Genomic DNA, 57,671 nt, shown 5'->3' on the forward strand with positions numbered 1-57,671 from the left:
GAACTCAAACAAAGCAAATCAGCTTTCCGAATTATTATTAACGTGGTCCAGCGATGGACACGGTAATAAACAGAATTTGCTTGGTGACAATAGCCTTGTGGAACCACCTGATCCCATCCCGAACTCAGAAGTGAAACGCAAACGCGCCGATGGTAGTGTGGGGTCTCCCCATGTGAGAGTAGGTCATCGCCAAGCGCCTAATTATCTCATTGAGATGTAACGAAGCCAGCTGAATAAGCTGGATTTTTTGCGTCTGCAATTTGTCAATTCCAGCCTAGTTTGTCCTCAATTTATTAGTTTCTCTTCAATTTTCTCTCTACAATTACTTTCTTTCACGCTCCACGACATTAATAATTCTTGTACCTTGGCTTTTATTTCAGCAGTTATTCTGACAATGCTTCGATTTCGCTACAGCGATCTGAGTTCTAGATTGCGCCTAGCTATTGCTATTAGTTAAGCGGTTACTTACCTTATGTTTTAATTGATTGAGGTAGATAAGGATCTGAGATGAAGTTAGAGATGATTTGTACTGGGGAAGAGGTGTTGGCGGGGCAAATTGTTGATACCAATGCCGCTTGGTTTGCCAGTACTATGATGGAGCATGGTGTCGAGATCCAGCGTCGAGTGACAGTCGGCGATCGCCTCGAGGATTTGATTGCAGTGTTCCAAGAACGTAGCTTACACGCCGATGTTATTTTGGTTAATGGTGGTCTCGGGCCGACGAGTGACGACATGTCAGCTTTAGCGATGGCGAAGGCTAAGGGGGAACCATTGGTTGAGAATGTGGAATGGCGTGAGCGTTTAGAGGAGTGGTTTACCCGTAATAACCGTGAAATGCCTTTAAGTAATCTCAAGCAAGCCATGCTGCCAGCTTCGGCTGTGATGGTTGATAACCCTGTGGGAACCGCCTGTGGCTTTAGAGTTAAGCTTAACCGCGCGTGGTTATTCTTTACACCGGGCGTGCCTTTTGAGCTTAAGCACATGGTTACAGAGCAGTTTGTGCCTTTTATTCGCGATGAGTTTAATCTTGATTCCAAGGTTGCCTTAAAAAAATTATTAACGATAGGCCAAGGCGAGTCGGCGTTGGCAGATAAGTTAGAGCCACTAGAGCTGCCAGAAGGTATTACTATTGGTTACCGTTCTTCTATGCCGCATATTGAGATTAAGATTTTTGCCCGTGGCGAGAAGGCGATAGCGGTATTACCTCGAGTCGCTGGGCACATCAAAATGGTGCTGGGCACTGCGGTAGTCGCGGAAGACAGAGCCACTCTTGCCGAAGAAATTCATTATAAGTTACTCAACTCCGGCTTGACCTTAAGCGTTGCAGAATCCTGCACTGGCGGCATGATCACCAGTCAGTTGGTTGATTTTTCTGGTAGTTCATCTTACTTGCAGCACGGATTAGTGACTTACAGTAATGAATCTAAAGTGCGCGTGTTAGGTGTAAATCCTTCAACCTTAGATGATCATGGCGCTGTCTCCATTGCGACTGTAGAAGAAATGGCAAAGGGGGCAAGGCAAATATTGGACAGTGACTATGCGCTGGCAACCAGTGGTATTGCGGGACCCGATGGTGGCTCAGACGAGAAGCCTGTGGGCACTGTGGCGATTGCCTTAGCAACTCGCGGCGGTGTTTATAGCCAGATGATTAAACTGCCACGACGTTCGCGGGATCTGGTGCGTAGTTTAAGTGCTGCGGTGGCTTACGATATGTTAAGACGTGAGCTTTTAGCTGAAGCTGTGATCGTCGATTATCAGTCGATTGGGCGATTCAGTAAGTAACTTTTCATACAAGCTTAAAGATTTATTGGTTTACGCCTGTTTAAACGTATTACCAAAAATGCTCCCGAGGGAGCATTTTTTATGGCGGATGATCCACAAAATAATCGGTTATTTCGTGAATTTCAGTACTAATTTGCCAGGAGCAACTTGAATGCTTTCAGTCATCTTCGCCATCAGAGCTTGGTTACTGTTCTTAGTATCAAGCACATACACAGGCTGGTTTTCTAAGAATTGTCTTAGATAACCCATCACCTGCGGTGTGGCACTGCTGATCGCCTTTTCAATATCTTTTGGTGTTGACTCCACTTTGACTAATTCGAGCTGGCGCAGATAGACACTGTGCGTTGTGCTGTCATACCAAGGCTTGGCCTCAAAAGTCGTCGTGAGTTTGGCACTCAATGGAAAGATTGGATTCTTAATTGATACTTGCGTTGCAGCACTTACGCTCATAGTGTCAGGTTTTACACCTAGCTTGACACTGATGTCGTTAATGCGCACTTCTGCGCCAACTAATTGATTGCCTTGTTTAATCTCAAAATGGATCTCTTTACTGAGGTACTGCTCCATTTCGTGCTCGCTGATACTGTACTGCGAGACGCAGCCGCCAAGCAGTACAGTCAGTCCCAAGCAAATCGTGCGGGAAAGTTTTTTCATTAACCAGTGTTTCTCATTCCCGCTGCCACACCTGCAATAGTCAACATTAGCGCTAGCTGCACATGTTCAGACGCGGGAGTTTCGGTTGTTTCCTTACGTGTCCGCGCTAATAGCTCGGTTTGTAAGAAGTTTAATGGATCGATATACGGATTTCGCAGTTTTACTGACTCGCGATTCCACGGCGTATGCGCCATTAAGCTATCTGATTTTGTCAGTTCAAGCACGACTTTAATGCCCAGATCTAAGCGTTGGCGCAAGGTTTCGCCTAAGTGATGCAAGTCTTTCGGTACTAAACAGGTTTCGTAGTAGCGGGCTAAATTAGGTTCCGCCTTGGCGTAGACCATTTCTAGCATTGAAATGCGAGTGCTGAAGAAGGGCCATTCCCGCTCCATATCTTGCAGTAAGCCCATCTCACCGCGTTCACTGGCGGCTTGAAGTGCCTCACCTGCGCCGAGCCATGCAGGTAACATCAAACGGTTTTGCGACCAAGCAAAAATCCATGGAATTGCCCGTAGGCTTTCAATCCCACCATCGACACGACGTTTAGCTGGGCGGCTGCCGAGTGGCAGTTTTCCTAATTCCACCTCTGGCGTTGCCGCGCGGAAATAAGCCACAAAATCAGGTTCATCACGCACTATGCCACGGTATGCACCCACGGATTCTTCTGCAATACGTTGCATGCAATCGCGCCATTCTTGTTTAGGCTCTGGCGGTGGTAACAGGGTTGCTTCTAATACGGCAGAGGTATACAAGGCTAAGCTTTGAACCGCGAGTTTTGGCAAGCCAAACTTGAAACGGATCATTTCGCCCTGTTCAGTCACACGAATACGACCATCTACCGACCCTGGTGGTTGAGATAGAATCGCTTTATGTGCTGGACCACCGCCGCGACCAATACTGCCACCACGACCATGGAATAACGTGAGCTTGACGCCCGCTTGTTTACAGACGGCCACTAACTGCTCTTGAGCGTGATACTGAGCCCAAGCCGCCGCCATTACGCCGGCATCTTTAGCAGAGTCAGAGTAGCCAATCATCACTTCTTGCATGCCCTTGGTATAACCACGATACCAGTCGATGTCGAGTAAATCGGTAATACAGGCTGCGGCGTTGTTTAAGTCGCTTAAGGTTTCAAATAGCGGTACTACGCGCATTGGGTGCGAACAGCCCGTTTCTTTGAGTAACAGTAAAACCGTTAATACATCCGATGGCTTACCCGCCATCGAAATCACATAGGAGCCAAGTGCTTTAGCCGGATGTTTAGCAATTAAACGACAGGTATTAAGCACTTCGGCCACATCGGCTGACGGCTGCCAGTTACTTGGGATCAGTGGACGACGGTTGCTAAGTTCGCGTAATAGGAAGGCTTGCTTCTCAGTTTCATCCCAATGGTTGAAATCACCCATGCCGAGATAGCGAGTTAATTCGGCGAGCACATCGCTGTGACGGCTGGCGTCTTGGCGAATGTCGAGTCTGAGCATGTGAATGCCAAAACAGGCGAGACGACGGAGAATATCAAGTAATAGACCGTTGGCTATTAAGCGCATACCGCAGTCGGTCAAACTCTTATAAAGCATTTCTAACGGCGCTTTGAGATCGCTTTCTTGCCAAATCAGGCTCGACTTATCGACTTCAGGATTGTGGCCTTCGATGCGCGCATTTAAATAATCTATGGTGTCACGCAGTCTTTGACGAATAGATCGCAACACGTGGCGGTATGGCTCGCAGCTGTTGTTGGTGTAAGCCTTTAACTCATCATTGGCTTCTTCCATCGACAGCTCGCCAACCAGTAGGACTATGTCTTTTAGAAATAATCTGGCGGCGGCATGGCGGTTGCGATCGAGCACCTCTTGGGTGACCTTCGCGGTAACAAAGGGGTTGCCGTCGCGATCGCCGCCCATCCAGCTTGAAAAACGCACTGGCGCGATATCAATCGGTAATTGTTGACCCGTGCGTTGCTGCACTTGGTCGTTAAGCTGTCTTAAGAAGTCTGGCACCGCATGCCAGAGTGATTCTTCAATGGTCGATAATCCCCAGCGGGCTTCATCAACAGGTGTTGGGCGCTCACGGCGGATCTCATTGGTGTGCCAGATTTGCGCGATCAATTGGCGCAGGCGCAGACTGATTTGCTGACGCTCTCTATCTGATAATTGGTCGTTTTCTTGCTCAGTTAAGCAGTCGACAATGGCGGCGTATTTTTGGATCAGAGTGCGACGGGAAATTTCAGTGGGATGCGCTGTCAGCACTAGATCGATATCCAGTGTCTTAAGGCAGTCGAGCATTTTCGTTTGGTCTACACGGCCATTTAACATGCGGCCTAGCAGCTGTTCCACGGGATCTGGTACGCAGACGAGTTCGTCGCAGTTGCGGCTAATGGTATGAAATTGTTCAGATAAATTAGCTAAGTTGAGGAACTGGTTAAATGCCTTTGCAAACGGAACTAATTCTTCGTCTGGCAGGGCGGTGAGTAACTCGAGCATTTGCTCTCTAGCGGCTTGATCGCCCCGGCGTGAATCTTTAGCAAGTTTACGGATCTGTTCAACCTTCTCGAGAAAAGAGTCCCCGAGGTGGGTGCGCATAGTGTCACCGAGGATTTGTCCTAACATACTCACGTTCGATCTTAATGACGCATACATATCGGTCATATTGTCTGCCTTGGTTACAACCATAGTTACTCCGAATAGAAAAACATGAAAATTCCGCATTGCATTTAGCCCGTTAGCACAATACCTATCACTTGGGGCAATGGTCAACAGAAGAACTTATAACTTATACGACTGGCTTATCTAATATGCAACTAATCGCAATGATCGTTGAGGAATATTCAATATAAATGCGAAGCTACGCAATATTTTGTGATGATTAGCGTAAGTGAATATGAAGTGCATCATTTTCGGCTTTGCAGGCATGTATCTTAGCTGTTAATAAAAAGGACTGATTTTGGCGCAAATTAACCCTAGATAACTGAGTTATTAACGAGTTAGCTGAACGGATGATAGGCGGGCGAGATTTGCATTTCAGTAAGAAATATAAAAATAAATTAAAAATATATATTCACATATATTGCATAAGTAGATCTTTGTGGTAGTCTAACCTGCAGTTGAGATGAGTCACCCCCTGTGACCTGTAGAGTAAATATCATGATTCAGAGCATTAACCTGACAGTGAATAAAATAACAACCAATTACGATTTCCTGCGACGATAATCTTGTCATCATAGATATGCGCAGTTGCGTGTACGCTATTCATCTATTCTTTAAGTTTCTTTGATTCGGTTAATAAGACAACAACACATGAAAAATATCGCCATTATTGGTGCCAGTGGTTACACAGGCGCACAACTGACCGCTTTAATCTATGAAGAAGCAGAACTGACGATTCAGGGTTTGTATGTTTCTGAAAACAGTTTAGATAAAGGTAAGCCTTTAGCGGATTTGTACCCTAGCTATAGCCATATCGCATTAACGCTGTCGCCATTGTCCGATGACGCTAAGTCAAAAATCGTTGCCGAAGCTGATGCCGTGGTATTAGCGACTGAGCATTCAGTGAGCTTACATTTAGCCGCTTGGTTTTATAGCCAAGGGTTAGCGGTATTTGATTTAAGCGGTGCTTATCGTTTCAGCGATGTGGCGCAATATCCTAAGTGGTATGGCTTTGAGCATGAATATCCTGAAGTTTTAGCCAAAGCCGTATATGGCCTTGCCGAATGGAATGCTAAAGAAATCGCGGCGACTAAGATGATTGCCGTGCCAGGTTGTTATCCAACCGCATCACTTACAGCGTTAAAACCGCTGGCGAGTTTACTGACATCGGCTTATCCGGTGATCAATGCCGTAAGCGGCGTAACGGGTGCGGGCCGTAAGGCGCAGTTACACACCAGTTTTTGTGAAGTGAGCCTGACACCTTACGGCGTATTAGGCCACAGACATCAACCCGAAATCGCCACTCAGCTTGGTCAAGAAGTGATATTTACCCCGCATCTTGGCAACTTTAAGCGTGGCATTTTAGCGACTATTACCGTGCAGCTAAAACCAGGCACTACGACTGCCGATGTGGCAGCGGCCTATAGCGTATATGCCCAGGCGCCATTGGTCACCGTGAAGCATAATCAGTTCCCTAAAGTGGACGATGTGGTGCTGACACCTAACTGCCACTTAGGTTGGAAGTTTGATGAGAATAGCGGTTACTTAGTGGTAGCCAGTGCAATCGATAATTTGATGAAAGGTGCTGCCAGCCAAGCGCTGCAATGCATAAAGATTCATTTTAACCTTTAATTGTTCATCCTTATTTAAGAGAGTCGTCAAGATGTCTACAAACAACTCAGTATTAGTTCTTAAAGTTGGTGGCGCACTGCTGCAGTGTGAAATGGGGATGGCGCGGTTAATGGATACGGCTGCGGCTATGTTAGCCAATGGTCAGCAAGTGTTGATGGTGCATGGCGGCGGCTGTTTGGTGGATGAACAGTTAGCGGCTAACGGCATGGAAACCGTCAAGTTAGAAGGTTTACGTGTGACTCCGCCTGAGCAAATGCCGATTATTGCCGGCGCATTGGCGGGCACTTCGAACAAAATTCTGCAAGGTGCAGCGACTAAGGCTGGGATTGTGAGTGTGGGCATGAGCCTCGCCGATGGCAATACTGTATCGGCAAAGATTAAAGATGAACGTTTAGGCTTAGTGGGCGAAGTCACGCCAAACGATGGCACTTATCTTAAGTTTATCCTCGCCCAAGGTTGGATGCCGATTTGTAGCTCCATCGCCATGATGGACGATGGCCAAATGCTTAACGTCAATGCTGACCAAGCGGCGACGGCCTTAGCCAAATTAGTGGGCGGCAAGTTAGTGCTGCTGTCGGATGTGTCTGGTGTGCTCGATGGTAAAGGCCAACTCATCCACAGTTTAAATGGCAAGCAGATTGCAGACCTTGTAAAACAAGGTGTGATCGAAAAGGGAATGAAGGTCAAAGTTGAAGCTGCGCTCGAAGTCGCGCAGTGGATGGGGCAGGCGGTACAAGTTGCCTCGTGGCGTGATGCAAGCCAATTAATCGCATTAGCAAAAGGTGAAGCCGTAGGAACACAAATCCAACCATAAGTGGAGTAGGTTATGAAGCATTTACTATCGATAAAAGAGTTAACCCAGCAGCAGTTACTCGATCTGATTGCCTTGGCAAAAACGATCAAAGCCAATCCGGATGAGTATCGCCACGCGCTGGATGGCAAGAGTGTGGTGATGTTGTTTGAAAAGCCCTCGCTCAGAACACGCGTTAGCTTTGATATTGGTATTAATAAACTTGGTGGCCACTGTTTATACCTAGACCAACAAAATGGTGCGCTAGGTCAACGGGAATCGGTTGCTGACTTTGCTGCTAACCTGTCTTGCTGGGCCGATGCGATTGTGGCGAGAACCTATTCGCACACCACCATTGAGCAATTAGCCGAGTGTGGCACAGTGCCCGTGATTAATGCCTTGTCGGATCTTTATCATCCTTGCCAAGCATTAGCCGATTTTTTAACACTGGCCGAGCAGTTTGAGGATGTCAGCAAAGCCAAATTAGCTTATGTTGGTGATGGTAATAATGTCACTCACTCGCTGATGTACTGTGCGGCTATTCTCGGTGCTACCATGACAGTGATCTGCCCAGCGGGTCACTTTCCTGATGGCTACGTAGTGGCAGAAGTGCAAGAGCTTGCTAAGCGATATGGCGGTAAGCTGGTACTGACTTCAGATATCGATGCGATTGAAGGTCACGATGCGATTTATACCGATACTTGGATTTCAATGGGCGATCCCACTCCGCTAGCGGATATCAAAGCGAAGTTTGCACCATACCAAGTCAACAAAGCCTTGATGGCGAAAGCGGGCGCTAACTTCTTTATGCATTGTTTGCCCGCCCACCGCGGTGTAGAAGTAACAGATGAAGTGATGGACGGTGCAGGCTCCTTAATTCTGCAGCAAGCCGAAAATCGGATGCATGCCCAAAATGCGGTACTGGTAACCTTATTTAGTTAAATTAACCCTGTTTAGCAGCCTGTTTTCTCCTAGGTGAGAAACGAGTCATAGGAATTTAAGATGTCTATCGAGATAAAAAATACTGGCGTGAAAAAAGTGGTTTTAGCCTATTCAGGTGGTCTAGATACCTCGGCCATTATTCCTTGGTTAAAAGAAAACTACGATAACTGCGAAATCATCGCATTCTGCGCCGACGTTGGCCAAGGCGAAGAAGAGCTGGTTGGCTTGACTGAAAAAGCCTTAGCTTCGGGTGCGTCTGAGTGTCATATCGTCGACCTGAAAGAAGAATTCGTTAAAGAATATATCTACCCAACGATTGCGAGCGGTGCGATTTACGAGGGCACTTATTTACTCGGTACGTCAATGGCGCGTCCTATCATTGCCAAAGCACAGGTTGAAGTGGCCCGTAAAGTGGGTGCCGATGCTTTATGCCACGGTTGTACCGGTAAAGGTAACGACCAAGTACGTTTCGAAGGTTGTTTCGCTGCATTAGCGCCTGATTTAAAAGTGATTGCACCATGGCGTGAATGGACCATGCAGAGCCGTGAAGATCTACTGGCCTATTTAGCCGAACGTGACATTAAGACGTCAGCGTCAGCGACTAAAATCTATAGCCGTGATGCCAACGCTTTCCATATTTCCCATGAAGGTGGTGAGTTAGAAGATCCATGGAACGAGCCAAGCAAAGGTGTGTGGACTCTGACCGCCGATCCTGAAGATGCACCGAACAAGCCTGAATATGTGTCGCTAGAAGTAGAACATGGCCGTATCACGAAAGTGAATGGTGAAGCCCTAACGCCTTATGCTGCACTGATGACATTAAACGCGATTGCTGCACCACACGGTGTGGGTCGTATCGACATCACAGAAAACCGTTTAGTGGGCATGAAGTCTCGTGGCTGTTACGAAACTCCCGGCGGCACTGTGATGTTCGCTGCGCTGCGTGCGATTGAAGAGCTGGTACTCGACAAGACTAGCCGTAACTGGCGTGAGCAAGTTGCCGCACAAATGGCGCATTTAGTGTATGACGGCCGTTGGTTCACGCCACTGTGTAAGTCACTGTTGGCAGCATCTGAGTCACTGGCAGAATCAGTTAACGGTGAAGTCGTGGTTAAACTCTACAAAGGCCAAGCGACGGCAGTGAAGAAACGTTCACCTAATAGCTTGTACTCTGAAGCGTTTGCCACCTTTGGTGAAGATCAAGTGTACGATCAAAAACATGCAGAAGGCTTTATCCGCCTGTACTCATTAGCGAGCCGCATCCGCGCACTCAACGCTAATGACGTTAAGTCTAAGTAATAGGTCGTTTAAAAGGGCGCCTAGCGCCCTTTTTTTGTTTCTAGGTTTTGATCAAGTTTTTTGATTCAGATGAGTCGATTTCAAATCAGCAGTGAGTAAGGGGAGTTAGCATGGCTTTATGGGGTGGAAGATTTCAGGGGGAAACGAGCGCGCTATTCAAATTATTCAACGATTCGCTACCCGTGGATTATCGCCTGTTCGAACAGGATGTGATCGGCTCTATCGCTTGGGCTGATGCGATTGCTAGCGTAGGTATTATCACAGCCACTGAATGCAGCGACTTGAAAAAAGCACTCAATGATTTGCTAGTAGAAGTGAATGGCGATCCAGCGATTATTCTCGCGTCGGGCGCTGAAGATATTCACAGTTTCGTCGAGTCGGCCTTGATTGCCAAAGTGGGCGATCTCGGTAAGAAGCTGCACACTGGCCGTAGCCGTAACGATCAAGTTGCCACCGATTTAAAGCTTTGGTGTCAATCCGAAGGCAAAGCATTACTCGCGCGCCTTCACAGCTTACATGCTGAATTACTGGCGTTGGCTGAGCGTGAGTTTGATGCGGTAATGCCGGGTTACACTCACTTGCAGCGCGCCCAACCTGTGACATTTGGCCACTGGTGTTTAGCCTATGTAGAAATGACTGAGCGGGATATCAGCCGTTTAGCCGATGCGTTAACCCGTGCGAATACCTGCCCATTAGGTTCTGGCGCCCTTGCTGGCACCGCCTATAAAATGGATCGACATGCACTGGCTGCCGCGCTGAACTTTGCCTCGCCGACGCTCAATAGTTTAGACAGTGTGTCAGACAGAGACCACGTGGTAGAGCTTTGCTCAACGGCATCGATCAGCATGATGCACTTAAGCCGTATGGCTGAAGATTTAATTTTCTTTAACTCGGGCGAAGCGAACTTTATTTCCCTTAGTGATGAAGTGACCTCGGGTTCATCTTTGATGCCACAAAAGAAAAATCCTGATGCATTAGAGCTTATCCGCGGTAAAACGGGTCGTGTATATGGCAGCTTAGTGGGCATTCTCACCACCATGAAAGCACTGCCTTTGGCGTACAACAAAGATATGCAGGAAGATAAAGAAGGCCTGTTTGATGTGGTCGATAGCTGGGCAATTTGCCTCGATATGGCGGCGTTAGTGTTATCGGGTTTAGTGGTGAATCGTCCGAATGCGCTGTTAGCCGCGCAGCAAGGTTATGCCAATTCTACTGAGCTTGCTGATTATCTCGTGTCTAAAGGTATGCCATTCCGTGAGGCGCACCATGTTGTGGGTGAAGTCGTGGTTGCCGCGATAGCGAAGCAAATTCCGCTCGAGGATTTCTCCTTGGCTGAATTAAAAACTTTTGCCGCTATCATTGAAGATGATGTCTATCCAAACCTGACTATTGAAGCTTGTTTAGCGAAACGCGATGTGCTTGGTGGGACAGCACTGCCGCAAATTCAGCAGGCGATAGCGGCTAAAAAAGCCCGCTAAGGCGAGTTGTTCAAATCAACAAGCCAATAAAAAAACGCGACTTAAGGTCGCGTTTTTTATTGGGTCATTCCGAGTCACGGCAATGACGTTTTATGACTCGTTTATTGGAATAAATCATCGGTAGGTGCATCGATGAAAAGGTTATTTTCATCCTGCGTTTCACTAATGTATTCCTTTGGCTCAGTGCCCGAGATGAAGTACTCGAACGCACTGGTATAGTCGGTTTTACGGGTAAGTTTACCTGTCGCTAAATCGATGCGTACCGAAACTATGCCTTCTGGCGGAATCGATGTGCTTTCAGGTGTGCCTTGTAAGACACTGTTCATAAACTCGTTCCAGCCCGGACCTGCCGTTTTCGCGCCCGCTTCGGCGCCAGTTATCTGATCTTTTTCGCCATTGGCATTCCATGCGGTTCTGCCTAGTTGTCGACCGTGATCGTCGAAACCAACCCAGAATGTACTAGTGAGTATCGGGCTAAATCCACTGAACCACGTATCGCGAGATTCGTTAGTTGTACCCGTTTTACCTGCAATATCATGACGCTTTATCAATCTTGCCGCGCGCCAAGCTGTACCTTGCCAACCCGTGCCTTTGCTCCAATCGCCGCCACCCCAGATCACGCTCTTTAATGCTTCGGTGATGAGGAATGCCGTTTGTTCTGAAATGATCTGAGGTGCAAAGCGACCCGTTTGCTCAAAACACTGGGCAATAGGTGCACTCGATTCAGCGCTAGAGTCTCCACTAACACTGAACGCCATAGGATCGCTTGGTGTAAATGGTTGGCTAAGACTTTGGCTAGGTTTACAGGCTAATGTTGGATTGGCTTTTTCAATCACATTGCCGTAGGCATCTTCGACGCGATCGATATAGAAAGGCTCGAGTAAGAAACCGCCGTTAGCAAACACGTTAAACGCAGTAACCACTTGTAATGGTGTTACTGAAGACGAACCTAAAGCTATCGACTCGTTACGCGGTAAGTCATTAGGATCGAAACCAAACTTAACCAATTCTGCAATGGTGGCATCGAGCCCAACATGGCGCATTGCACGTACAGACATCACGTTAATTGACTGCGCTAAGCCAACACGTAAACGGGTTGGGCCGCCATAGATATCTGGCGAGTTTTTAGGGCGCCATGCAGTACCTTGGCTGATATCGGGTTTATTGATTGGTGCATTGTTAATTAGGGTTGCTAAGGTAAAGCCTTTCTCTAACGCTGCAGCATAAATAAAAGGTTTAATGTTTGAGCCTAATTGCCGTTTCGCTTGAGTGACGCGGTTGTATTGGCTTTGGCTAAAGCTATATCCGCCAACTAGAGATCGAATCGCACCATTTTGTGGGTCGAGTGACACAGTCGCGCTGGCAACTTCTGGTACTTGCGATAACTGCAAATATTGACCGTTATCACGGATCCAAATACGTTCACCGACCTTGAGCATGTCAGAGGCTGACTTAGGAACGCTGCCTTGACGCTTATCGGTAATAAATTTACGCGCCCACTTCAAACCATCCCAAGCAATGATTTTAGTTTCGCCCTTGGCGGTCATGACGCTGGCTTGTTGATCTGCCACGCTGATGACGGCTGCGGGTTGCAGTTCTTGAATCGAAGCCACCTTAGCCAGTTCAGCCTTGATTTGAGCTTGTTCTGGTTTCTCGTCTGTCCACAACACAGCGGCAGGACCACGATAGCCATGACGCTCATCATAGGCATAAACGTTATTGCGTAGCGCTTGTTGAGCCTTCAGTTGTATATCCGATGAAATGGTCGTGTAGACGTTGTAGCCATTGGTATAGGCTTCTTCTTCACCGTACTTTTGTACCATATAATCCCGTGCCATCTCAGAAATATACGGGGCATAGAGATCAATTTCGGCGCCATGGTATTTAGCAATCAGCGGTTCTTGTAAAGCGGCTTGGTATTCAGCTTGGCTGATATAACCTACTTCATTCATCCGCATGAGAACGACATTACGGCGAGCGACAGCACGAGAAGGTGAGGTCACAGGGTTGAGTGTTGAAGGCGCTTTGGGTAAGCCGGCGATCATACTCATTTCTGAGAGTGTAAGATCTTTAACATCTTTACCAAAATAAACCTGTGCAGCGGCACCAACACCATAGGCGCGTTGGCCTAAGTAAATGCGGTTCACATAGAGTTCTAAAATCTCATCTTTGGTAAGTAATTCTTCAATGTGATAGGAAATAAAGATCTCCTTCACTTTACGAATAATCGTTTTGTCGCGGGTTAAGAAGAAGTTACGTGCGACCTGCATGGTAATGGTACTCGCACCTTGCTTCTTTTCTCCTGTGGTTAGCATGACTAATGCTGCGCGAAGTACGCCAACAGGATCAATACCACCATGTTCGTAAAAACGCGCATCTTCAGTTGCAATAAATGCTTGAAGCAAGGGTTTTGGTACTTCGTCTAGCTTCAATGGAATGCGACGCTTCTCACCAAATTGTGAAATAAGTTTGCCGTCACTGCTGTAAATGCGTAAAGGTGTTTGAAGTTGCACATTTTTTAGTGTTGAAACATCCGGCAAATCCGGCAAAACATAAAAGTATGCTGCCACAATGGCGCCTACGCCTAAAAGGGCTAGACTGAATAGTGCTATAACAATACGTTTTAACCACTTCACCAAAATTTATCCTAATGTTCCGTTAAGTGCGACAGTATATAAGGCGTACACCTCTTGGTGAAGTAAAAACGTGAGAAGCCTAAAATAGCATTTGTAAAATGACGAAACATTCGATACAAGTAAGTATAACAAGTTGATTTTGTGCTAATCTCTTTTACTGAAATATAAATAAAAAAGTGACAATGGATATGCTTTCAAATTTATGGAAGCGTCAGGCTCCGCAGATGGTCGGAATCGATATCGGTTCCCATGAGGTTAAGGCCATTTTGTTGAGTAAGACTGCTGATGGATACAAGATAGTGAGTCATGCGGCGGTACCTATTAAAAAGGGGGCCGTTAACGATCATGATATTCGTGATGCTGATGCCGTTGTCGAATGCCTTAGGCAAATAAAACGTAATTTACCTAAATCGGTTAAATATGCTGCGGTTTGTGTTTCAGGCTCTGCAGTCATGACTAAAGTGATTTACATGGACGCCTCGCTGAGCGAGGAGGAAATGGAAGCACAGATCGAAATCGAAGCCGATAACCTTATTCCGTATTCACTCGATGAAGTCAGCATAGATTTTGAAACCCTCAGTGTAAACAGTACAGATCCTACCAAAGTGGATGTGTTGTTGAGCGCATGCCGCACCGACAATATTGATGTCAGAGTCGATGCGCTCGATAGTGTAGAACTTGAGGCTAAAGTGGTTGATGTAGAAGGTTATGCTTTAGGTCGCGCAGCTGAATTAATTCTGGCGCAGCTACCCGAAGGAGCGAAAAATAAGGCCGTTGCTATGGTCGATATTGGCGCCAATATGACGACTTTTTCTGTAGTTGAAGCGGGAGAGACGACTTTTATTCGTGAACAAGCCTTCGGAGGTGAGCAATTTACTCAGTCAATATTATCCTTCTATGGCATGTCTTATGATCAAGCCGAAAAAGCAAAAATTGAAGGCGACCTACCACGAAATTATATGTTTGAAGTCCTATCACCTTTCCAAACTCAGCTATTACAACAAATAAAACGTACGCTGCAAATCTATTGTACTTCGAGTGGAAAAGATAAAGTTGACTACCTCGTATTATGTGGTGGGACCTCTAAATTAGAAGGTATGGCCAATTTACTGACGAATGAATTGGGGGTCCACACTATTATTGCCGATCCTTTTCAAGGGTGCCTGCATGCTGATGAGTCGGTTAAAACTGTACTGCAACCTACAATCAGTAAATATATGGTTGCATGTGGCTTAGCATTGAGGAGTTACGGTCAATGGCGAACATAAACCTACTCCCTTGGCGAGAAGAGGCGAGAGAAAAACAAAAGCGCGATTATATTGGTATTTTAGCCGCGGTATTTTTAGCGTCGGCAATCTTGGTTTATGTGGCTGTATCTCTTTTGGACGTGATGACTGATGAGCAAAAAGCGCGTAATGCCTATTTGCAATCGGAAATTAGCCTGCTAGAAACACAAATTTCTGAGATTAAGAAGATTACCGAGCGTAAGAAGGATATTGAACGCCGCACCGAAATTATTTTGAATTTACAACAATCCCGTAATTTACCGACCCATGTGTTAGATGAGTTAGTGCGAATTGTGCCCCCAGGAATCTACCTTTCTAGCTTAGAGAAAAAGGGCAGCTTGTTACTGATTGAAGGACGCAGTGAATCAAATAATAACGTTGCCAATATGATGCGTAAGGTTAAGACCTCGGAGTGGCTAACCGATCCCAATATGCAGTCGATTGTGACTCAAAATGAAGAATTACGGCAATTACAGCGATTCAGTTTAAGAGTCACGATTAAAGGCGCGAATGTGGGCGAGCCTGAGAAAATGACAAAAGGAGCGAGTAAATGAAACTCGATCTAAGTCAATTTAATGATATCGACTTTGAAAATATTGGTGGTTGGCCTAACCAAGTTAAAAGTTTTTTCGCGATCCTATTGGCACTGTGTGTTTTTGCAGCGGGTTATTTCTTAGTCGTTTCAGATTCGATTGACTCTTATACCGCAGAGCAAGATAGGGAATTTCAACTCAGAGATGATTTTAAGAATAAGTATCAACTCGCAGCAAATTTAAAACTTTATCGTGAGCAGTTAGCAACGATGGAAGTGCAATTTGCCGAGTTACTGAAGATGCTACCCTCTGAGAATGAAATGCCAGGCTTGCTAGATGATTTAACCTTTGTCGCCACCGATGCAGGACTTCGAATTAAGAGTTTAGATTGGGAGCCGGAAATTCAGCGGGATTTTTATATTGAATTCCCCATTAAAATGTCTGTTACAGGTGATTATCACCAGCTAGGTAATATGGTAAGTGGCGTAGCAAAACTGCCGCGTATTGTCAGTCTGCATGATTTTACGATTAAGCGCGATGATGCTGGTAACTTAGCCATGGATATTTTAGCTAAGACCTATCGCTTTAAAGAAGGGGCTGAATTACCGCCTGAAAACTCTGCTAACAAACAGGGGAAGAAATAATGAAATTCTTACCTCTATTGGCGTTGAGTCTTTTTTTAATGGGTTGTGTTGGCGATCGCAGTGATTTAGAGCTATTTGTTACTACAACTAAAGCGCAACACGTTGCTCATATTCCACCTTTAAAAGAACCGCCAAAGTTTGAGCACTTTGCCTACCAGGCAGAGTTAATGCGTAGCCCATTTGTACCTCCTTCACGTGAATTAACTGAAGAGGTTGTTGATACCAGCAAAGATTGTTTACAACCAGATTTAAAGCGTCGAAAAGGGCGGTTAGAAACTTATCCTTTAGATAATTTAAAAATGCGCGGCACCTTAAGTGAAGCCGATACGACTTGGGCACTAGTCGAAACAAACGATGGCAGTGTGTATCGGATGGGCGTTGGTGAGTATTTAGGTCTGTTTAATGGACGCATTTCTAAAGTTACTTCACAAAATGTCGAAGTAGTAGAATTAATTCCAGATGGTTCTGGTTGTTGGTCCGAAAGGACAAGCAATTTAGAACTTTCTGGAGAATAACGAGCGAAGGATGAGGGAATAATGAAATCTTCTGCCGCGATAAAAGTCCCGTTAATTTCTTCAGGCTTAATCAAGTCTGTTATAGGGATCGCACTGGTATTTGGAATTTTGCCATCGAGTTTTGCGGCAAATCGATTAATGGATGTTAAATACCATGCTCTGGTTGATCATCAATTGGAGCTAGAATTGGTCTTTGAAGATGCGGTCGCTCCGCCTGCAATAGATTCAAATGCTTCGCCCGCCGAGCTAGTGCTGACCTTCGATAATAGTATCTCGGGTTTATCTAAGGATCGTTTACCTATTAATCAGGTTGGGGTTGCAGATATCACCACTGAGCAGCAAGATACCCAACTAAAAGTCATCTTAGGTATGTCCAAAGTGAAACCTTACCAAGGTTCAGTAATGGGCAATTCATACCGGCTTACGATTAACGATGAAGTGTCAGGGACTCAAGCCCAAGCTGAAAACCCCTTCGTTAATAGCATTAAAAATATCGATTTCCGTCGTAATGATAATGGTGGCGGTGAGTTATTGGTCTATCTAAATAATCGCTCTGTTGCGGCTAATGTCGAGCAAGTGGGCGCTAAGCTTGAAGTGAAGTTGTATAACACAGATATTAATAACGATCTTCTGTATGTTATGGATGTGAAAGACTTCTCCACACCAGTAAAAAGCTTCGAGACATTTAAAGAAGATTTAACAGCGCGTATTGTCGTTGATATTGCGGGTGAATATGATTTCACTTACAAGCAAGAAGATAATCTCTTTAGACTTTCAATGAATAAAGTCGAGAGAGTCGCCGCCAAGAAAGATGTTAAAAAATACAATGGCCGTACCTTGTCGCTTAACTTTCAAAATATCCCTGTACGGACTGTGCTGCAAATCATTGCCGACTATAACAATTTTAACTTAGTCACCAGTGATACTGTGGAAGGCAATATCACTTTAAGATTGGATGATGTGCCTTGGGATCAAGCTTTAGAACTAATTCTTCAAACCAAAGGATTAGATAAGCGTATCGAAGGTAATATCTTAATGGTGGCGCCGAGCGAAGAACTGGCAATTCGTGAAAGCCAAAACCTCAAAAACAAACAAGAGGTTAAAGAGTTAGCACCGCTCTATTCCGAGTATTTACAAATTAACTACGCGAAAGCGGTCGATATTGCAGAGTTATTAAAAAGTACGGATTCAAGCTTACTTTCACCACGCGGTTCAGTCGCGGTCGATGAACGTACTAACACAGTGTTAGTGAAAGATACGGCTGAAACGATTGAGAACATTCACCGTTTAGTCGAAGTGCTCGATATCCCCATCCGCCAAGTGTTGATCGAGTCACGTATGGTGACAGTGAAAGATGATGTCTCCGAAGACTTAGGTATTCGTTGGGGCGTTACAGATCAGCAGGGTAGTAAGGGAACCTCAGGCACATTAGAAGGTGCACAGAGTATTGCCAATGGGATTATTCCTACTCCCGATCAGCGTTTGAACGTTAACTTACCCGCGGCAGCCACTAATCCAGCGAGTATTGCCTTCCATGTCGCTAAATTGGCGGACGGTACCATTCTTGATTTGGAATTAAGTGCGTTAGAGCAAGAAAACAAAGGTGAGATCATCGCTAGCCCTCGTATCACCACCTCTAACCAAAAGGCGGCTTATATTGAGCAAGGTGTCGAGATCCCTTATGTGCAGTCGACTTCGAGTGGTGCAACGTCAGTCACGTTTAAGAAGGCGGTGTTGTCTCTACGGGTTACACCACAAATTACGCCAGATAACCGAGTCATTTTAGATTTAGAAATCACTCAAGATTCTCAGGGTAAAACCGTTGATACTCCAACGGGTCCCGCAGTTGCAATCGATACTCAACGTATCGGCACCCAAGTGCTCGTTAATAACGGCGAAACCATAGTGCTTGGTGGCATTTATCAACAAAATCTGATTAGCCGTGTGAGTAAAGTGCCAATTCTAGGTGACATTCCTCTGGTCGGTTTCCTGTTTAGGAACACAACAGACAAAAATGAGCGTCAAGAGCTACTTATTTTCGTCACCCCCAAAATAGTCGGTGAGAAGATCTAAGCACTTGCTATGTATCGACTAAAGCCAGCAGTGATTGCTGGCTTTATTATTACTGGTATACAATTCTTTGCATAAATAGCGCACATGGCTTGCCATAGTAGACCCTAAGCTGAGATAATCCTCGGTCAAGTCTCATAAGAGCAAGGTAACATATAGGTCGGCTTGATGTTGAGTCGATATAGGCATACTTTTCAATAAGATTCAGACGTACAAGAAATGGCTGAAAAACGTAATATTTTTCTGGTAGGCCCTATGGGCGCAGGTAAAAGCACAATTGGTCGCCATCTGGCGCAAATGCTGCATTTAGAATTCCACGATTCAGATCAAGAGATTGAGCAACGCACAGGCGCTGATATTGCTTGGGTGTTTGACGTCGAAGGTGAAGAAGGCTTCCGTCGTCGTGAAGCTCAGGTTATTGCTGATTTGTCTGAAAAACAAGGTATCGTCCTTGCCACCGGTGGTGGTTCAGTACAAAGCAAAGATATCCGTAATCATCTGTCTGCTCGTGGCATTGTGGTTTATCTGGAAACCACTATCGACAAACAGGTCGCTCGTACTCAAAGAGACAAGCGACGCCCATTATTGCAAGTGGATGATCCTCGAGAAGTGTTGGAGAATCTTGCAGAGATCCGTAATCCATTGTACGAAGAAATTGCAGATGTGATTGTCAAAACTGATGATCAAAGCGCAAAGATTGTCGCCAATCAGATCATTGAGCAATTAGGTTTTTAGGCAGAATTTATGAAGCAAATTCAGGTTGATTTAGGTGTACGTAGTTATCCCATTTACATTGGCCAGAATTTGATGAGTGATGGCGAGACCTTGTCTCGCTACCTGCTTAAAAAACGTATTCTTATCGTCACCAATGAAACTGTCGCGCCTTTGTATCTAAAACAGATACAAGAGACGATGGCTTCGTTTGGTGAGGTAGAGAGTGTTATCCTCCCCGATGGCGAACAATTCAAAGATTTAGCACATCTAGATGTTATTTTTACTGCATTGCTGCAGCAAAACTATGGTCGAGATTCTGTGCTGGTGGCTTTGGGTGGCGGCGTGATTGGTGATATGACGGGCTTTGCCGCGGCATGTTATCAACGTGGGATCGATTTTATTCAAATTCCGACAACTTTATTGTCGCAGGTGGATTCTTCCGTCGGCGGTAAAACGGCTGTTAACCATCCTCTTGGTAAAAACATGATTGGGGCCTTTTATCAGCCACAAATCGTGCTTATCGATACTTTATGTTTACATACGCTTCCAGCGCGCGAGTTTGCGGCGGGAATGGCGGAAGTCATCAAGTATGGCATCATGTGGGATGCTGATTTTTTTCAATGGCTTGAAGATAATGTAACGGCACTAAAAACCTTAGATGCCCAAGCATTGGTTTATGCTATCTCCCGTTGCTGTGAGATTAAGGCTGATGTGGTTAGCCAAGACGAAACTGAGCAAGGTGTTCGTGCTTTATTGAATCTGGGTCATACCTTTGGTCACGCGATTGAAGCCGAAATGGGCTACGGTAATTGGTTGCATGGTGAAGCCGTGTCAGCTGGCACAGTCCTTGCTGCTAAAACAGCTAAGGCACTGGGGCTTATCGATGAGTCAATAGTTTGTCGTATCATACAGTTACTACAAGCTTTTGATCTTCCAGTGAGTGCGCCGGAATCTATGGATTTCGACAGTTTCATTCAACATATGCGACGCGATAAAAAAGTTTTAGGCGGTCAGATTCGACTGGTGCTCCCAACGGCAATAGGCCGCGCGGATGTGTTTAGTCAAGTCACAGAATCTACCCTTGAACAGGTTATTCGCTGCGCATAAACACTGTGTGGTGGGCGAGTGACGTTTCAGGGTTCTGTCTTGCTTCCTTCTCAGGAAGCCCTCATACAAAGAATGCATCATATTGCCAGTTATAGCGATCAGCTACTGGTGCTTTCTGGTGTCAGCGGTTCAGGCAAAACCACCTTAGTGACCGGATTAGCAACCGATTTTGACGAGTCAAATGCAGCATTTGTGATTTGTCCTATGCATGCCGATAACGCTGAGATCCGCCGTAAAATTCTGGTCCAGTTAATTTCATCCCCTATTTTTGACGACGATATTCCCCTCGCCGATACCCTGTTGCGGCTTGCGAGCACGCAAACTAAACCCTTACATATCATTATCGATGATGCGCATTTATTGCCTAAGGCATTATGGGCTGAGTGCATTATTCTCAATCAAATTCAGTGTGCGGGTAAGAATATCGCTGTCACACTCACGGTTCCACCGGCATTTTTAGCCGACCTATTACCCCAATTGCCTGAGCAGTTACGGCGGCAGATATTGCCTATCAATATTGAGCCGTTAACCATGCCCGAGCGTGAGGCCTTGTATCAAACGTTACTGAGATACAGCGAGCAAAATCCTTTTACGCCAAGGGAAATTGTACGTAGTCAGCTTGAGAAGCAAACGGGTACGCCGCAGGAAGTGGTCAATCTGTTAGATAAAGCCTTGCATAGCACGCCAGAGAAAACATCTTCTTGGATGAAGTATAAAGCCGTGATGGTGACAGCTGTGAGCATGTTGTTAGCGCTTGGTATTTGGCTTGGTGTTACTCAACCATTTTCTGAAGAGCAAGCTCCAGAGGTCGTGACTTATCCATCGATAGATTCACCCGCCTTCTTGTCCTACGGGCAAAAAGTTTTAGCGCCCTATTTTATGCTGCGCGCTGAGCAACTAAAGCTCGCTGCGGAGACTGCGAAAGTGATTGAAATCGAGACGGCAGAAGCCAAAACTGAACAAGCCGTTGATCCTTTAAGTGAATTCCACGGTGAAGCGCCACATCCCATGCCTGACGATGCTGCCTTAGTGAGTGTGGGTGAAGTGAGTAGCAAGTCTTTTGGTGAGGATAAGCCGCCTGAGGATACTGAACCACAAGCTAAAGCGGCTCAGACTCAACCCGCAACCATTGATGCTGCAAAGGCCGATAAGCCGGTAGCTAAAGCGGGCTTGGATACGCAAAAGCCGCTCAAAGGTTACACAATACAGATTGCCAGTGTTGCTCAGTTGGACACCCTGCGTGCAACATTAAAGAGTATTGAGCATCTTGAGGGCGTTCGCGTTGCACAACATAAGCAGCGTTGGGTTGTCCTCGTTGGCAACTACGGTAGTAGCAAGTCAGCTTCGAATGCGGCGGCACAATTGGTTAAAGAGTATCGTTTCGAGCAGCCTTGGGTAAGAAAGTGGGCGGATTTAAAAGATTATCAACTAGAAGAAAGTCTGCCAAATCGTGAAATTTCAGAATAAACAGAGTACAATCATGGCCTTTATTTTTGTCGGCATTCATCAAGTTAAATGATAAAAAAACACAGAGCCTTCCTTAAGTGGGCTGGCGGTAAATTTAAATTGGTGGATGATTTGGCCAGTTATTTACCCACAGGAGACCGTTTGGTCGAGCCATTCGTGGGTGCAGGATCCGTTTTCTTAAATACGGATTATCCTAGCTACCTGCTCTGTGACATTAATCAGGACTTGATTGAGTTATACCAGATTGTGAAGCATCAACCTGAAGCTTACATTGCCGCCGCTAAGGCAATGTTTGTTGATGAGATGAATCAAAAAGACGCTTACTATCAGGTGCGGACCGACTTTAATAAATGTCGCGACCCTTTCCAACGTTCCGTCTATTTCCTCTATCTAAACCGTCATGGTTTTAATGGCTTATGCCGTTATAACCGTAAAGGCGGCTTCAATGTACCCTTTGGTTCCTATAAAAAGCCGTATTTCCCCGAAAAGGAAATTTGGGCCTTTTCTGAAAAAGCGCAACGTGCCGAGTTTAAATGCATAGGCTATGAAAAAGCCTTCGAGCAGACACGTAGCGGCGATGTGGTTTATTGCGATCCACCTTATGCGCCATTGTCGACTACATCCAGTTTTACGACATATGTTGGTGCGGGTTTTAGTCTAGACGATCAAGCACTGCTGGCCCGTCATTCTCGCCATACAGCACTGGAGCGTGGCATTCCGGTATTGATCAGTAATCATGATATTCCATTGACTCGCGAGTTATACCGCGGCGCTCACTTAGCGACAATCCAAGTGCAACGTAACATTAGCCAAAATGGCAGTGGCCGGAACAAGGTGGATGAGTTGATGGCGTTATATGATGAAAACTATGATCCAAAGGAAGATTAGGTTCGACATAGCTTAGGTTTAGCTAAGCACTTGTCCTACGATAAACATCAGACTTGCCACTAAAACGATTGCCAATACGATTCCCATAGCTATGTAAGGTAATGGTGAACCCGTTTGGAAGTCTTTTTTACGATTTTCGTCAGTTTGTACCCCGAAAAAGGCGGCGACGGTACTGTGGAATACTTGCCAGATACGGCTAAGCATTAATAGGCGAGATGCGATGTAGTGGGCTTGAGGTCATCCATAGGTTTATCTTGATGGCCGTGTAATAGCTCAAGCAGATCGACAAAGTGGAACTGACTCGAACGGTTTTTTCCTGTGAGCCACGTTTTCCAACTTAGGGTTTGTGCTTGATCGGCGCAACGATTATTAGGATGACTACTAGGCAGAGCATTATTGTAACGGGTGTCACTGCTACAAGCGCATGAAGCTGTTTCGGTATTTTCCGTAAGTTTTTCAACGCCAAAAGCTAACGTGGCCACGACAACAGCAGTGAATGCCAACATCATAGATGACTTAAATGTCACTGACTTAACATAGTGTAAAAACAAACTAAACCGCCCCTTCATAACGCTTCCTTTGAAATGAACCAGCATTGCGCCTCGAGTATAACAAACTCGCCTAGTTTATGAACAAAAATTTATCAATTGCCACCAAAATGCTCGAAAATATTAGCTTATTTTACCGAATCCAAGCCCCAATTGACTGCGATAGTTACAGAATGTGCTGCTTTGCTGACACGGGCATTGCGTATCAATTGCCAGAAATGTGGCTTTAGCTATAGAGGCTTAGCTTGGCTCAGGGTAAAATAAGGCACTTTTTATCCAAATAGCAGCGAGTGTTTTATGCGTCCATTCTTGATTGCTCCATCGATTTTATCTGCCGATTTTGCCCGTTTGGGCGATGATGTAAAAGCCGTGTTAGATGCGGGGACCGACGTAGTGCATTTTGATGTGATGGATAATCACTATGTTCCTAACTTAACGATTGGCCCCATGGTGTGCCAAGCGCTGCGTAACTACGGTATTACCGCCGATATTGATGTGCATTTGATGGTCAAGCCGGTTGACCGCATCGTGCCTGATTTTGCTAAGGCGGGCGCGTCTATTATTACTTTCCATCCAGAAGCTTCAGAACACGTCGATCGCACACTTCAGTTGATCAAAGAGTGTGGCTGTAAAGCGGGTCTCGTGTTTAACCCTGCTACACCACTGCATTATCTCGACCATGTGATGGATAAGCTGGATGTGATTCTGTTGATGTCGGTGAACCCTGGTTTTGGCGGTCAATCCTTTATTCCATCTACGCTAGATAAGCTGCGCCAAGTGCGTGCGCGTATCGATGCCAGTGGGTTTGATATTCGCTTAGAAGTGGATGGCGGCGTTAAGGTCGACAATATTGCCGAAATCGCGGCCGCCGGTGCCGACATGTTTGTTGCGGGTTCTGCCATTTTCGGCAAGCCAGATTACAAAACCGTTGTTGATGAGATGCGTGCCGAACTTGCTAAAGTTGGGGCATAGGTATGTGGGATAAGATTAAAGCGATAGCGTTTGATCTTGATGGCACGCTGATCGACAGTGTGCCTGACCTAACCGTTGCCACGCAGGAAGCCTTAGCCGAGTTAGGTTTGAAGAGCTGCTCAGAGGCCCAAGTGCGTACTTGGGTCGGTAACGGCGCCGAGATGTTAATGCGCCGCGCAATGACCCATGCCTTGGGATCGGATGTTGAGCAAACCGTGCTTGATGCGGCCATGCCGATTTTTATGCATCACTATCAAGAGAATCTTGAGAAGCACAGTGCGCTTTATGCCGATGTGCATCAAGTACTGCAAACCTTGTTCGATGCAGGTTTTAAGCTCGCCGTTGTCACCAATAAACCCTATCGTTTTACCTTGCCATTACTCAATGCCTTTGGGATTAATGACTTTTTCAGCTTAGTGTTAGGTGGCGACACTCTCGCTAAGATGAAGCCCGATCCTTTGCCGCTGCAGCACTTATTACATGAGTGGCAATTGGATAAAGAGGCGTTATTGATGGTCGGCGACTCTAAAAACGACATTTTAGCGGCGAAAGCGGCTGGGATAGCGTCAATCGGCTTGACCTACGGCTACAACTACGGTGAAGATATTGGGCTCAGTGGCCCAGATGCCGTATGTGAGCAATTTAGTGAGATTTTGAACTGGGTAAAACATACCAAGTAATGGGTGTTTACCCGTTCTTTAGTCGATTTTTTATAGTCTTTTTATATATAGATAGTGGAGCAATGACGTAATGACCAAACCCATAGTACTCAGCGGTGCACAGCCGTCCGGCGAATTAACCATAGGTAACTACATGGGTGCATTGCGTCAATGGGTTGCGATGCAAGATAGCCACGACTGCCTCTATTGTGTGGTCGACTTGCATGCCATTACCGTGCGTCAAGATCCTAAAGCGTTGCGCGAAGCTTGTTTAGACACCTTAGCCCTTTATTTGGCCTGTGGCGTCGATCCTAAAAAGAGCACAGTGTTTATCCAGTCACAAGTGCCACAACATACGCAATTAGGTTGGGCATTAAACTGCTATACCCAAATGGGCGAGTTGAGCCGCATGACGCAGTTTAAAGATAAGTCACAAAAGCACGCTAACAACATCAACGTGGGTCTGTTTGGTTACCCTGTGCTGATGGCGGCGGATATTCTGATTTATCAAGCGAACGAAATCCCAGTTGGTCAAGATCAGAAGCAACACCTTGAGTTAACTCGTGATATCGCGACTCGCTTCAACAATGCCTACGGTGATACTTTCACCATTCCTGAGCCATTTATTCCTGAACATGGCGCGAAAGTGATGTCGCTGCAGGAGCCGTTGAAGAAGATGTCTAAGTCAGACGAGAACCGTAACAACGTCATCGGCCTGCTAGAAGATCCAAAAGCCGTGCTGAAGAAGCTGAAAAAAGCTATGACAGACAGTGATGAGCCGCCAGTCGTGCGTTTCGATATGGACAATAAGCCAGGCGTTTCTAACCTGCTGAGTTTAATGTCGGGTGTGACGGGACAAAGCATCGCAAGCCTAGAAGCCGAGTTTGAAGGCAAGATGTATGGCCATTTGAAAGGGGCAGCAGGCGAAGCGGTTGTGAGCATGTTAGAGCCGCTGCAAGAGCGTTACCGCACGATTCGTGCCGACCGTGCTTACTTAGACCAAGTGATGAAAGCTGGCGCTGAAAGTGCGCAGGCGCGCGCCGAAGTGACATTGAAGAAAGTGTACGAGAAGATTGGTTTGTTAGTGTAATCAATCGATATCGATAAATTAAGCCGACGTCAGCGTCGGCTTTTTTGTGTCTGTCCATTCACCTTAGGCCTGTGATTTTAGCCAAGATGAGAAGGCAGCAATCGCAGGCTCAGATAAGCGGCGTTGCTTACAAAAGAAAGTAAATTCAAATCCGGTATGCACATCGGGAAGATTCAAAGCGACTAAACGCCCCGTGGTGATATCGCCAGCGACCATAAAGTCCGGCGCTAGGGCTAAGCCTTGACCAGCAATCGCCGCCTCAATCGCCATCACAATATGACTAAACACATGCTGTTGTTCGTTATCAAGTGGGATTTGGTGCGCCGATGACCACTTGTGCCAGTCGAGTCCGAGTGGGCCTTCATCGACAACCAGTAGGGCTTGTTGCTGGAAATTGCCCAGGCTAATGTCGCGCCATTTAAGATAGAAATTTGGGCTGCATACTGGGATTAACCGCTCTTTATGCAGTAACTGTTGCCAGTATCCGCGTTGATTCAGTTTACCGGCGATAAAGATATCCGCCGTACTAGTGCTGAGATCAGGATCTTGGGTGATCATCTCGAGGCGGATTTTCACGCTCGGATATTGGCGGCGAAAATCGGTGAGTCTGGGGATCAACCATTTTACCGAGAAGGAACTGTAAACTGCTAAGCACAGCTGCTGATTGGGCGTGTCGCGAACCTTCAAATTAAGATCACTTAACTCGTTGAATATCCGCTCTAACTCTAGAAATAGTCCGTGTCCTTTTGGGGTTAACTGCAGTTTACGCCCCTGACGGTCGAACAGTTGCTCGCCAAAATACTCTTCTAATACCCGCACTTGGTGAGAAACCGCACTTTGGGTGATGCACAGTTCATCGGCCGCCTTAGAAAAATGCTGTTGTCTGGCGGCGGCTTCGAACACTTGCAGAGCGCGTAATGGTGGGAGCTTTCTCATTATTTTCAATATCTAAAGGCTTTAGTATGAATCTAATTCATCTAGTATGAGAAAGCATCATTTCAGCTTAAGTTTTGCGAGGATTATCATGCCGCCATTGAGATTTATGGATGTTAAAAAATGCAACGTTCAGTTGTTATCGGTTTGATTTTATTGATAGTAGGTAATCTATTCAGTGCCTTCTATGATGTGTCGATCAAGTGGTTGCCGGACGATGCAAATGCCTCGACTTTCCTCCTTGTCAGGCAAATCTCCTCAGTCTTTATGCTGTTGCCAGTGTGGCTGTATTCACAGCGGCCAATGACAACACATATTTCAGTTCACCTTTGGCGTGCCAACATAGGCTCAGTTGGCGCGCTTTTTTTAATTATTGGCTTGATGGCATTGCCACTCGCGACAGTGAGTTCATTGTTTTATTCGGCGCCTTTGATGATCATCTTGATGGGGTATTTTTTCCTGAGAGAGAGGATCACTGCCGCCCAGACCATCTGCACAGGCTTAGGTTTTGTCGGTATTTTGATTATCCTGCGACCGAGTGAAATGAACTGGTATGGCATTGCTGTGCTATTTTCTGCTTTTACCTTTGCAGTGAATCAGTTAGCGCTGAAAAAAGTGCCACATGCTGAACATCCCGTATTAACGCTGATGTTGTATAACTTGCTGGGTATTCCGGCGACGTTAGTGATTGCGGCGTTTCAGGGAATTGAAGGTTTGAGTTGGGAGCTGGTGGGCGTGGCATTGCTGAGCAACGTATTCTTACTTGTATATCACTGGTTCTGCGTGCTGGCGTACCGTAAAGCACAGGCGAGTGATATCGCGATTGCGGAATATAGTGGCTTGTTATTTATTGTCTTTGTAGGCTGGTTATTATTCGATGAATGGTTGGATAATTTAAGCTGGCTTGGTGCCGCTTTGATTGTGTTGCCTTCGTTGTTTTTACCTTGGCTAGGGTCGTTGTTATCAAAATCGACACCTAAGATAGCGGATACGCTAGCGGGGAAATAATGGTGAGCGTTTAAGCCTAAGTGTACGAGTTGACTCGCGACTTAGGCTTAACTTCCACTACGCTCAAATTACAACCTGCTCAAATTGTAAAATCACTCTGTATATTCAAATACTCTTACCACTTTACGCACGCCTGCTGTATTGCGGGCGATATCAACGGCTAAGTCTGCTTGCGAGCGATGAATAACGCCAAGCAAGAAGACTTCACCATTTTCAGTGATGACTTTAATGCGAGTCATATCCAAATCTTTCTCGTTTAGCATGCGGCCCTTCACTTTAGTGGTGATCCAAGTGTCGTTGCTGCGTGTGGTGAAAGAAGTTGGGTTGCCAATGCGGATCTGATTGTGGATCTTGCCGCCTAGCTTAAGATCTTGTACGACCTTGATGGCTTTATCCCTTAACGTAGAGTTAGGGGCTTGGCCTATCATAAGCACATTGCCATTGACGGACACACCAGTGATATTAGTTTGTTTTTTAAGATCTTCTTGCTCTAGTAGCGCACTAGTGATCCTAAAATCGGTATTAGTATCATCAATCTGTGTCTTAACAGTACGCTCATCGTTGGCCATCATAGCGCCACTCACTGCGCCCACCATAACGGCACCGGCGCAGCCTTGTAGCAGCAAGCAAACCATTAACAGCGGGGCAGCGTGTCTCATTGCTGCTCGTCCTGCGGGAAGAGTGTGCGGTCAATGTTGTCACACAGGCAGTGGATCACCAGTAAGTGCACTTCTTGAATACGTGCGGTGACGTTTGAAGGCACGCGGATTTCCACATCGCCCACGCTCAGCAGGCCTGCCATAGCGCCGCCATCTTTACCCGTTAGTGCAACGATCGTCATGTCACGGCTTAATGCGGCTTCCATGGCTTTAATCACGTTACCTGAGTTACCGCTGGTGGAGATCGCCAGCAGAATGTCGCCCGGTTGGCCTAAGGCAAAAATCTGTTTTGAGAAAATCTCATCATAGCTATAGTCGTTGGCGATAGCTGTGATGGTTGAAGTGTCAGTAGACAGGGCGATGGCCGGTAAGGGTGGACGTTCAATCTCGTAGCGGTTTAGCAGTTCGGCTGAGAAATGTTGTGCATCGCCAGCACTGCCGCCGTTACCGCAAGCAAGGATTTTATTGCCACCCAAAAGACAGTGCACCATCATCTCGGCCGCTTTGGCGATTGATTCTGGCAGTGCTTCGGCTGCATCGATTTTTGTCTGGATAGATTCAGTAAAGCTGTCTTTAATGCGTTCTAACATGGATAAATCCTTTCAGGATAAAGTGTTGCTATCATGCCATATTTCCACAAGCGTGTTGAGGCACAGACGTTAAAAATAATTTGTGTTGCTAATCTCGCACTATTGGCGCTTAAAAGGCATCGACGAGCCAATGAATTTGATCGGCTTCCATGGCGATGACATCGAAACGACAGGGCACATCGAGTCTATTGAGTTGCAAATAGTGGTTGGCCGCTTTGCGAATCCGCGTTATTTGCGCCGCGCTTAAAGCCTGTAATGCGCCGCCATATTGGGTTGCCGAGCGATACTTCACTTCAACAAATACCCAATGGCTTTTATGGCGCATGATCAAATCAATTTCCCCAAACGGATAGCGGACATTACGTTCGACAAAAGTTAACCCTTGCTGTTCAAGGTAACGTTGTGCGTGCGCTTCTGCCTGCTGTCCGAGTGTCATAGCTGGCGGAAGCTGCCTCTTTGGTAACGTCCCCAGCTTAATTGGCGGTTTACTATGCCATCTGGACTAACCGATAAAGCGCCGCTGCGGCCATTGAATTGGTAACCCGTAAATGAGCGCATTTGTGCTAAACGGCCGATCAAGTCCATCGCATCATAACCCATAACAAACAAACGTTTCTGACTGTTATTCCAGCCCGAAAATAGTGTGTTAACCATTAGGTTTTCTTCGCCGTTTTGCATCAGCCAAGGGGCATCGCTGAGGGTGAGGTTATTTAAATCCTGCGCCGTTTGTGTGCTTTCGTTCTCAACTCGGCTGCGGCTTGAGGTATACAAGGGAACTGGTTGAGTGAACACGCTGAAGTTAACATCGATAAAGGCCTTGAGCAGAGTCAGATCCTGCGGCGTTGAAATCATATAAATGGCATCAATATCTTGGCGTGAACGGAAGTCAGCCTGCACTGAGTTACCCAGCAGCTCCTTGATGCGTGCGATACGGGCTTGGCTATCACGCACGCCAAGGGCATCTTGCACTGTGGTTTTCATTTGGTCGCCGCCATCGTAGTAATAGACTTCGACGACGTTATCGCTCTTCTTTTTCCACGCTTGAATAAAGCTCTCGGCCATACGTTTGCCAAGGGCATCATTGCTGGCGAGCAGCAATGGCATAGTGACGCCATCTTGATATAAATGCTCGGCGGCATCAGCTGCTTCTTGGGCTGGTGACAATGCAAAGTAGAATTTGTTTGGATCGGGGGTGAACTTATCAACTTGATTCAAAAAGAGTTGTGGTACAGGCACCGCAGGAGCCGCTGCAACCGTATTGGCCGTTTTGTCTGGGTTGGCAGCATTGGTCAGCGCATTAGTGGTGGCAGTATTTGCTGCATTCATCACTTGTAGTTGTTCGATTTCAGTCGGCAGTAATGGGCCAATAATAAACTCGGCTCCTGCTGTCAGTGCCTGTTGATACGCACTCGCCGCATCGTTGGCCGTGTCGTAAAAATTCACTGCGACTTGGTCGTTTTGCTTTGCCATATAGCCAGCTAATATACCTTGGCGAATCGCATTGGCGGCGTTCGCTCTTGGACCCGTCAGCGGCAACAGCACGGCAATATTTTTCGGCGTAAATGGTTTAGCGTTTAAGGCTCTATCCAAATCGGCGGGCAGTTTGGCTGCAGCTGGGTGATAAGGATTTTGTTTCTGCCATTCACCTAAGTAGCGCACTAACTGGGTGGGATCGACGGCATAATGCTTAGCGATATAAGCCAGTTGTAACCAGCCTGCAAACACTGGAGTCTTAGCATCTTGGGTAAACGTCTTTATGGTTTGTTCGTGCATCGGCTGCAGCACTTGCCAAATGGTGTTATTCACTTCGTTGGCTTGGGCGGGTGGCAAGTAAGTAGTCAGTAAACTCAACTCGCGCACTTGTTCAATTGGCTGCTTATCCAATTGATATAAATGCGCTTTGAATTGGTGATAGGCCGTCATTTGCCAGCTTGGCAGGCTCCAACTACTTGGATAATTTAAGGTTTTAAGGGCATCACTGTAGGTGGACGTGTGTTCAAGCACTCGTGCAGTTAAGTATTTATGTTCGGCCAGTAATGTTGGGCTCTGAGTTAAGCTCGGCTGTATCGATTTGAGTAGCTTCTGCGCTGCGGCATAGTCATTGGCATTAATATAGGCATGGGCTGCTAGCAGCAGATTAGTATCGCGCTGCTGCGGATCTTTACTATTGGACGCTTGCGCCAAATAGACATTTGCCGCCAAAGGTGCGGATGCTAATGAGGTAGCCACTGTGGCGGTTGTTCCAGTGGAATTGGGCGATGAAACACCACAACCCGCCAAGATTACCGATAAAATGGCCACGGAAACGAACTTAGTTGTATTCAGGCTTTTTAACACTGGGCTTCACTCTGGTAAGATGCGGCCTCTAGTTTAACCTTCTCTCGCGCTTGACGAAAGTCTTGGCACTGTCATTACAGAGGTATATATGGACCAAAGCGTCGCACTCTACATAGTTCCTACTCCCATAGGTAATTTGGGCGATATGAGCTCACGGGCAATAGAGGTGCTGAATCAGGTTTCATTGATCGCCTGTGAAGACACTCGCCACAGCGGTAAGTTATTGAGCCACTTTGGCATTACCACTAAAACCACGGCCTTGCATGACCACAACGAGCGTGCGCGTGCCCAGTGGATTGTCGGTCAGCTTGCCGCTGGACAGTCGATAGCATTAATTTCTGATGCGGGTACGCCGTTGATTTCCGATCCTGGTTACCACTTAGTCTCCCATGTGCGCCAATCTGGGTTTAATGTGATCCCTCTTCCCGGCCCTTGCGCGGCGATTACCGCCTTAAGCGCCTCAGGTTTGCCATCGGATCGTTTTTCTTTTGAAGGTTTTCTGCCATCAAAAGAAAAAGCCCGTGCCGATAAGTTATTGGCACTGAAAGAAGATCCGCGCACGCTGATTTTTTATGAATCACCGCACCGCATCGAGCATAGCTTAACGACTATGGTCGAAGTGCTGGGCGGCGATCGCCATGTGGTGATGGCGCGCGAAGTGACCAAAACCTTCGAAACTTTTTTATCTGGTCCTGTCTCAGAGGTGCTTGCCACCGTAAGTACTGACCCGAATCAGCAGAAGGGTGAAATCGTGCTTATGGTGCATGGCTACCATTTGAGTGATGACGAAGCGATTCCCACGGTCGCTATTAATACGCTCAAACTCTTATGTGAAGAATTACCATTGAAGAAAGCCGCAGCAATTGCCGCGCAAATTCATGGACTTAAAAAGAATGCTCTGTATAAATACGGCCTAGAGTCTGATTTATAAGCGCTAAAACGGTTACGAGCGGATTATCTGTGGTGCATCAGGGTGGCTTAGGCTATAATCCGCGCCGAGTTGGCCAGACAGTCGCCGCGTTCGCAAGAACGGGGAGGAAAGTCCGGGCTCCAAAGAGCGGGGTGCCAGGTAACGCCTGGGCGGTGCGAACCGACGACAAGTGCAACAGAGAGTAGACCGCCTGCCTGATTTATCAGGTCGGTAAGGGTGAAAGGGTGCGGTAAGAGCGCACCGTGCGGCTAGCAATAGTTCGTAGCAAGGTAAACTCCACCCGGAGCAAGACCAAATAGGGTTCCGTATGGCGTGGCTCGCGTTGGAACCGGGTAGGTCGCTTGAGCCTGTGAGCGATTGCAGGCCTAGATGAATGACTGTCCAAGACAGGACCCGGCTTATCGGCCAACTCACCTCATTCAATAAAAAGCCCGTTTGTCGTAATGACAAACGGGCTTTTTGTTATCTAGCGTTAGGTTTATTCGCCGTACTTTGTTTTTTGTTGCGCCATTGCAGTGGCGAGCATCCATGTTGTTTCTTAAAGGCTTTTGAAAATGCACTACAGTCGTGGTAGCCCAGCGCGGCACTGATAGCGGTAATACTCATTTGACTCGCACTAAGGTACCAACAGGCTTTAGTTCCCTTAACATGTGCCACAAGATCCTTAAAACTTATGTTTTGCGTTGTCAGGTGGCGTTGTAGGGTTCTTTTATTCATCTTGAGTACGGTAGAAATACTGTCCAGTAATGACTGATTGGTTTCTATTCCCTGTGAAATTAAGCTAATTATTTTGCGTTCGAGGTTATCAAAGGGTTGGGTTGCAAGATTAATGTAATTTTCTAAATATTGACTTCTCTCTTTGCTATTGAATATTACGGGATAATCGAGATATTTTTTATCAAAAATAATTCTATCTGCATCTTGATTGAATTTTACATCCGTTTTAAAAATGTGGCGATAAATTTTAATGTCAGAAATTGCACTATGGGATAATTCAAGCCTGATGGCATTGAATTGATTACCTATGAATAAAGTCAGCATCCTGTAACATGCCCCCAGCGCTAATTCTTTGACTTGTTTTAATGGGATGGTATTGGTTGCGTATTCAAAGCGAGTGATGGATGCGGTATTGCCTATTTCACTTAATATCCAATTTTCTGCGGGAGAGTGGGCAGACATATATCGCTGCACCGTATAGATTGCTTCTTTTATTGTGTTGCAACTCGCCATTAATAATCCTAAAGGCCCAAGCATCTCAATATTTTGTCGCTGTGATAGTGTGAGTCCAAAATGGGGCATATTAAGTTGATCGGCACTAATTTCTAGTAGCTTTTGCATTGAATTGAATGAAATGAGTTTTTCATGGGTTTTAAGATCGTCAATGCATAAGTTCACCTGTTTTAACAGCGCATGAGTATCACCCTGTAAAGATGTCATTAGCTCGGCATAACCTTGAAGAGATCCGCTGCGGATCAAATATTCCTGCTCCATTGGCCTCTTTCCTCGGCACAGTTTTGCTGTCTTATATTTTCCATAAAATCGACTGCGAAATTCTTACAGCACTGTTTTTATTGTTTATTTCATGTTTTTAAATGTCGTCAAATGACAAGAATTTTGAATTAGCAAAGCGTAATCTAAATGTTGTTACCTTACAAGGCAGGTTGGACTAATAACAATAACAATAACAAGGCGAGGCTTAGGATGCAATTTGACATAATTATCAAAAATGGACTCTATTTTGATGGCATGGGGAATACTGCCACAATTCAAAATATCGGTATTAAATCCGGCAAGATTATGCGAGTTAGCGATACGGTTCTAGATGAATCTCAAAGTCACCGAGTGATAGACGCCAATCACAAGTGGGTCATGCCTGGTTTTATTGATAGTCATACACATTATGATGCAGAGCTTATCGTAAGCCCGAGCCTATCTGAGTCAGTGCGTCATGGGGTAACGACTGTGCTGGTGGGTAGTTGTTCATTGAGCATGATTTGCAGTGATTATGAAGATGCCGCCGATATCTTTACCCGAGTAGAGACTGTGCCGAGGGAAAAAGTGTTGCCTATTTTAAAGCAGCATAAAACCTGGAGTACACCTAAGGAATGGGTTGATTTTGTTAAGGGGCATCCGCTTGGACCAAATGTCATTACTATGTTGGGTCATAGCGATTTAAGAGTCGGTGTTATGGGGCTATTAAGGGCCACCGATCGTAATGTTGTGCCTAGTGCTAGTGAAATCAAAAAGATGGAGGACTTGCTCGAGGAAGCGTTAGAGATTGGTTTCATTGGACTGTCGACTATGCGGTTAAAGTGGGACAAATTGGATGGTGATAGGGCTTGGTCTAAAAGCTTGCCGAGTACCTATGCGCCATGGAAAGAGATCTCGCGTCTAAATGCGCTGGTGCGCAAGTTTGATCGTGTGCATCAAGGGGCGCCGAATGCTGCCGCTATATTGCAAGTTAATCAGTATATGCGTGAATGCATGGGACTGTTTAAAAAGCCGTTAAAAACAACGTTAATTAGTCGAATGGATCTAAAGGGCAGTGTTTATTTAAGCAAGATCACTAATATTGCGGCGCAAGTGACTAATTTCTTTAGGGGGGATTTTCGCTGGCAAGTGTTGCCTACTCCTTTTACCGTTTATGCCGATGGCATTGATGTGGTGTTCTTTGAAGAGTTTGGCGCGGGTGAGATGGCTTTAAACTTAAAAGCCGAAGTGGAGCGTAACGCATTATTAAAAGATGTAACCTATCGCAGAAACTTCAGGAAGTTTTATGGGGAAAAGTTAAGTCCGAGAGTGTGGCAGCGGGATTTTGGCGACGCGATTATTTTAGATTGTCCCGATAATAGCATCATAGGCAAAAACTTTTCTGAGGTGGCTAAGGGCCGTAATGTGCATGTTGTTGATCTATTTCTTGATTTAGTCGTTGAATTTGGCACTAAGCTGCGCTGGTACACTACAGTCGCGAATCATCGAAAAGACGTGCTGAAGAAAATGGTCGGGGATGATAAGTCGCTGATCACCTTTAGCGATGCTGGTGCGCATATCCGAAATATGGCTTTTTATAATTTACCGCTAAGAATGCTGAAGTTAGTTAAAGAAAGCATGGATGAAGGTAAAGCCATTATGACCATGGAAAAAGCGGTGTGGAAGATGACTGGTGATCAGGCCGATTGGTTTGGTATTGACGCGGGGAAAATTCGTCAAGGTGATCGAGCTGATATTGTCATTATTAATCCTGAGTATTTTAATTTGGATTTAGAGCAGGTCAGTTGGGCTGAAATGGAAAACTTTGATTTACAACGTTTGGTCAATCGAAATTCACATCTAGTTGATACCGTAATAATTAATGGCAACATAGCTTTTGAAAGTGATGAAATTAATCATGATTTAGGTGTGGTCAATGAATTTGGTCAGTATTTACCCGCAAAGTAATTTGTAAAATTATCTCATTAGGGTGATATCAAATATTGAACGATGGCACAAAGCCTTGTGGAAATGTGTAGAGCCTCTGTAGAGGGGAACAGTTTTAATTACAGAGTGCTGGTTATTATATTAATCGATGGCTGCGGCATAAAAAATAATAAATTTATTATCACAGCAAGGAGAGGGAAAGGATTATGCACATGCAGAAAAAATTACTTACCACAGCGGTGACGTTAATCTTGGGCGGTAATATAACTAATATCTACGCTGCAAATAAACCGAATATATTAGTGATTATGGGCGATGATATTGGTTATTGGAATCTCAGTACCTTTAACCAAGGTATGCTGGGTTACAGTACACCTAATATTGACAGGATCGCCAAAGAAGGCGCCAAGTTTACATCCTATTATGCTCAGCAGAGTTCGACTGCGGGCCGCTCGGCATTTATTACTGGACAAATGCCTATTCGTACTGGGCTGAGTAAAGTTGGTTTTCCAGGGGCGAAGGTGGGTATTTCAGAGCAAGATCCGACCATGGCTACTTTGTTGCGAAATCTGGGCTATGCCACGGGCCAATTTGGTAAAAATCATTTGGGCGATCGGGATGAGTATTTGCCAACTCGACATGGATTCGATGAGTTTTACGGCAATTTATATCACCTCAATGCCGAGGAAGAACCGGAGAATGCGGATTATCCTAAAGATCCCGCGTTTTTGAAAAACTTTGCGCCAAGAGGGGTGTTGAAAGTAACCGCAAAAAGTGCCGAAAAAGACAGTCCTAGGGGCAGCGTAGCGCCAACTCAGGGGGATGTGGTTGATACTGGCCCTTTAACGCGTAAGCGCATGGAAACAGTAGATGATGAGTTCATGTCTGCTGCTGCTGATTTTATGACCCGTCAAGTGAAGGCCGATAAGCCATTCTTTATGTGGGTGAATCCTTCTAGAATGCATAATTGGACGCATGTTCCCACTGAATACAAAGATAAAACGGGCTTAAATACTTATGCTGATGGCATGCTGCAGCATGATGACCAAGTGGGGAAGCTACTCGATAAAGTGGGGCAGTTAGGCATAGACGACAACACTATCATTATCTATACCACAGATAACGGTCCTATGATTGCCACTTGGCCTGATGCGGGTATGGCACCGTTTCGCGGTGAAAAAAATACTGGCTGGGAAGGCGGTTTTAGGGTGCCCGCGATGATTAAATGGCCTGGGCATGTTCAACCGGGTTCAGTGATTAGGGAGATGTTTGCCAGTGAAGATTGGTTTCCTACATTATTGGCCGCTGCTGGTGACGCTCAAGTGAAAGACAAGCTGCTCAATGGCTATAAAGTTAACGACATAACTTACAAGGTTCATCTTGATGGCTTTGACCAGAGTAAACTCATCGAAGGTAAGGGGGCAACCGCACGGGAAAACTTCTTCTACTGGAGTGATGATGGCGACTTATTAGCTATGCGTTATGGCCGTTGGAAGATACATTTTAACATTCAGAAAAGTAACGGAATGGATGTGTGGCGTGAGCCTTTTACTCAGCTACGTGCGCCCTTGCTCTTTGATATGGAAACAGATCCTTTCGAACGTGGAGACACTGGAATCGGATACGAACGTTGGTGGTATGACCATGCATTTATTATGATGCCAGCACTGGCGGAAGTCGCCAAAATGAAGCAAACATTAGCCGCTTACCCGCCCAGGCAAAAGCCAGCAAGTTTTGTAAAGTAAACAAAGTAACGTGTGTTCATGTGTCCTGCGTGCGATTGCATTCAGGGCACTTGTTTTATTGGATTAATTTAAATGGTGTTATTTCCATGAAAAAGAGCACGTATATGCCTGTGATTCCCTTATTGACAGCCAAGAAAGATTTGAGTGACACCCCAGAATATGTGCGACGTTTTCATGCGATGGCTAAGCCTAGTGGTTCGAAATGTAATATTGATTGTCAGTACTGTTTCTATCTGCATAAAGCTGAGTTGTTAGGGCAACCAAAGCAGACATATATGTCCGATGATACACTGGCATTGTTTATCGAAAATTACATTAACAGCCAAGATGGCGATGAAATAGTGTTCTCATGGCAGGGCGGTGAGCCTACCCTCATGGGGCTGGATTTTTTTAACAAAGTCGTCCAGCTACAGAAAGTTTACGCGCCTTGTAATGTAAAGATTAAAAATGACTTACAGACTAATGGCATTCTACTTGATGATAACTGGGCGATTTTCCTCAAAGAGAATGATTTCCTCGTCGGCTTGTCAATTGATGGTCCACAAGCATTACATGATAAATATCGCGTCACCCGTAGCGGCAAACCCACATTTGAGCGAGTAATGGCTGCGGCTGCTGTGCTGAGAAAGCATCAAGTTCCCTTCAATGCCTTGACCGTCATCAATCGTCATAATGTGATGTATCCGTTAGAGGTTTATCGTTTTCTTACCCAAGAACTCGGCGCCACCTATATTCAATTTACCCCTTGTGTTGAGGCGAATAATTTTAAGCAAACCGCACCACAATTTTGGCAAGAGCAGATGTTACCTATCATAGGTACGGAGCTTGCTAAACCTGGGCATCCTATGTCTGTGGTCACTGATTGGTCTGTTGATCCCGATGAGTGGGGGCGCTTTTTGATAGCCGTGTTTGAAGAGTGGGTGAACCATGATTTAGGCCGAGTACTAGTGAACTTATTTGAGACCGCAGTTGCGCAGGTGATGGGCTTGCCGGCTCAAATTTGTGTGATGGCGGAGTTTTGCGGCAAAGGCATTGCGGTAGAGCACGATGGCAAAGTGTATTCCTGTGATCACTATGTTTATCCTGAATACGAACTTGGCGACATTGCCAAAGACGGTTTGAATGATCTGGTTTTTTCGACTCGCCAAGAAGCCTTTGGGATGGCAAAGCGCGATAATCTGCCCAGTTATTGTTTACAGTGCTCGCATCTCAAATTGTGCTGGGGAGAATGTCCTAAAAATCGTCTCATTCGAGCACCAGATGGCGAACTTGGTTTGAACTACTTGTGTTCTGGATTTCGTGCTTTTTTTGATCATGCTACGCCTATACTCTACGGCATTACAGCGTTACTGCAGCAAGCGAATAAGTGACGTATTGATAGGGTAGGTAAAAATTACCCTATGTAGGTAACATCTACCGTTAACTGAGGGCGCGGATATAAAGCATTTCAATCTAAGTCTATGTTTTTTATTTGCTTATATCGATTGGCTTAGCCATTGCATTGGTTTATATGCAAAGTGCAGCATTTTGTTGCATTGCACTCAGTTCATCAAGGAGTCTGCTAATGGCCAGTTCAAAAAGTGTAACAGAACAAACTAATAGTAAAGATAACGGCGCGTTGAATTCACCAACCACAGCGAAAGCCAGCGAAGTGACGCATCATGCCGTTGACGCTGTGGCGGAGAAAGCCGCTGTTGCAGAGGATACTTTGCGTAAGACCGCCGCCAGCTCGCAGGAAACGCTGGCGCACAAGCAAGAGGAAATCAAACAACAACTGCAAAGCTCTTACAGTAAAACCCGTGAGCTGGCAGCGCAAAATCCGCTGGCCACCGCCGGGATAGCGTTTGCAGCTGGTGTTGTGTTGACGGCCTTGTTACGCCGTCGCTAAGGTGGGGTTATGCAAAACCGTGCACAGTCAGAGGCGCCAGAGCAAAGACCAGTCCAGCATGCTGAGCCCACTGGGCAGCCAGCATCCGCTGCCCAGAATAAGGTGGTTGATCAGGCCATTGAGCAATTGGCTGAAATAGCGGCACTGAGCAGCTCGGTGAAGCAAGCCTATATCAATCAGTTAAATCTGGCAGGAAAAATAGCAACGGCAGAGTGGCAGTTAACGGGTCGCAGCTTGATTATTGCTGCGGCTTTGGTTGTCTGTTTTGGGACGGGTATTACCCTATTCTGGGGCAGTATCTTGTTGTTGCTGGGCTATGTGCTGTTTCAACTGAGCGGCTCGTTATTGATTACCGCGAGCGCATTAGTGGTATTGCAGTTTGTGTTATTGATCTGGTGTTGGCGTAGCCTGAGCTATGTACTGTCGCAAGCGGGTTTTTCAAAGACTTGGCAGCAGTTACGGTTGTTGTTTTCTACTCAAAAGTCAGCCAACAAACAACAGGAAGATCAACAATGCTAGTACAACAGTTACTCAAAAAGCAGCAATTAGAGCTCACTGTACTGACGGAGCAAGGTCGGCTGCAGCATGAGTTATTGCAGGTGAGGAAACAACAACTAGCGCAAAGCGGTCGTGCTTTTATTGGGTCGACATCTGGCTTAATCGTCAGTTTTAGCCTTGGCTGCCTGTTTCAAATGCGCCACAACAGCACAGTAAAACTGCTGCGTAGCACCTTTGGTTTGCGTTGGATGACCAAACTCTAACTGCCCAGCCTTCCTATGGCGGTTAGCGTTTGGTTTTGTCGGATTTACAGTTCCTAAATCAGCGACTAAAAACTGCTTTTTACTAGGAATCGCCATTCCCAGCTGTTGACTGACTCGCCGCCTGTATAAGGGAGTGAAAAATCGATATGGGCGACGTTGCCGTAACTGGAGCGAGAGGAATAAATCCGCGCACCTATGCCTATGCTCCCCAGTGGACCGCTGACTTCGTTATTCTCGGCGAGTTGACCGCCGGAAGCTTGGCCCAGATCTGCAAACACTGCCCAGCCTAATTCAGCCAGTTGGTATAAGTTGATATTGGGGTAGTTGCGTATCTCGGCGGTCAGTAACCACTGATTGTCCCCTTGTTGGTATTCGTTGGGATAGCCGCGTACGCCAGTTTCATCTCCCAGCCCTTTGGTCAGATCTAGATAAGTGTTCTGTGAAAGGCTGGCCCATGCTTTGCCGTAGGCTGTCCACTTAGGATTGATTTGATAGAAGTATTCGGCTTGGATATCGACCTTGTAAGTGTCTTTTTGGGTTGTGCCGATTGTGCTAGTGCCGCCCATTTCTAACAGCCACAGTTGGTCGTCGAACTTATAGCCGCCAGTGCTTTGCCAATTGACGTGGTAGCCGACAGGATTGTTATCTCCTATGTCGTTGGTTTCTATGCCGAGTTGCACATAGTGATGCCAGCCTAAGTTAAAGTCTTCGTTGTTAGATATCAGGTGAACGTTATTCAGTGCGTGGAAATCATCTTGGATAAACTCGTATGCGACCCAAGGGTACATAAAGTCCCTGTCTTGAGGCAGCATCGAATTGGGGTAGAGATCTGAATTGGCAAACTCATGTTTGTCTTGGGTAACACCAGTAATAAAGCGAGAAAGATGCTCACTGTTTTTATTGATTAACCAACCATATTTTAGATTGAGGTAGTCGACTGTGTGTTCGAATTCATTTATATCTTGCCCATTTTGTCGAATCGTATCGATACGGTTATCGTCTAAAAACTCAGCCGAATACATGGTATTGGTATCGAGTGAATAGAAGGGCTTACTGACATAAACGTGCTTCGCTTGGCCGTCGCTATTGTCGTAAAACTCGGCAGCAACTGTGCCGTGTTCGATAATGCTCAGCGGAGCTTCGAACGCAAATTTATAGCCATTGCGGGACTCGTTGGACTGGTACTTGAGTCGAGTGCGAATACCTGTTCCGAGTAAGTTATCTTCTTTAACGCCGAAGGAATAGCGAGTGTCGCCACCTGAACTACTCAGGCTCGCAGTTGGCAGTAATGACCAGTTATCCCATGTTTCGACGACAACGGATTCAACCGTGGGATCGGTATCGGCGAGGGGATCTTTTTCGGCAACATAAATTTTGGCGTCGCGGATATAGGGCACGGCCCGTAATAGCCGTTGCGATTCATCGAGATCTTTCTGGGTGACAGTATCATTTTCGCCGAAGGTCAGTTTATCGAGCACCACGTATTCTTTAGTGTTGATATGCAGGGCGTTCGCCCAGCGGTGGATGAAAAAAGCATCGGGATCGGATTCATCAAAAATAGGATTGTTAACTACGACAATCTTGCTGACTTTTTTGGTTTCTTGAGCCTGTGTTGCGGGATCGGCGAGCTTAGCGTCTTCTGCTTGGGCAGCACTGATAAGGCTGCCAACACAACAAGGTAGGATGCATGCATACTGAATGAATTTCTGCATAAAAGACCACTCCCATGAAATTGACGACTGCAGCGAAAATAACTTCACTCTGCAATTCACAATTTAATAACACATAAAAAGTGGAGGTTAGTCAAGAAAACATTTTAATAAGTTTCTGATTTTACTTAAGGTTAGCTTAAGATTGTTTTGAGGTGGCGGCTGGGCGTGGGCTCCAGCCGAATTCACAATTGTTACAATGTTCGCCTTGGCGGCACGGCGACGTTGGCAAAAATCAATCCCGCGATCAGCGACATAAAAATCAAAAAGATTTGCGAGCCAATATGGGATTGATTGAGCATGGTCTCACCTGAGATTAAGGCATTGAGTCCGATATAGGTTTTACTGCCGGGCACTAAGATCACTATGCCTTGCAACAGGGCGATGGAGGCGGGAGCTTTCATCCAGCGGGCGAAGAGGTTGGAGTAAATCCCGACAGCCAAGGCGCCAAAGAAAATGCCCACCGAATCACCAAAATAATGCCCGCCGAGCATGGCCGAGAAAAACGCCACAATTCCAGCTAATACGCCCCAAGGTGAATCTTGCATCCGTGCCTTGAAGATAAACACTAACGCCATAGATAAAATCGGCACCGCCGACCAAATTGCCCAGCGCGGCAACCCTTCTGGCTCGATATGAATCGCTTCGCCAAACACGGCTTTACCAATCGCCATGCCGAGCACTGCACCAAAGTACAGTTTAAACAATTGCATAATCGCATCCATGATGCGCGCCGTGCCGGAAATCAAATCCCGCGCAGCGAGTTCGGCCAGACCTAAGGTTAAGGCTAAGCCGGGAATAAAAATAATGATCGAGGAGAGGATCACCACTGGGATATTAATGTTGGGATCGATGCGCGCTATGCCGCAGGCGGCGATAGCACAAAGAATGGTGGCGAAGGGTTCGAGCACTTCGGCCATGCGTGCCGAGCGTTCGGCGCGGTATACCAAACCATAAACGAATAAGCCTAATAACCCCGACCAAAATACATCGTTCCAACCTGTGCCCATCAACATGGCAAAGGCTGCGGCAGAAGTACCAAATGAAAAACAAGTTAACACTGGGCCATAGGGATTGGGTTTGTTGGCGATTTCTTCTAAGCGCTCTAAGGCCTCGGCCAAAGTGCGCTTACCTGAGGTTAATTCGTCAACTAATTCATCAGTGCGGGCGAGGGAGCCTAAATCGAGTTCGCCGGGCTTCACTCGAGCGGCATGGTTATATTCTTGATCTGTATCGTGTTGTAAAACGAAGGTCATCGAAGTTGGCGAGATAAGGAAGTAGCCTTCGATACCTAAGGTGCGCGCAACGGTTTGTAAGTGGGTTTCTAGGCGATAAGCGGGTGTGCCAAACTTATGCAATGCCTTGCCTAGCTTGATGATAAATCTGCGTTTTTCGATAAACTCGTCGTTATCCAATCGGGGTATTCACTGTATAAAAAGTTGTAGGGATTAACGCGCGCATATTAACCTATCTTGTCTATAAAAGGTTAACGGCTTTTAACCTTAATACAAATAAATTGCTGAATTTTTGCAGCTCGGGCTATAGTCAGCTTTTTGATAAGGGGAATAATAGGTATGTCTTTGATGGTAACGGGTCTTTACGCTAGCCTCACAGGGCTATTAATTGTCGCTTTGGCTTATCGAGTCGTGAAATTGAGGCGAGGTCAGAAAATCGGCCTAGGCGATGGGGGTAACAATGCGCTCGCCTTAGCGAATCGTGTCCATGTCAACCTGATCGAAAATGCGCCTATCGTATTGATTCTCATGCTGGTGGCCGAAGCCGGTGGCTTACCTGTATTTTATCTCCATTGCTTTGGGACTGTGTGGATAGTGGCGCGCCTACTCCATGCTATCGGCTTAACCCAAGGCCAAGGGGGTTATCATTTTGGGCGTTTCTGGGGCGTATTGCTCACTTGGCTAGTGATAATCAGTTTGGCGCTGGTGAATTTGCTGCATTTTGCCCAAGGTTTAGGAAAGGGTCTCTAGGCTGGTCGGTTTGGGCGGTCAATTCCGCCCCAAGCCATATCCATAGCGGATTTAGGGGTATTACACTTCCGGCTCAAATACCCCTGAAAATGCCTCGAGTGGTGTTTTTTTAATCGCACTTATCCCCCATTGCCTGCTATACTCCGCGTCCCTAAATTGGCGTAACTTATTTTCAGTGGCGCCTTTATTTGACATTACGTTTTCGGGTCACAATCGATGCAAGTTGAATCCACACTCTTTAGTCATCCCAAGTATTGGGCTACAGGCGACAGCACTGCGCCTTTCTTACCTATGTCCCGCAAGGAGATGGATAAGCTTGGCTGGGATAGCTGTGACATTATCATAGTCACAGGCGACGCTTATGTGGATCACCCAAGCTTTGGCATGGCAGTGATCGGCCGTATGTTAGAGGCCCAAGGTTACCGAGTCGGTATTATTTCCCAGCCCGATTGGTCGAGCAAAGACGCCTTTATGCAATTGGGCCGCCCGAACCTGTTTTTTGGCGTCACCGCCGGCAACATGGATTCGATGATCAACCGTTACACCGCTGACCGTCGTTTACGTTCTGACGATGCTTATACCGCGGGCGATATTGGCGGTAAGCGCCCAGATCGCGCCGTGACTGTGTACACTCAGCGTTGTAAAGAAGCCTTTAAAGATGTGCCTGTGATCATTGGCGGTATTGAAGCCAGTTTACGCCGCATCGCCCACTACGATTATTGGTCTGATAAAGTACGTCGCAGTGTGATTTTCGATGCCAAGGCCGACATTCTTATGTATGGCAACGCCGAGCGTCCTTTAGTTGAAGTGGCTCGCCGCTTAGCTGCGGGTGAACCTATTAGCTCGTTGCACGATGTGCGCGGCACAGCGGTTATCCGTAAAGAGCCGCTGCCCGAATGGCGTGGTATGGACTCGCGCAAGATTGACCAACTGCACAAGATAGAGCCGCTGCCGAATCCTTACGGCGCTGATGATGTGGGTTGTGCTAACTTGTCTGGCCCGTCGGATGTGAAGATATTCGATAACGAAGCCCCTAAACCAATTAGCGTTCAGCCGCCTAAACCTAAGCCATGGGATAAAACCTATGTGCTGCTGCCAGCGTTTGAAAAAGTCTCCGAAGACAAATATTTATATGCCCATGCTTCAAGGATTTTGCACCAAGAGCAAAATCCTGGTTGTGCCCGTGCGTTATTCCAACCCCATGGCGATCGCGCCGTTTGGGTGAATCCGCCCGCATGGCCGCTTAATACCGATGAGATGGATGCCGTATTCGATTTACCTTACCAGCGCATTCCTCATCCTATCTATGGCAAGGAAAAAATCCCTGCCTATGACATGATTAAGACGTCTATCAACATCATGCGTGGTTGCTTTGGTGGTTGTTCTTTCTGTTCGATTACCGAACATGAAGGCCGAATCATTCAGAGTCGTTCACAAGAATCGATTGTTAAAGAAATCAAAGATATCCAGGAAAAAGTGCCAGGCTTTACTGGAGTGATTTCCGATTTAGGCGGCCCAACCGCCAACATGTATCGTTTAGGCTGTACTAGCGAAAAGGCCGAAAAAACCTGTCGCCGTCTTTCTTGTGTGTTCCCATCGATTTGCGGCCACTTAGGCACAGATCATAAACACACTATCGACTTGTACCGCGCGGCGCGTGCCGTACCTGGCATCAAGAAAGTATTGATCGCCTCTGGCGTGCGTTACGACTTGGCGATCGAAGATCCGGCCTACGTTAAAGAGTTAGTGCAGCACCATGTGGGCGGCTACTTAAAAATCGCCCCTGAGCATACCGAAGAAGGTCCGCTCAGCAAGATGATGAAACCCGGCATGGGCGCCTACGATAAGTTTAAAGAATTGTTCGACAAGTTTTCGAAGGAAGCGGGCAAAGAGCAGTTCCTGATCCCTTACTTTATTTCGGCGCATCCGGGCACGACCGACGAAGACATGGTGAACTTAGCGCTGTGGTTGAAGGAACGTAAGTTCAAGCTCGACCAAGTGCAGAACTTCTATCCGTCACCGATGGCGAATGCGACCACGATTTATCATACCGAGTTAAACTCGCTGAAAAACGTCAAGCACACCAGTGAAGTGGTATCAGTGCCGAAGAAAGGGCGTCAACGTCGCTTGCATAAAGCATTGCTGCGTTATCACGATCCTGCGGGTTGGCCATTGATCCGTGAAGGCTTAACTGCCATGGGGCGTGAAGACTTGATCGGCAATAGCCCACATCAGTTAGTTCCGCCAGAAGGTCGAAATGAGCGCGGACCTAAGTGGATGAAAGATGCCAACCAAGGCCAAAAAGCCTTTACTCGCTTCTCGGGTAATCAATTTGATGACCGCAAGGGCGATGGCAAATCTAAAGGTGCGGCTAAAGGCGGCGCGCAAGCTCAAGTTGGTGCTGAATCAAAACCAGCCGCTAAAAGTGGAAAACCCGCAGCGAATGGCGCTAAGCCTGCCGGTTCTAAGCCAACTGGCTCTAAACCCAGCGGAGCCCATTCGAGCCGCCCTGGAGCGAAAGCGCCTTTCGGCCTGTCTGGTTTTAAGGCGGGCAGCTCTCAAGCTAAAGGCGGAAGTCCATCAAAGAGTGGTGGTAAACCTGCAGGTAAACCCGCTCAGGGTCGCCAACAGGCTAAGTAATCACTTTTAGCCATCACAAATAATGTGCAAAGGCCGCTCCAGACATAAGTTTGGAGCGGCCTAGCTAGTAAGATCATCCCGCTAAAAGCGTCCTAACTGGTATCACAGGGCGAACTATTATAAGATCTCTGTCTGATGCTTATGTCTACTATTTGTTTATATTCGATATTTTAGCTATACATCTCACCAATCCCACGGCTTGTTAACTAACATTAGATACTATGAATAAAAAGCGTAGACCTACTCTTCAAGATGTTGCCGATCAAGTTGGGGTCACCAAAATGACGGTGAGCCGCTATTTAAAAAATCCAACAAGGGTGGCGCAAAGCACCCAAGAAAAAATAGCTATCGCGCTAGAAACCTTAGGTTATATCCCTAATCGTGCGCCGGAAATTTTGGCGCAAGCAACCAGTCGCGCCATTGGCGTATTGGTGCCTTCGTTAACCAACCAAGTATTTGCTGAAGTATTACGCGGTATCGAGAATGTGGCTGGTCAGCGCGGTTATCAAACTATGCTAGCTCACTACGGATATCAGCCCGAATTAGAAGAGGAGCGGGTGGCGTCACTGCTCTCTTACAATATCGATGGCTTACTTTTATCTGAAAGTTACCACACACCGCGTACCGTGCGAATGATTGAAACGGCGGGCATTCCTGTCATCGAAATGATGGATAGCGTGTCGCCTTCGATTCAACAGTGTGTGGGTTTTGATAACACAGCGGCCGCATGCGAAATGGTTAAGGCCATGATTGAAAAAGGCTATCGCCACATTGCTTACTTAGGCGCGCGCATGGATATTCGCACTCAGCTTAAGATGCGAGGCTACGAGTTAGCGATGCAGGAAGCCAAGCTCACACCTTTGGCGATGACCACCAATGAGGCCTCGTCGTTTTCCTTGGGTGCGTCGTTATTGCAGCAAACCTTAGCGAAATATCCCTATGTGGATAGCTTTTTCTGTACCAACGATGATTTAGCGGCGGGGGTGATATTTGAGTGCCAAAGACAAGGCATCAAGATCCCAGAACAAATAGGCGTTGCAGGGTTTCATGGCCATGATATAGGGCAATCCATGACGCCAAAATTGGCGAGCATTATTACCCCGAGAAAGGAGATCGGTCGAATTGCTGCCACTGAGCTATTAGATAGGTTAAATGGCAAAGAGATAGCAGAATCGGTTATCGATCTGGGCTATCGTATTGATTTAGGGGAAACATTGTAGACTTCCCCTCGATCTTTCGCTTAACGGCTAATGCCTAATGCCTAATGCCTAATGTTTTTGATCACTGGCTTGCGTTAGAGAAACGCTGAGATGATGACTGCAACTATGCCGCCCGTCGTGCCAATAATGGTTTCCATTACCGTCCAGGTTTGCAGCGTTTGTTTTTCTGACAATCCAAGAAAACGGTTGGCGAGCCAGAAGCCTGAGTCATTAACGTGCGAGAGCACAATCGAACCACCGCCAATGGCAATCGTAATCGCCGCCAATTGAGCACCATCTAAGTTCAATGGTTCAAGTATCGGGATGATAAGGCCGCAAGCCGTTAACATGGCCACGGTTGCCGACCCTTGGATCACGCGCACCGAAGCCGACAAAATAAATGCCAGTATCACAATCGGTAATCCCGAACCTGCCAGCATATTCCCTAACGCATCGCCGACACCCGAATCAATCAGTACTTGCTTGAACACTCCGCCAGCACCGGTGACGAGAATAATGACCCCCGCAGGTTGGAGCGCACTGCTACAGATTTCCATGATGCGGTCATTGGGAATGTTACGTCTCACGCCCAGCACATAAAATGCGATTAAACAGGCAAGCAGAATGGCGGTGAAAGGGTGACCTATCAAGGCGAGCCAATTATGCAGATCGGATTTTTCATCAATAAAGCGTGACACCACCGTCTTTAAACCGATAAGCAGCAGTGGAAAAATCACAATACTGATTGAGAGCGCGAATGAGGGAATAGGTCCACCTTCTCGTTCACCTTTTTCTTGCTGCTCGTGGGCTGGTAGCTCAACATGGACTTTTTGCGAGATGAGACTGGCAAAGAGTGGACCGCCTAGAATCATCGCCGGAATCGATGCCAGCAGACCAAAGACTATCATGTAGCCAAAGTCGGCATTGAGCTGGGAAGCAACTAAAATTGGCCCAGGTGCAGGGATAAGAAACGCCTGACAGGTAGCAATACCCGCGAGCAGTGAAATACCAATTTTAACGACGCTGCCACCCCCTTTACGAACCACGGCAAAGGCGATGCCAATCAGCAGCACCACAGCAACGTCGAAGAAGAGGGGTAGCGCACAGATAAAGCCAGTAAAGGTCATCGCCCAGTGGGCTTTGTCGTTACCAAATTTATTCAGCAGTGTATGGGCTATCTGATCTAGCGCGCCAGTCTCTTCCATTACCCGGCCAAACATGGCTCCCAAAGCGACCACAACCGCCACAAAGCCCAGTGTTCCCCCCATACCTTGTTGAATAGTATTGGTGATATCGGCTGGGTTCATACCAGAGAAAAGGCCGGCAATGATCGACACCAGTATCAGTGATACCACTGCATGTAATCTCACTTTCATCACTAAGAACAGTAGCAGGGCGATTGAACCCAGCGCTGTCAGAATCAATGACATATCAGACATAAGAGGACTTTTCCTTGTTAGTTAAGTTGTCCACATTTTTGTAGGTTACCGGTAACATGTTACCCGTAATATGGTAGAGTGGGAAGTGACTAAATTCGAGAATTGGCATGAGGTTAACAAAGTGACTGAGAGAAAAAAAGGCAATAGCTATGTGTTCATGGGCGTCTCTAGTTGTGGCAAATCTTCGATTGGTGCCGCGGTCGCAGAGGCTTTAGAGACGAAATTTATCGATGGTGATGATCTGCATCCTAGAGCCAATATTATCAAGATGAAATCTGGCTCACCGCTCAACGATAGCGATCGCGCTCCTTGGCTTGAGCGCATCAACGATGCTGTGTATAGCATTGAACAAAAAGGTGAACAGGGGGTGATTGTCTGCTCTGCGCTACGTCGCCAGTATCGTGACTTGATCCGTCATAACAACAGTAAGCTGGTGTTTATTCATCTGTACGGAGATTTTGAATTAGTCAAAGAGCGCATGTTTGCCAGAAAAGCCCACTTTATGCCGATTGAGCTACTCAAGAGTCAGTTCGACACGCTGGAGATGCCTGCGACCGATGAAGCTGACGTTATCCAAGTGAGCATAGATGGCACTTTCGAAGAGGTGGTACAGCGCTGTATTCAGGCGATAAATGGCGAAGCATAAGCATAAGTTGGTTATTGGAACTTAACGCGAGGCTTGTCTGCTTTATCATGATGTTGCAGATTAGCCTTTAAAGCGAAGGGGTAGCTGAACGACAGTCGTCGGTATTAATAAGTGCCGCCGAAGGTCGAAGCAAATCTGGAGCTAGCCGCTCGACATTGAAAAAAAACCACTCCAGAAATTGACTTGGAGTGGCGTAGAGATAATGGTAAGCCTGCGGTACCATCCAATGAGTGTTACGGCGAGCGTTTGTAGACGAAACGTGCGCCGCACCTCAGCCTCAAATAAGCTCACGCATATGAGCGATGACGCGAGCTGCCTGTCCTGCAAAACATGGTTAATTGAACATGTGATTAAAACAGCCACTGAAGACTGTTATTCAAAACAGTCCTGCTATATATGACCAAGGAATGCCAAAGTTGAATGAGCGCTTTAGCCACCTTGGTTAATATCCCCTTGAGCCTTAAAAGAAGTAATTAATCCCGACTGCGAAGCTGTTGTCTTCCTGTGCTTCGAGTGCGGCATCATCCATATCACTGAAATCTAACTTCATTTCGGCAAACATCACGGTATCCTTGCTATAGCGATAGTGCAGTCCCAGCATGGCAAATTGGCGGGTCCAATTACCTTGGATGGGCGTAGTTGCATCTGTGTCTAAATCTAAATAACTGAGCACGACCATAGGCACAAAACCGTTGTCGAATTGATAGGCTGTCATCAACTCGGCACCAGTAGCGTCGTAGAGATCACCATTGACCAGTTCATTACTCTTACTTTGGTGAGCGTTAAAACCCACATAAAGACCGCTGGCTTCGCGTCCTTCGGCATAGTGGTAGTAGTCACCATACATGGCACCAATGCCGATGATTTCATTGGTTTCATCGACTTGGGTATTACCTAAGTGGCCTTCAAAATCACCGCGGTTAAAGCCTGCTAGTAGCTTGAATTTGTCGGTTGCCGCATAGGTGATGCTGGCGCCATAACTGCTGTCGAAACTCAGCTCAGAGTTACTCATCTCGCTGCCGTCATCATTTTTTAAGCTGACATCGCCATTGGTTTTGGCGGCATATTGCAGGGCAATTTGCACTGGGCCGACACTATTGCGGTAAATAAAGGCGGAGTCGGCACGGCCTGTGCCGGTGAGGCCGCCATCGCCAAAGGTGTAAGCACCAACGCTGTAACCTGCGAAAACGTTGGGTAAATCTGTGGTGCCGGCGACATCGTAATAGGCGCCCCATTGTTTACCAAAGCTCAAACTCCCCCAGTCATCGTGGGACATGCCGACATAACCTAAGCGGTTATAGAGAAAATCATCGGTCTTTTCGGCGGCGAGTTTGCCTCCTTGCATCACTAGACCATCGTCGCTGGAGACCATATTGATCCCCCATTCCGTGGTAGCAAAGGCGGTCCAGCCATTTCTTTCGCTGCGCTCGAAACTAAATCTGAGGCGCGAAGAATCGTCAATAACTGAGGTGTCGTGGCTGTCATTCAAGGCTGCGAACCCTAGCCAACCAGTTAAATCTAATGTGTTTTTTTGATCTTTATAAAGCTCAACCGCCTGACTGCTGGTGGCTGTTAATAGCATAGGTAACACTAAAGCAAGACAAGTCTTATTCATAAATCCCCCGATAATGAGCAAGTATTCTCCAGGGGATCATAGGCTTAGCCTATGATCCCTGAGTAACTGTTCTTTTAGATGCTGTTGTTAATCGTTTTGATAGTGCGTTAGCCGGATTTAGGCTGGACGTGTATCGTTAACCATTGCTTTGTTGGAAATCACACCGAAGATAGTCCAACCGAAGAAGGTGGCCATGGCGCCAAGCATTACTGCGGTTTCGCCTGAGCTATACAGGGCATAGAAGCTATATAAAGCACCGATCACGGCAATTACGTTAGCAATACGGGCCTTATGGGCAGGCACTTTAAGTTGTTTTTGCATTACCCCAAGGGCTGCCATCGACAGTATGTAAGGCACAATATTGGTGACAACGGCGAGGTTCACTAAGGCTTCGAATTGCTTACTTAGCGATGGACTAATAGTCATTAATGAAAGGACGGTTTGGATAGAAACAATAATTGTCATGCCCCAAATTGGCGCATCGGCTTTGCTGACTTTAGAGAAGATTTTAGGGAAGAATCCTTCATCGGCAGAGGCTTTAAACACTTGGGCAATAGTGAACTGCCAACCTAAAAGTGAGCCAGTACAAGAGATAATGGCACAGGCCATCACGATTTTACCGACCACAGGATTAAACATTTGCGCGAAGGCTAAACCGAAGGGCGCATTCGACATGGCAAGTTCAGCGTTTGGTACGATACCTGCAATCACGTTAGTAGAGACGATATAAATCACCGCCGCACCTAAGGTACCGCCCATCACAGCGATAGGGACGTTTTTCTCTGGATTATCGACGGCTTCTGAGTTGGCGCAGGCCGATTCTAGACCGAGGAACGCCCATAAAGTCATCGCGATAGAACCGCCTAACGCTTTGAAGAATGGCATATCATGCGGGTTCCATGCGCCTTTGTAGAGGTCGATGTCGAACCAGAACCAACCAATTAACGACACGCCAATCACGGGCAGAATGATCCCCCATACTGTCACGCTACTCACACGGCCCGTGATGCGAGCACCGCCAAAGTTGGCAACGGTTGCTAGCCAAAGTACGCCAATGGTCGCAAGACAAATTGCCATAGGGCTTAAGTTGACTTCGAGCAATACGGCGGCATAACCCACAGCCGAGATAGCAATCGCGACGTTGGCGATGAGCAGCGAGACGGCATAGGTATAGTTGGCCATAAAGTTGCCTGAGCGGCCGAAAGCATATTCAGCATAACCGCCCATACCGCCGGATTTCTTACTGAACATACCGCACTTGGCAAAAGCAAACGCGAGGGCTGTAGAACCCGCCGCTGTGACTAGCCAAGATAAAATTGAAATGGTACCGACTTGAGCGAGTTGGGTTGGCAGCATAATAATGCCTGAGCCCATCATGTTGACTATGGTGATAATAGTTAATTGGATTACACCAATTTTATTTGCTGATTTACTCATATTAATAACCTAATTTAGGTGACTTATTATAGGAGGTTTGAAATTGACTGCAGAGCGGGGTTAATTAACTCTGCAGTCAGTTTTCATTATTTATTTAATACATATCCCATAGCTTGAATTTTGCCGTCTGCGGTATTTTCAAGATAAACACCTTGCAGTTCTGGCGAGAATCCAGGTAATAGGTTGATACCTTCTTCGAGAGCGAGGAAATAACGTTGCACCGAACCGCCCCAAATTTCACCCGGTACCATACACAGCACACCTGGTGGATATGGCAGCGCACCTTCGGCGGCAATTCTTCCCTCAATTTGCGACAGCGGAACGAGTTCGACTTTGCCACGAATAAATTCTAGATTTGCTTCCTGTGGGTCCATCACTTTGGTTGGGAAATGCGCTTTACGGAACATTTCTTTCTGCAGTTGTTTTACGTCATGACTGACATAAAGATTGTGCATTTCTTGGCAAAGTTGGCGGATGGTATAGTCTTGATAACGTGCTTTATTCGCGTTGTAGACGTTAGGTAGTACTTCAGATAAAGGCGCATCTTCATCGACTAATTTCTCGAAACGAGATATTTGCGAGACCAGATGTTGCATCTTGGCCATATCTTCTGCAGGTGTCATCAGGAATAAAATTGAATTCAAGTCGCACTTCTCAGGAATAATATTATTTTCCCGTAAGAAGTTAGCCAGAATAGTTGCTGGAATACCGAATTCGGTATATTTACCGGTTTCTGCATCTATACCGGGTGTCGTTAATAGGAATTTACAAGGGTCAACAAAGTATTGGCCTTTTTCATAACCTTCGAAGGAGTGCCATTTCTGACCAGGTTCGAATTCGAAGAAGCGTAAGTCATCGGCCATTTGTTCGGTTTCATAGTCTTGCCATAGACGGCCGTCGATCATTGTTGGCACGAATGGTTTGATATATTTACACTTTTTGAGCAATAGCTTACGTGCATCGATACCCGCTTTTACCGCTTCACGCCACAGATAACGACCACTCGCGCCTTCGTGCATTTTCGCGTTCACATCTAGCGCCGCAAATAATGGATAGAAGGGGCTAGTAGAGGCATGCATCATAAAAGCGTTGTTGAAGCGTTTATGGTTACAATATCTATCTTGTCCTTTGATATGCTTGTCTTTTTTATGGATTTGCGATGTTTGCGAGAAACCCGCCTGTTGTTTATGCACCGACTGAGTCACGATAATACCGGGATCTTCGGCGGTCAGTTCGAGCAAGAGTGGCGAGCAGTCATTCATCATAGGGATGAACTGTTCATAACCGACCCAAGCCGAGTCGAATAAGACATAGTCACAAAGATGGCCAATACGGTCAATGACTTGACGAGCATTATAGATAGTGCCGTCATAGGTGCCGAGTTGGATAATCGCTAAACGGAAGGGGCGTTTTTCATCGGCTCTTTCTGGGGCGACTTCGCGAATTTGATCTCTTAAATAGGATTCTTGGAAGCAATGGGCATCTATACCGCCAATAAATCCGAAGGGGTTACGCGCGGTTTCTAAATAAATCGGCGTGGCACCTGCTTGAATTAACGCGCCATGGTGGTTTGATTTGTGGTTATTGCGGTCGAATAAAACGAGATCGCCCTTAGCTAATAGCGCATTAGTCGCCACTTTATTTGAGGATGAAGTCCCGTTAAGTACAAAATAGGTTTTATCGGCATTAAAGACTTTGGCTGCGTATTTTTGTGCATCGAGTGGTGCGCCTTCATGGATCAGTAAATCACCTAATTTCACGTCGGCATTACACATGTCGGCGCGGAAAATCGTTTCGCCAAAAAAGTCGAAGAATTGACGGCCCACAGGATGCTTACGGAAGAATTGTCCGCCCTGATGACCCGGGCAAGCAAAGGTGGAATTACCCATTTCAACGTACTTTTTCAAGGTGCCGAAGAAAGGCGGTAATAGTGCTTGTTCATATTTATTGACTGCCGTTTCAACCTGTTTTCCGTAGAAGTCAGTGTTATCGCCGCAGAGTTCAAATACCCCAGTAATCGATGAGCAAACATCGTCCGGGAAAGTTTCTTCACAGCAAACTGAAACGAATATCGGTAGTTTCAATCCGGTGTTTTTAATCTTTTCAACAATACCATTTCTAACATCATCAACAGAGACTACAGCCGCGCCCACATCACAAAAATCTGTGGTTAGTACATTGACGACTTCTCTGTCGATATCGAAACAAGATCTAACAGATAAGCTAGCGGCTACTTTTAATGATTTCATAGTTAATTTCCCTTTTACTTTTTAAAAAATAGATACAAGTGTGCCTATACCTAATTAAAAACATTAATGGCATGAAAATTAGATATAGCTATTCCGTGTGCAAATTAGATGTGGTTATGCCAATGTCGCGAAATAAATAAAACTAAAATGTATTTATTTGACGTGCAAATAGCTTAGCCGCAGTAAAACTGCACTGATAAAAGAATGCTTTGATAGTGACGCAAGATAATAAACCAAAAAAAGACAGTACATTAAGTGTTTGCAAAATTTAGAGCAATAGCACTTTAGACCTGTTTATTGGCCTACAACCTGCGCTGAGATTAGCGGAGGAAGATAAAGGAATGATCGAAATAGTCACGTTGACTAGGCATCATGATATGCCGCGTGCGCCGGATATGCGCCATTATTTTAGATTTCCTCTTCATATACGACTCCATTATGACTTAGAGAAAACAGTTAGGTTTTATTACGGAGTGAAGTTTATATGCGAGTTATAAATAAAATCATGACCTATGTCTTACTTTTTAATAATTGGCGCTTAAATTTAACTTATTTAATCGATATTAAACTGAGTCAATCATACTTAAGTATCTTTATCTAAATTATGAAAGTAAATATTGTCAGTGTTATTTAAATAATTATTTTTGCATAAAACATCTTATTCTTTTTTTCTGATTTTAATTAAAGGGCTGTAGTAATAAGCTTCTTGATTTATACCGTACGACGAACTTGCATGGTTATGCATAAATTCTCTTTACAAAATCACGTGCATGCTGAAAGATTGCAAAAATGACAGTTTTTTTCTCACATTTGAGCATTTGGGGCAGAAAGTTGCCGTTTTAGGGCAGATGTGATCTTTTGGATTGACGTAGATTAGTCTGGTCGAAACATTAATGGGAGATAGACATGAATAAATGGTGGCTAGGTGCAAGTTTAGTGTTGGGCTTATTTGGACAGGCGCATGCTATGTCGTTAACGAGCAAAGATATGAGCGAGGGCAATAAACTCACATCACAATTAGTATTTAATGGATTTGGTTGCCAAGGTGAAAACATTTCGCCGCAACTGACTTGGACTGACATACCTGTGGGGACGAAAGCGTTTGCGGTGACGGCCTATGATCCTGATGCGCCAACGGGCAGCGGTTGGTGGCACTGGGCGGTATATAACTTACCCGCAGCGCAAACATCATTGACGCAGGGCGCGGGTTCGCATGCCGATGCACTGCCCAAAGGCGCTATTGCCTTGAAGAACGACTATGGCACCACCGACTTTGGTGGCGCTTGTCCGCCCGAAGGTCATGGCGTACACAGGTATGAATTCATTGTGTGGGCATTGCCCAGCGCATTAGAGTTGCCAAAGGACGCTAGCCCTGCATTATTAGGCTTTATGCTTAGAGCACAAGCCTTAGGTAGTGCCAAGTTGACTGCGGTATATAACAGATAATCTATTAATAATTAGGCTGGTATCATGATCCGTTTGTTTGAATATGATTCGAAGCAGGCACAATCTTTATCTCAAGTACCTGTGCACCAGCCATCAATTATTCGGGTTATCCATGGGGAAAAGTCTTTACTCTGGCAAGATGAATCCGTTTTGGTAGGCCAAGGTCAGTTACTGTTAATTCCTGCGGGTTCGCATATTAGCTTTGTGAATCGACCTTTTCTTGGGCGCTATCGGGCGGTGCAATTGTTGCTTCCCTACGATTTACCCCAAGGCATTTTATTGAGCACGGCCGATTGGCGCGATCCTATGCCGGTCCAAAACGTATCGCGCGCGGTGGACTTAGCTTGGAATGCGTTATTACAAAGTTTGAGCTTGTCGCTGGCTGATTCTGTTCAGCTGCATTATCTGGCTGCGTTACTGCTCAGTTTACCCGATAAACGCAGTGTGAACTGGTTGTATGGCCACACGCAACGCAGCGTGACTCAAGCGGCCTTGGCTTTGATGAGCGTGAGTCCTTCGGCGCCATGGCAGCAGGAGGATATTGCCGACAAGTTACACATGAGCACGGCCAGCCTTAGGCGTAAATTGGCGTTAGAAGACACCAGTTTTAGGCAGTTGTTAGTCGAAGTCCGGCTGAGCCATGGTTTGGCCATGCTGCAAAACTCGGGCGAGCCATTACTACAAGTGGC

General features: G+C 46.2%; 50 protein-coding genes, 1 rRNA gene and 1 other RNA gene (1 of these 52 running past the window's edge). 34 read left to right on the top strand and 18 right to left on the bottom strand.

The genetic code is table 11. From position 1 onward, the window contains the following. Positions 1-79 precede the first annotated feature (79 nt). Both rrf and Q4Q49_RS13760 read left to right on the top strand, forming a co-directional pair. Positions 80-195: ribosomal RNA gene (rrf, locus tag Q4Q49_RS13755) — 5S ribosomal RNA — on the top strand. Between the two features lie 312 nt (positions 196-507). Continuing rightward, entirely contained in the window at positions 508-1,782 is a 1,275-nt protein-coding gene (locus tag Q4Q49_RS13760; protein WP_311999605.1) for a CinA family nicotinamide mononucleotide deamidase-related protein, read from the top strand. A gap of 108 nt (positions 1,783-1,890) precedes the next feature. On the opposite strand, the gene Q4Q49_RS13765 is transcribed toward Q4Q49_RS13760, so the two are convergent. Further along, positions 1,891-2,436: a DUF1439 domain-containing protein gene (locus tag Q4Q49_RS13765; RefSeq protein WP_259523760.1), complete on the bottom strand. Its 546-nt coding sequence runs from the start codon at positions 2,434-2,436 to the stop codon at positions 1,891-1,893. Then, the gene (gene ppc / locus Q4Q49_RS13770; protein WP_220591377.1) at positions 2,436-5,105 is read right to left on the bottom strand and encodes a phosphoenolpyruvate carboxylase; all 2,670 of its coding nucleotides are present in this window, start codon (positions 5,103-5,105) and stop codon (positions 2,436-2,438) included. Before ppc ends, Q4Q49_RS13765 begins: the two co-directional genes overlap by 1 nt. A gap of 624 nt (positions 5,106-5,729) precedes the next feature. On the opposite strand from ppc, the gene argC reads away from it, so the two are divergent. From argC to argH, 5 genes are all read left to right on the top strand, one after another. Further along, complete coding sequence (gene argC, locus Q4Q49_RS13775) at positions 5,730-6,710, top strand: N-acetyl-gamma-glutamyl-phosphate reductase (protein ID WP_311999606.1); 981 nt, start codon at positions 5,730-5,732, stop codon at positions 6,708-6,710. A 31-nt stretch (positions 6,711-6,741) separates the two neighbouring features. Further along, on the top strand, positions 6,742-7,524 hold the full coding sequence (gene argB / locus Q4Q49_RS13780; RefSeq protein WP_106649098.1) for an acetylglutamate kinase: 783 nt from the start codon (positions 6,742-6,744) through the stop codon (positions 7,522-7,524). 12 nt (positions 7,525-7,536) lie between these two features. After that, positions 7,537-8,442, top strand: coding sequence for an ornithine carbamoyltransferase (locus Q4Q49_RS13785; protein ID WP_311999607.1), 906 nt, complete (start codon positions 7,537-7,539; stop codon positions 8,440-8,442). Positions 8,443-8,502: 60 nt separating this feature from the next. Next, entirely contained in the window at positions 8,503-9,741 is a 1,239-nt protein-coding gene (locus Q4Q49_RS13790) for an argininosuccinate synthase (protein WP_006083550.1), read from the top strand. A 110-nt stretch (positions 9,742-9,851) separates the two neighbouring features. Then, a complete protein-coding gene (gene argH, locus Q4Q49_RS13795; RefSeq protein ID WP_311999608.1) occupies positions 9,852-11,219 on the top strand; it encodes an argininosuccinate lyase in 1,368 nt (455 codons plus the stop codon). Between the two features lie 101 nt (positions 11,220-11,320). Here the strand turns inward: argH and Q4Q49_RS13800 are convergent, their stop codons facing one another. Next, complete coding sequence (locus tag Q4Q49_RS13800; RefSeq protein WP_311999609.1) at positions 11,321-13,855, bottom strand: PBP1A family penicillin-binding protein; 2,535 nt, start codon at positions 13,853-13,855, stop codon at positions 11,321-11,323. Between the two features lie 188 nt (positions 13,856-14,043). Here Q4Q49_RS13800 and Q4Q49_RS13805 point away from each other — a divergent pair, with 188 nt between their 5' ends. The 9 genes from Q4Q49_RS13805 to Q4Q49_RS13845 all read left to right on the top strand — a co-directional run bounded on the left by Q4Q49_RS13805 (position 14,044) and on the right by Q4Q49_RS13845 (position 23,079). Then, positions 14,044-15,123 carry a pilus assembly protein PilM gene (locus Q4Q49_RS13805; RefSeq protein WP_311990695.1) on the top strand — a complete coding sequence of 360 codons (1,080 nt, stop codon included), beginning with the start codon at positions 14,044-14,046 and terminating at the stop codon, positions 15,121-15,123. Then, positions 15,111-15,695 carry a PilN domain-containing protein gene (locus tag Q4Q49_RS13810; protein WP_106649103.1) on the top strand — a complete coding sequence of 195 codons (585 nt, stop codon included), beginning with the start codon at positions 15,111-15,113 and terminating at the stop codon, positions 15,693-15,695. Before Q4Q49_RS13805 ends, Q4Q49_RS13810 begins: the two co-directional genes overlap by 13 nt. Further along, positions 15,692-16,318, top strand: a complete 627-nt coding sequence (locus tag Q4Q49_RS13815; RefSeq protein WP_311891937.1) for a type 4a pilus biogenesis protein PilO — start codon at positions 15,692-15,694, stop codon at positions 16,316-16,318. Before Q4Q49_RS13810 ends, Q4Q49_RS13815 begins: the two co-directional genes overlap by 4 nt. Next, positions 16,318-16,833, top strand: a complete 516-nt coding sequence (locus Q4Q49_RS13820; protein WP_106649105.1) for a pilus assembly protein PilP — start codon at positions 16,318-16,320, stop codon at positions 16,831-16,833. The genes Q4Q49_RS13815 and Q4Q49_RS13820 overlap by 1 nt, the downstream gene beginning before the upstream one ends. Before the next feature lie 21 nt (positions 16,834-16,854). Continuing rightward, positions 16,855-18,906, top strand: coding sequence for a type IV pilus secretin PilQ family protein (locus tag Q4Q49_RS13825; RefSeq protein ID WP_311988547.1), 2,052 nt, complete (start codon positions 16,855-16,857; stop codon positions 18,904-18,906). A 216-nt stretch (positions 18,907-19,122) separates the two neighbouring features. Then, a complete protein-coding gene (gene aroK / locus Q4Q49_RS13830; RefSeq protein WP_006083542.1) occupies positions 19,123-19,638 on the top strand; it encodes a shikimate kinase AroK in 516 nt (171 codons plus the stop codon). Between the two features lie 9 nt (positions 19,639-19,647). Beyond that, positions 19,648-20,724, top strand: a complete 1,077-nt coding sequence (gene aroB / locus Q4Q49_RS13835) for a 3-dehydroquinate synthase (protein ID WP_311999610.1) — start codon at positions 19,648-19,650, stop codon at positions 20,722-20,724. An 18-nt stretch (positions 20,725-20,742) separates the two neighbouring features. After that, positions 20,743-22,191, top strand: a complete 1,449-nt coding sequence (locus tag Q4Q49_RS13840; protein WP_311999611.1) for an AAA family ATPase — start codon at positions 20,743-20,745, stop codon at positions 22,189-22,191. Positions 22,192-22,239: 48 nt separating this feature from the next. After that, the gene (locus Q4Q49_RS13845; protein ID WP_311999612.1) at positions 22,240-23,079 is read left to right on the top strand and encodes a Dam family site-specific DNA-(adenine-N6)-methyltransferase; all 840 of its coding nucleotides are present in this window, start codon (positions 22,240-22,242) and stop codon (positions 23,077-23,079) included. Between the two features lie 18 nt (positions 23,080-23,097). On the opposite strand, the gene Q4Q49_RS13850 is transcribed toward Q4Q49_RS13845, so the two are convergent. Next, positions 23,098-23,283 (bottom strand): DUF2970 domain-containing protein, encoded by a 186-nt coding sequence (locus Q4Q49_RS13850; RefSeq protein ID WP_311999613.1) that lies wholly within the window; start codon positions 23,281-23,283, stop codon positions 23,098-23,100. Beyond that, positions 23,283-23,648, bottom strand: a complete 366-nt coding sequence (locus Q4Q49_RS13855) for a hypothetical protein (protein WP_311999614.1) — start codon at positions 23,646-23,648, stop codon at positions 23,283-23,285. Before Q4Q49_RS13855 ends, Q4Q49_RS13850 begins: the two co-directional genes overlap by 1 nt. 276 nt (positions 23,649-23,924) lie before the next feature. Between Q4Q49_RS13855 and rpe the strand changes: the two genes are divergently transcribed. The 3 genes from rpe (at position 23,925) to trpS (ending at position 26,348) form a co-directional block, all read left to right on the top strand. Then, positions 23,925-24,599, top strand: a complete 675-nt coding sequence (gene rpe, locus Q4Q49_RS13860; protein ID WP_006084504.1) for a ribulose-phosphate 3-epimerase — start codon at positions 23,925-23,927, stop codon at positions 24,597-24,599. A 2-nt stretch (positions 24,600-24,601) separates the two neighbouring features. Further along, positions 24,602-25,279 carry a phosphoglycolate phosphatase gene (locus tag Q4Q49_RS13865; RefSeq protein WP_311999615.1) on the top strand — a complete coding sequence of 226 codons (678 nt, stop codon included), beginning with the start codon at positions 24,602-24,604 and terminating at the stop codon, positions 25,277-25,279. 70 nt (positions 25,280-25,349) lie between these two features. Beyond that, the gene (gene trpS / locus Q4Q49_RS13870; protein ID WP_259582929.1) at positions 25,350-26,348 is read left to right on the top strand and encodes a tryptophan--tRNA ligase; all 999 of its coding nucleotides are present in this window, start codon (positions 25,350-25,352) and stop codon (positions 26,346-26,348) included. 63 nt (positions 26,349-26,411) lie between these two features. On the opposite strand, the gene Q4Q49_RS13875 is transcribed toward trpS, so the two are convergent. After that, a complete protein-coding gene (locus Q4Q49_RS13875) occupies positions 26,412-27,284 on the bottom strand; it encodes a LysR substrate-binding domain-containing protein (protein ID WP_011848126.1) in 873 nt (290 codons plus the stop codon). A 120-nt stretch (positions 27,285-27,404) separates the two neighbouring features. Between Q4Q49_RS13875 and Q4Q49_RS13880 the strand changes: the two genes are divergently transcribed. Beyond that, the gene (locus tag Q4Q49_RS13880) at positions 27,405-28,289 is read left to right on the top strand and encodes a DMT family transporter (RefSeq protein WP_311999616.1); all 885 of its coding nucleotides are present in this window, start codon (positions 27,405-27,407) and stop codon (positions 28,287-28,289) included. Positions 28,290-28,381: 92 nt separating this feature from the next. Here the strand turns inward: Q4Q49_RS13880 and dolP are convergent, their stop codons facing one another. The 4 genes from dolP to Q4Q49_RS13900 all read right to left on the bottom strand — a co-directional run bounded on the left by dolP (position 28,382) and on the right by Q4Q49_RS13900 (position 31,875). Beyond that, complete coding sequence (gene dolP / locus Q4Q49_RS13885; RefSeq protein WP_006083531.1) at positions 28,382-28,948, bottom strand: division/outer membrane stress-associated lipid-binding lipoprotein; 567 nt, start codon at positions 28,946-28,948, stop codon at positions 28,382-28,384. Next, complete coding sequence (locus Q4Q49_RS13890; RefSeq protein WP_006083530.1) at positions 28,945-29,538, bottom strand: phosphoheptose isomerase; 594 nt, start codon at positions 29,536-29,538, stop codon at positions 28,945-28,947. The genes dolP and Q4Q49_RS13890 overlap by 4 nt, the downstream gene beginning before the upstream one ends. A 109-nt stretch (positions 29,539-29,647) precedes the next feature. Beyond that, the gene (locus Q4Q49_RS13895; protein ID WP_006084496.1) at positions 29,648-29,974 is read right to left on the bottom strand and encodes a YraN family protein; all 327 of its coding nucleotides are present in this window, start codon (positions 29,972-29,974) and stop codon (positions 29,648-29,650) included. Beyond that, positions 29,971-31,875 carry a penicillin-binding protein activator gene (locus Q4Q49_RS13900; protein ID WP_311999617.1) on the bottom strand — a complete coding sequence of 635 codons (1,905 nt, stop codon included), beginning with the start codon at positions 31,873-31,875 and terminating at the stop codon, positions 29,971-29,973. The genes Q4Q49_RS13895 and Q4Q49_RS13900 overlap by 4 nt, the downstream gene beginning before the upstream one ends. A gap of 88 nt (positions 31,876-31,963) precedes the next feature. Between Q4Q49_RS13900 and rsmI the strand changes: the two genes are divergently transcribed. Both rsmI and rnpB read left to right on the top strand, forming a co-directional pair. Continuing rightward, complete coding sequence (gene rsmI / locus Q4Q49_RS13905; RefSeq protein ID WP_311999618.1) at positions 31,964-32,806, top strand: 16S rRNA (cytidine(1402)-2'-O)-methyltransferase; 843 nt, start codon at positions 31,964-31,966, stop codon at positions 32,804-32,806. 65 nt (positions 32,807-32,871) lie between these two features. Next, positions 32,872-33,223, top strand: an RNA gene (gene rnpB / locus Q4Q49_RS13910) — RNase P RNA component class A. 45 nt (positions 33,224-33,268) lie between these two features. Here rnpB and Q4Q49_RS13915 read toward each other — a convergent pair. Next, complete coding sequence (locus tag Q4Q49_RS13915) at positions 33,269-34,297, bottom strand: AraC family transcriptional regulator (protein WP_311999619.1); 1,029 nt, start codon at positions 34,295-34,297, stop codon at positions 33,269-33,271. Between the two features lie 210 nt (positions 34,298-34,507). On the opposite strand from Q4Q49_RS13915, the gene Q4Q49_RS13920 reads away from it, so the two are divergent. The 6 genes from Q4Q49_RS13920 (at position 34,508) to Q4Q49_RS13945 (ending at position 40,617) form a co-directional block, all read left to right on the top strand. Then, a complete protein-coding gene (locus Q4Q49_RS13920; RefSeq protein WP_311999620.1) occupies positions 34,508-36,244 on the top strand; it encodes an amidohydrolase family protein in 1,737 nt (578 codons plus the stop codon). A 185-nt stretch (positions 36,245-36,429) separates the two neighbouring features. Beyond that, on the top strand, positions 36,430-37,968 hold the full coding sequence (locus Q4Q49_RS13925; protein WP_409373217.1) for an arylsulfatase: 1,539 nt from the start codon (positions 36,430-36,432) through the stop codon (positions 37,966-37,968). A gap of 86 nt (positions 37,969-38,054) precedes the next feature. Further along, a complete protein-coding gene (locus Q4Q49_RS13930; protein WP_311999622.1) occupies positions 38,055-39,338 on the top strand; it encodes an anaerobic sulfatase maturase in 1,284 nt (427 codons plus the stop codon). 194 nt (positions 39,339-39,532) lie between these two features. Further along, a complete protein-coding gene (locus Q4Q49_RS13935; RefSeq protein WP_006083526.1) occupies positions 39,533-39,856 on the top strand; it encodes a DUF883 C-terminal domain-containing protein in 324 nt (107 codons plus the stop codon). Positions 39,857-39,865: 9 nt separating this feature from the next. Next, positions 39,866-40,375, top strand: coding sequence for a hypothetical protein (locus tag Q4Q49_RS13940; protein ID WP_311999623.1), 510 nt, complete (start codon positions 39,866-39,868; stop codon positions 40,373-40,375). Beyond that, positions 40,369-40,617, top strand: a complete 249-nt coding sequence (locus Q4Q49_RS13945) for a hypothetical protein (RefSeq protein ID WP_311999624.1) — start codon at positions 40,369-40,371, stop codon at positions 40,615-40,617. Before Q4Q49_RS13940 ends, Q4Q49_RS13945 begins: the two co-directional genes overlap by 7 nt. A gap of 65 nt (positions 40,618-40,682) precedes the next feature. Here the strand turns inward: Q4Q49_RS13945 and Q4Q49_RS13950 are convergent, their stop codons facing one another. After that, positions 40,683-42,329, bottom strand: a complete 1,647-nt coding sequence (locus Q4Q49_RS13950) for a hypothetical protein (RefSeq protein WP_311999625.1) — start codon at positions 42,327-42,329, stop codon at positions 40,683-40,685. Positions 42,330-42,520: 191 nt separating this feature from the next. After that, complete coding sequence (locus tag Q4Q49_RS13955; protein ID WP_311891195.1) at positions 42,521-43,741, bottom strand: threonine/serine exporter family protein; 1,221 nt, start codon at positions 43,739-43,741, stop codon at positions 42,521-42,523. A 159-nt stretch (positions 43,742-43,900) separates the two neighbouring features. Here Q4Q49_RS13955 and Q4Q49_RS13960 point away from each other — a divergent pair, with 159 nt between their 5' ends. From Q4Q49_RS13960 to gntR, 3 genes are all read left to right on the top strand, one after another. Beyond that, positions 43,901-44,311, top strand: coding sequence for an MAPEG family protein (locus Q4Q49_RS13960; protein ID WP_106649122.1), 411 nt, complete (start codon positions 43,901-43,903; stop codon positions 44,309-44,311). Between the two features lie 216 nt (positions 44,312-44,527). Next, entirely contained in the window at positions 44,528-46,951 is a 2,424-nt protein-coding gene (locus tag Q4Q49_RS13965; RefSeq protein WP_311999626.1) for a YgiQ family radical SAM protein, read from the top strand. A 221-nt stretch (positions 46,952-47,172) separates the two neighbouring features. Beyond that, entirely contained in the window at positions 47,173-48,171 is a 999-nt protein-coding gene (gene gntR, locus Q4Q49_RS13970; protein WP_311999627.1) for a gluconate operon transcriptional repressor GntR, read from the top strand. Between the two features lie 74 nt (positions 48,172-48,245). Here the strand turns inward: gntR and gntU are convergent, their stop codons facing one another. Next, a complete protein-coding gene (gene gntU / locus Q4Q49_RS13975) occupies positions 48,246-49,589 on the bottom strand; it encodes a gluconate transporter (protein WP_006083518.1) in 1,344 nt (447 codons plus the stop codon). 85 nt (positions 49,590-49,674) lie between these two features. On the opposite strand from gntU, the gene Q4Q49_RS13980 reads away from it, so the two are divergent. Continuing rightward, the gene (locus Q4Q49_RS13980; protein ID WP_311999628.1) at positions 49,675-50,235 is read left to right on the top strand and encodes a gluconokinase; all 561 of its coding nucleotides are present in this window, start codon (positions 49,675-49,677) and stop codon (positions 50,233-50,235) included. Positions 50,236-50,695: 460 nt separating this feature from the next. Here the strand turns inward: Q4Q49_RS13980 and Q4Q49_RS13985 are convergent, their stop codons facing one another. The 4 genes from Q4Q49_RS13985 to speFL all read right to left on the bottom strand — a co-directional run bounded on the left by Q4Q49_RS13985 (position 50,696) and on the right by speFL (position 55,973). Then, positions 50,696-51,850: a porin gene (locus tag Q4Q49_RS13985; RefSeq protein WP_063884635.1), complete on the bottom strand. Its 1,155-nt coding sequence runs from the start codon at positions 51,848-51,850 to the stop codon at positions 50,696-50,698. A 117-nt stretch (positions 51,851-51,967) separates the two neighbouring features. Next, entirely contained in the window at positions 51,968-53,287 is a 1,320-nt protein-coding gene (potE, locus tag Q4Q49_RS13990) for a putrescine-ornithine antiporter (RefSeq protein ID WP_311999629.1), read from the bottom strand. An 86-nt stretch (positions 53,288-53,373) separates the two neighbouring features. Continuing rightward, complete coding sequence (gene speF / locus Q4Q49_RS13995) at positions 53,374-55,536, bottom strand: ornithine decarboxylase SpeF (protein WP_311999630.1); 2,163 nt, start codon at positions 55,534-55,536, stop codon at positions 53,374-53,376. Between the two features lie 320 nt (positions 55,537-55,856). Further along, complete coding sequence (gene speFL / locus Q4Q49_RS22195) at positions 55,857-55,973, bottom strand: leader peptide SpeFL (protein ID WP_100199882.1); 117 nt, start codon at positions 55,971-55,973, stop codon at positions 55,857-55,859. A 469-nt stretch (positions 55,974-56,442) separates the two neighbouring features. Between speFL and Q4Q49_RS14000 the strand changes: the two genes are divergently transcribed. Together Q4Q49_RS14000 and Q4Q49_RS14005 are read left to right on the top strand one after the other, a co-directional pair. Next, positions 56,443-56,982: a YbhB/YbcL family Raf kinase inhibitor-like protein gene (locus Q4Q49_RS14000; protein ID WP_311999631.1), complete on the top strand. Its 540-nt coding sequence runs from the start codon at positions 56,443-56,445 to the stop codon at positions 56,980-56,982. A 24-nt stretch (positions 56,983-57,006) separates the two neighbouring features. Then, positions 57,007-57,671, top strand: partial view of an AraC family transcriptional regulator gene (locus tag Q4Q49_RS14005; RefSeq protein ID WP_311999632.1) — the 5' portion only. The gene runs 94 nt beyond the window's last position; the window shows 665 of its 759 coding nt (coding positions 1-665); it begins with the start codon at positions 57,007-57,009; its stop codon lies off the right edge, out of view.

This window comes from Shewanella sp. SP1S1-7, from assembly GCF_031932105.1.
GTDB lineage: Bacteria > Pseudomonadota > Gammaproteobacteria > Enterobacterales > Shewanellaceae > Shewanella > Shewanella baltica.

Bases quoted from the DNA above. Each gene is read 5' to 3' on its own strand.
- Q4Q49_RS13920 (WP_311999620.1), top strand. From the start codon at position 34,508: ATGCAATTTGACATAATTATCAAAAATGGACTCTATTTTGATGGCATG.
- Q4Q49_RS13865 (WP_311999615.1), top strand. From the start codon at position 24,602: ATGTGGGATAAGATTAAAGCGATAGCGTTTGATCTTGATGGCACGCTG.
- Q4Q49_RS13815 (WP_311891937.1), top strand. From the start codon at position 15,692: ATGAAACTCGATCTAAGTCAATTTAATGATATCGACTTTGAAAATATT.
- Q4Q49_RS13925 (WP_409373217.1), top strand. From the start codon at position 36,430: ATGCACATGCAGAAAAAATTACTTACCACAGCGGTGACGTTAATCTTG.
- Q4Q49_RS13785 (WP_311999607.1), top strand. From the start codon at position 7,537: ATGAAGCATTTACTATCGATAAAAGAGTTAACCCAGCAGCAGTTACTC.
- gntR (WP_311999627.1), top strand. From the start codon at position 47,173: ATGAATAAAAAGCGTAGACCTACTCTTCAAGATGTTGCCGATCAAGTT.
- Q4Q49_RS13820 (WP_106649105.1), top strand. From the start codon at position 16,318: ATGAAATTCTTACCTCTATTGGCGTTGAGTCTTTTTTTAATGGGTTGT.
- speF (WP_311999630.1), bottom strand. From the start codon at position 55,536: ATGAAATCATTAAAAGTAGCCGCTAGCTTATCTGTTAGATCTTGTTTC.
- rpe (WP_006084504.1), top strand. From the start codon at position 23,925: ATGCGTCCATTCTTGATTGCTCCATCGATTTTATCTGCCGATTTTGCC.
- Q4Q49_RS13930 (WP_311999622.1), top strand. From the start codon at position 38,055: ATGAAAAAGAGCACGTATATGCCTGTGATTCCCTTATTGACAGCCAAG.
- speFL (WP_100199882.1), bottom strand. From the start codon at position 55,973: ATGGAGTCGTATATGAAGAGGAAATCTAAAATAATGGCGCATATCCGG.
- rsmI (WP_311999618.1), top strand. From the start codon at position 31,964: ATGGACCAAAGCGTCGCACTCTACATAGTTCCTACTCCCATAGGTAAT.
- Q4Q49_RS13810 (WP_106649103.1), top strand. From the start codon at position 15,111: ATGGCGAACATAAACCTACTCCCTTGGCGAGAAGAGGCGAGAGAAAAA.
- Q4Q49_RS13790 (WP_006083550.1), top strand. From the start codon at position 8,503: ATGTCTATCGAGATAAAAAATACTGGCGTGAAAAAAGTGGTTTTAGCC.
- Q4Q49_RS13985 (WP_063884635.1), bottom strand. From the start codon at position 51,850: ATGAATAAGACTTGTCTTGCTTTAGTGTTACCTATGCTATTAACAGCC.
- Q4Q49_RS13765 (WP_259523760.1), bottom strand. From the start codon at position 2,436: ATGAAAAAACTTTCCCGCACGATTTGCTTGGGACTGACTGTACTGCTT.
- Q4Q49_RS13960 (WP_106649122.1), top strand. From the start codon at position 43,901: ATGTCTTTGATGGTAACGGGTCTTTACGCTAGCCTCACAGGGCTATTA.
- argC (WP_311999606.1), top strand. From the start codon at position 5,730: ATGAAAAATATCGCCATTATTGGTGCCAGTGGTTACACAGGCGCACAA.
- Q4Q49_RS13935 (WP_006083526.1), top strand. From the start codon at position 39,533: ATGGCCAGTTCAAAAAGTGTAACAGAACAAACTAATAGTAAAGATAAC.
- potE (WP_311999629.1), bottom strand. From the start codon at position 53,287: ATGAGTAAATCAGCAAATAAAATTGGTGTAATCCAATTAACTATTATC.
- aroB (WP_311999610.1), top strand. From the start codon at position 19,648: ATGAAGCAAATTCAGGTTGATTTAGGTGTACGTAGTTATCCCATTTAC.
- dolP (WP_006083531.1), bottom strand. From the start codon at position 28,948: ATGAGACACGCTGCCCCGCTGTTAATGGTTTGCTTGCTGCTACAAGGC.
- argH (WP_311999608.1), top strand. From the start codon at position 9,852: ATGGCTTTATGGGGTGGAAGATTTCAGGGGGAAACGAGCGCGCTATTC.
- Q4Q49_RS13950 (WP_311999625.1), bottom strand. From the start codon at position 42,329: ATGCAGAAATTCATTCAGTATGCATGCATCCTACCTTGTTGTGTTGGC.
- Q4Q49_RS13890 (WP_006083530.1), bottom strand. From the start codon at position 29,538: ATGTTAGAACGCATTAAAGACAGCTTTACTGAATCTATCCAGACAAAA.
- Q4Q49_RS13945 (WP_311999624.1), top strand. From the start codon at position 40,369: ATGCTAGTACAACAGTTACTCAAAAAGCAGCAATTAGAGCTCACTGTA.
- Q4Q49_RS13760 (WP_311999605.1), top strand. From the start codon at position 508: ATGAAGTTAGAGATGATTTGTACTGGGGAAGAGGTGTTGGCGGGGCAA.
- Q4Q49_RS13845 (WP_311999612.1), top strand. From the start codon at position 22,240: ATGATAAAAAAACACAGAGCCTTCCTTAAGTGGGCTGGCGGTAAATTT.
- Q4Q49_RS13940 (WP_311999623.1), top strand. From the start codon at position 39,866: ATGCAAAACCGTGCACAGTCAGAGGCGCCAGAGCAAAGACCAGTCCAG.
- argB (WP_106649098.1), top strand. From the start codon at position 6,742: ATGTCTACAAACAACTCAGTATTAGTTCTTAAAGTTGGTGGCGCACTG.
- Q4Q49_RS13965 (WP_311999626.1), top strand. From the start codon at position 44,528: ATGCAAGTTGAATCCACACTCTTTAGTCATCCCAAGTATTGGGCTACA.
- Q4Q49_RS13825 (WP_311988547.1), top strand. From the start codon at position 16,855: ATGAAATCTTCTGCCGCGATAAAAGTCCCGTTAATTTCTTCAGGCTTA.
- Q4Q49_RS13875 (WP_011848126.1), bottom strand. From the start codon at position 27,284: ATGAGAAAGCTCCCACCATTACGCGCTCTGCAAGTGTTCGAAGCCGCC.
- Q4Q49_RS14000 (WP_311999631.1), top strand. From the start codon at position 56,443: ATGAATAAATGGTGGCTAGGTGCAAGTTTAGTGTTGGGCTTATTTGGA.
- trpS (WP_259582929.1), top strand. From the start codon at position 25,350: ATGACCAAACCCATAGTACTCAGCGGTGCACAGCCGTCCGGCGAATTA.
- aroK (WP_006083542.1), top strand. From the start codon at position 19,123: ATGGCTGAAAAACGTAATATTTTTCTGGTAGGCCCTATGGGCGCAGGT.
- ppc (WP_220591377.1), bottom strand. From the start codon at position 5,105: ATGGTTGTAACCAAGGCAGACAATATGACCGATATGTATGCGTCATTA.
- gntU (WP_006083518.1), bottom strand. From the start codon at position 49,589: ATGTCTGATATGTCATTGATTCTGACAGCGCTGGGTTCAATCGCCCTG.
- Q4Q49_RS13880 (WP_311999616.1), top strand. From the start codon at position 27,405: ATGCAACGTTCAGTTGTTATCGGTTTGATTTTATTGATAGTAGGTAAT.
- Q4Q49_RS13915 (WP_311999619.1), bottom strand. From the start codon at position 34,297: ATGGAGCAGGAATATTTGATCCGCAGCGGATCTCTTCAAGGTTATGCC.
- Q4Q49_RS13805 (WP_311990695.1), top strand. From the start codon at position 14,044: ATGCTTTCAAATTTATGGAAGCGTCAGGCTCCGCAGATGGTCGGAATC.
- Q4Q49_RS13850 (WP_311999613.1), bottom strand. From the start codon at position 23,283: ATGCTTAGCCGTATCTGGCAAGTATTCCACAGTACCGTCGCCGCCTTT.
- Q4Q49_RS13855 (WP_311999614.1), bottom strand. From the start codon at position 23,648: ATGAAGGGGCGGTTTAGTTTGTTTTTACACTATGTTAAGTCAGTGACA.
- Q4Q49_RS13895 (WP_006084496.1), bottom strand. From the start codon at position 29,974: ATGACACTCGGACAGCAGGCAGAAGCGCACGCACAACGTTACCTTGAA.